Below are 56,077 nucleotides of genomic sequence, written 5' to 3'. Positions count from 1 at the left end.
TCGACGAGGCGCAGGACCTCACGCCGATGCAGTGGCGCATGGTCGGCCGCCGGGGCCGGCACGCCACCTGGACGATCGTCGGCGACCCGGCCCAGTCCTCCTGGTCCGACCCGGACGAGGCGGGCGCCGCCCGGGACGAGGCGCTCGGCTCCCGGCCGCGCCGCCGCTTCACCCTCACCGTCAACTACCGCAACCCGGCGGAGATCGCGGAGCTGGCCGCGAAGGTGCTGGCGCTGGCGATGCCCGGCATGGAGTCCCCGGCAGCGGTCCGCTCGACCGGGGTGGTGCCCCGCTTCGAGCCGGTACGCGAAGGAGACCTGGCCGCCACGGTCCGCGAGGAGGCCGCGCGGCTGCTCGCGGAGGTGGACGGCACGGTCGGCGTGGTCGTCGCGATGAACCGGCGCGCCCAGGCCCGCGAGTGGCTCGCGGAGCTGGGGGAGCGGGTGGTGGCGCTGGGCAGCCTGGAGGCCAAGGGTCTTGAGTACGACGCCACGGTGGTCGTCTCGCCCGCGGAGATCGCGGACGAGTCCCCGGCCGGTCTGCGGGTGCTGTACGTGGCGCTGACCCGGGCGACCCAGCAGCTCACGGTGGTCTCGGGGGAGCGGGACATGCCGGACGAGGACGGGGTACCGGACCTCCTGAGGGACTGACGCCGAAGGGGCTCGGCGAGTCAACCCGGCGCGCGGGAATCACTTCTCGGGGGTCTTTGTTACCTTGGTACTGGCACCGACTCGATCCAAGCCCCCGGGCCCAACCTTCGTCGCTTCGAGCGACCACTTGCCGCGAGGCGAGCATGGCGGGTCGGTGCCACCCAACCGAAGAAGACAGACCCGCGTCACCTGCTGGTGGCGCGGGTCTGTTCTTGTTTTCACGGGCTCCGCCCCCGTTCCGCGGGCCGCCCGGCCGGTTCGGGTCCCGTTGGGGGTTCCGCCGAACGGGTAGTTTCTCGTATGGTGGAAACTACTTTCCGAAAGACGGCAGTCATTACCGGCTACCAGCCAGTAGGTGCGACGATCGGGAAGCGTGTCCGGAACGAAGGTTCCGGATGTGCGGCAATGAAGCTAAGGAAAGCGAAGGACTCGGCCATGGCAACGGCGCCCAGCGTCTCGTACTCGATGACGGTCAGGCTGGAGGTGCCCGCGAGCGGCACCGCGGTCTCCCAGCTCACCACGGCCGTGGAGTCCTCCGGGGGCTCGGTCACCGGCCTCGACGTGACCGCCTCAGGTCACGAGATGCTGCGGATCGACGTCACCATCGCCGCCAGCTCGACCTCGCACGCGGACGAGATCGTCGAAGGTCTGCGCGACATCGTGGGTGTCACGCTGGGCAAGGTCTCCGACCGTACGTTCCTCATGCACCTCGGCGGCAAGATCGAGATGGCGTCCAAGCATCCCATCCGCAACCGTGACGACCTGTCGATGATCTACACCCCCGGTGTCGCCCGGGTCTGCATGGCCATCGCCGAGAACCCCGAGGACGCGCGCCGCCTCACCATCAAGCGCAACTCCGTCGCAGTTGTGACGGACGGCTCCGCGGTGCTCGGCCTCGGCAACATCGGCCCGATGGCCGCGCTGCCCGTCATGGAGGGCAAGGCGGCCCTCTTCAAGCGCTTCGCCGGCATCGACGCCTGGCCGATCTGCCTGGACACCCAGGACACCGACGAGATCGTCGCGATCGTCAAGGCCATCGCCCCCGGCTTCGCGGGCATCAACCTGGAGGACATCTCCGCGCCGCGCTGCTTCGAGATCGAGGCCCGGCTGCGCGAGGCCCTCGATATCCCCGTCTTCCACGACGACCAGCACGGCACCGCGATCGTCGTGCTGGCCGCCCTCACCAACGCCCTGCGCGTGGTGGGCAAGAACATCGGGGACGTACGGGTCGTCATGTCCGGCGCGGGAGCGGCCGGTACGGCCATCCTGAAGCTGCTCATCGCCGCCGGCGTCAAGCACGCCGTCGTCGCCGACATCCACGGTGTGGTGCACGCCGGACGCGAGGACCTGGTCGCCGCCGACCCCGACTCCCCGCTGCGCTGGATCGCCGACAACACCAACCCGGAGGGTGTCACCGGCACCCTCAAGGAGGCCGTCGTCGGCGCCGACGTCTTCATCGGCGTCTCCGCCCCGAACGTGCTGAACGGCGACGACGTCGCCGCGATGGCGGACGGCGCGATCGTGTTCGCGCTCGCGAACCCGGACCCCGAGGTCGACCCCGCGATCGCCCGTCAGACGGCGGCGGTCGTCGCCACCGGCCGCTCGGACTTCCCCAACCAGATCAACAACGTGCTGGTCTTCCCGGGTGTCTTCCGCGGCCTGCTGGACGCTCAGTCCCGCACCGTCAACACGGAGATGATGCTCGCCGCGGCCGGCGCGCTGGCCGACGTGGTCGCCGAGGACGAGGTCAACGCGAACTACATCATCCCCTCGGTCTTCAACGACAAGGTGGCGGGCGCGGTCGCCGGCGCCGTCCGGGCCGCCGCGAAGGCCGCCGCGGGCACCGGAACAGCCCCCTCCGCATCCGTCTGACCCCACTGTTTCGGGGGCCCCTCACGGGGTACCCGCGAGACACCCCGGGCCGCACCCGCCCGTGCCGTACGGCGCGTCGCGGGTCGCGGCGCCCCAAACGCCCCTTTAGGGTGGGCGGGCAGTGGGCCCTGCGGGGCCCGGCATCCGCTGCGGTCCGCTCGGCCAAGTCGACGGAGCGTCACCACGAGCAAACCGTGGCGCTTTTCATTGACCCCGAAGGGTTCCGGATTGGCTTTCCCGCCGCTGGTGGGGGCAGGATGCGTAATCGGGCGAGAGGGTCTGACATCAGACCCGGGTCCGGGGACTGTCAGAGGGCCCTGGCAGCATCGGCTTCGATCTCACGCCTCACAGGCAAGAAGAACACGGGAGTAACAACATGAACCGCAGTGAGCTGGTGGCCGCCCTGGCCGACCGCGCCGAGGTGACTCGCAAGGACGCCGACGCCGTGCTGGCCGCGCTCGCCGAGACCGTCGGTGAGATTGTCGCCAAGGGCGACGAGAAGGTCACCATCCCCGGCTTCCTGACCTTCGAGCGCACCCACCGTGCCGCTCGCACCGCTCGCAACCCGCAGACCGGCGACCCGATCAACATCCCCGCCGGCTACAGCGTGAAGGTCTCCGCGGGCTCGAAGCTCAAGGAAGCCGCCAAGGGCAAGTAACCCTCAACGGCGCAACAGAGGGCGGCCACTCCCGACCAGGAGTGGCCGCCCTCGCGCATGCCGGAGGCACATGCGCCCCGCAGAAGCCCCCGCACCGTGCCCGGGGCAGCTGCGGGCCCCCGGGGCCGGCGCCCGGAGGGACGGCCCGCGGAACCGCGAGTCCGCCCGACCGGCCACCGGCTCCCGCCGCACGGCCTGTACTGAGCCCGGGGCGCTCCGCTCCGGCCCCTGGGGCTCAGGGGTGCATCCGCGCTCCCTTGAGGACCTTGTCCACGGCGTTGCGCGGCCCGTACACGGCGAGGCCCACCAGATCCAGGGCGTCCCGCCCCACCGCCCGTACGGCCGCCCGGTTGTCCCGGTCGTTCCCCGTGCCGAAGAGGTCCGCGGTGAACACGGCCGTCGCCAGCGACCGGGACAGCGCCCTGGCGTGCGCGGCGGTCACCGTCTCCTTCGCCCCCTCGAACACCAGCACGGGCTGCCGGAGCATCGGCAGATACACGGTGGAGTCGGCGTCCTCGTAGGGTTCGCCGATCACCTCGGGCACCGCCGTCCCCAGGCCGCTGACCAGAAAGGCGGTCACGTTCAGGCGCTGCCAGGACTCCAGGTCGTCACGGAGCAGCACCGCGACCTTCGTGTCGAAGCGGACGGGAACGCTCCCGGCCGCCGTGGTCCGGCTCTCGGTCTCGTGCGTGTTTCTCATGGTTCGAGACTGGCCGGTGGACCCGGGCGCGGTCTTGTACGTTCTTGGCGTGGTGCCACGGCAGGAGATCCAGGAGATCCAGGAGGTCGCGGCCTGGCGTCCGGCCGTCGCCGGCGTCGTGGAGGTCTTCCACGCCCGCTTCACCGAGCACGCCTACCCCATGCACGTCCACGACGCCTGGACGCTCCTGATCGTCGACGACGGCGCCGTCCGCTACGACCTGGACCGGCGCGTGCGCGGCACCCCGGACGGCACGGTGAGCCTGCTGCCGCCCGGCGTCCCGCACAACGGCTCTCCCGCGACCACCGACGGCTTCCGCAAAAGGGTGCTCTACCTGGACATGACGCACCTCGACGCGGGCCTCGTCGGACCCGCCGTGGACACCCCCGACCTCGCCGACCCGCTGCTGCGCACCCGCGTCGGCCGGCTGCACACCGCCCTCGCGGACCCGGGTGACGCGTTCGAGGCGGAGAGCCGCCTGGCGTTCATCGGCGAGCGGCTGCGGGGACACCTGCGCCCCGGGGGCCTCCCGACGGGCCCGCCGCCCGGCCGGGGCGTGGCACGGGATCTGCGCGAGCTCCTCGACGAGCGGCTCCGCGAGGGCGTCACCCTGGATGGGGCCGCCCGGCTGCTCCACGCGCACCCCACCCATCTCGTACGGGCCTTCAGCGCGGCGTACGCCATCGCGCCGCACCAGTACGTGACGTCCCGCCGCGTCGACCGGGCCCGCCGTCTGCTGCTCGACGGGATGCCGCCCGGTGAGGCGGCCGCCGCCGTCGGCTTCCACGACCAGTCCCACCTCACCCGGCACTTCAAGCGGATCGCGGGCACCACCCCCGGCCGCTATGCCCGCCATACCCGCTCACGCGGCCTTCAGGGGCCCTTCTGACGCCCGACAGCCCGCCGCCCCGGCTCCGAGTCCGGAACCGGGGCGGCGGGCCGCTCACGCGGGAACTGCGCGGTGCGCAGTGCTGTGTGCGGCAGCACTGTGCGGCCTTCACGGCGCACGGGGACGGTCAGACGAGCGAACCGCCCGGGAGTTCGACCTTCGCGCCGAGCTTCTCCAGCTTCTCCATGAAGTTCTCGTAACCGCGGTTGATCAGGTCGATGCCGTGCACCCGGGAGGTGCCCTGCGCCGCCAGTGCCGCGATCAGGTACGAGAAGCCGCCCCGGAGGTCCGGGATGACCAGGTCGGCGCCCTGGAGCTTGGTCGGTCCGGAGACGACCGCCGAGTGCAGGAAGTTGCGCTGGCCGAAGCGGCAGTCCGAGCCGCCGAGGCACTCGCGGTACAGCTGGATGTGCGCGCCCATCTGGTTGAGCGCGGAGGTGAAGCCGAGCCGCGACTCGTACACCGTCTCGTGGACGATCGACAGGCCCGCGGCCTGCGTCAGCGCGACCACCAGGGGCTGCTGCCAGTCCGTCTGGAAGCCGGGGTGCACGTCCGTCTCCAGCGCGATGGCGTTCAGCGCGCCGCCCGGGTGCCAGAAGCGGATGCCCTCGTCGTCGATCTCGAAGGCCCCGCCGACCCGGCGGAAGGTGTTCAGGAAGGTCATCATCGAGCGCTGCTGCGCGCCGCGCACATAGATGTTGCCCTCGGTCGCCAGCGCCGCCGACGCCCAGGAAGCCGCCTCCAGGCGGTCCGGGATCGCCCGGTGGGTGTAACCGTCGAGCCGGTCGACACCGGTGATCCGGATGGTCCGGTCGGTGTCCACGGAGATGATCGCGCCCATCTTCTGCAGTACGCAGATGAGGTCCTCGATCTCCGGCTCGACGGCCGCGTTGGACAGCTCGGTGACGCCCTCGGCGAGGACGGCGGTGAGCAGCACCTGCTCGGTGGAGCCCACCGAGGGGTACGGCAGCCGGATCTTGGTGCCGCGCAGCCGCTGCGGGGCCTCCAGGTACTGGCCGTCCGCCCGCTTCTCGATGGTCGCGCCGAACTGGCGCAGCACCTCGAAGTGGAAGTCGATCGGCCGGCCGCCGATGTCGCAGCCGCCCAGGCCCGGGATGAAGGCGTGGCCGAGGCGGTGCAGCAACGGGCCGCAGAACAGGATCGGGATGCGCGACGACCCCGCGTGGGCATCGATGTCGGCGACGTTCGCCGACTCGACGTGCGAGGGGTCGAGGATCAGTTCGCCCGGCTCGTCGCCGGGGCGGACGGTGACGCCGTGGAGCTGGAGGAGCCCCCGGACCACCCGTACGTCACGGATGTCGGGAACGTTGCGGAGGCGGCTGGGCCCGCTGCCGAGCAGCGCGGCGACCATGGCCTTCGGCACCAGGTTCTTGGCGCCTCGGACGCGGATCTCGCCCTCCAGCGGGGTTCCGCCGTGGACAAGCAGGACATCGTCTGTGCCGGTCATGTATCTCGCGTTCCGGAGTGGTCGGGCAGGGGGCCAACGAAAAGGGTAATGGCCTCCTACCCCCCTTCCGTAAGACGAAGGGGGGTGTACGAACGTCATGAATCCGCCACAACACCCTCCGCGCATCCGATCTTGCGGAGGGTTACCGTCCGGATGGCCCACCGCGCCTCCGCCCGACGGTGCGCTCCCCGTGCCTCAGTGCGCCCTGAGCTGCGCTCGCTCTCCTGAGGGCGGCATCACGGTCACTCACCCCCCGGGAAGGGTGAAGATGCGGGATCATTCCTGCCATGACGGAGGTGTCCTCGCTCACAGGGCGACTGCTCGTGGCCGCGCCCGCCCTCACGGACCCGAATTTCGACCGGGCGGTGGTGCTGCTCCTCGACCACGACGAGGAGGGCTCCCTCGGCGTGGTCCTCAACCGCCCGACCCCGGTCGGCGTCGGCGACATCCTCGCGTCCTGGGCCGGCCTGACCGGCCAACCGGACGTCGTCTTCCAGGGCGGCCCGGTCTCGCTCGACTCCGCGCTCGGCGTGGCGGTGATCCCCGGCGACGAGGGCCCGCTCGGCTGGCGGCGGGTGCACGGGGCGATCGGACTGGTCGATCTGGAGACCCCGCCCGAGCTGCTCGGCCCCGCCCTCGGTTCCCTGCGGATCTTCGCCGGATACGCGGGCTGGGGCCCCGGTCAACTGGAGGGCGAGCTGAACGAGGGCGCGTGGTACGTGGTCGAGTCGGAGCCCGGCGACGTCTCCTCCCCGTGCCCCGAACGGCTCTGGCGCGCGGTGCTCCGCCGCCAGCGCAGCGAGCTCGCGATGATCGCCACGTATCCGGATGACCCTTCGCTCAACTGAGCGACGAACCGTCGCTCGGCCTGGGGGGCGCCCCGTCGTTCAACTGAGGGACGAACCTCCGCTCGACCGGGGTGACCCTTCCCTCAACCGGAGGCCGCCTCTTTCAGTACCCTTGGCGGTTATGAGCACTCTTGAGCCCGATCGCGGGGCAGGTACGGGGACCCTCGTCGAGCCGACGCCGCAGGTGTCGAGGGGCGACGGCGACCACGAGCGCTACGCCCATTACGTCCAGAAGGACAAGATCATGGCGAGCGCCCTGGAGGGCACTCCCGTGGTCGCACTGTGCGGGAAGGTCTGGGTGCCGGGGCGCGACCCCAAGAAGTACCCGGTCTGTCCCATGTGCAAGGAGATCTACGAGTCCATGGGCGCCGGTGGCGACAAGGACAAGGGCAAGGGCGGCGGCAAGGACAAGAAGTAGGTCCGGACCTCCCCTGCTGTCAGGCCCCCGGGGCGTGCGACACCGCACGCCCCGGGGGCCTTCCGCTTGCCCGGTCACCCTCGGTGACCGGGCGGTCGCGTTGCACGGGCTGCATCCGCTGGTCACAGAGTGGTCGAGACCACTTGTCGTCGCCGGAACGCGGATCTACTCTCCTGCCAGTTGTGCAGAACGAAACGCACGTTGCACATGGTGCAACGCATGACCGGTAGGGGTTCCGGATGAAGCTTTCTGCCCGAATTGCCGCCCCGGCTGCGGCGCTTGTGCTGGCCGGCCTCACCGCCACCGCCTGCGCGCCGCAGACCTCCGACACCAGTGCGAAGGGTGACGAGAAGAGCGGCACGCTCCGTGTCTGGCTCTTCCAGGAGGTCGGCAACAAGCCCAAGGAGAAGGTCGTCGACACGGCCGTCGCCGCGTTCGAGAAGGCCCACAAGGGCGCGGAGGTCGAGGTCGAGTACATACCGGTCGACACCCGCGCGCAGCGGATCAAGGCCGCGTTCAACGACCCCAAGAGCGCCCCGGACCTCATCGAGTACGGCAACTCCGACACCGCCGGATACGTCAAGGACGGCGGACTCGCGGACATCACCGAGGAGTTCGGCGCCTGGGACGAGGCCAAGGACACCGACCCGATCGCGAAGCAGTCCGTCACCGTCGGCGACAAGGTCTACGGCGCGCCCTTCTTCGTCGGCGTCCGGGCCCTCTACTACCGCACCGACGTCTTCGAGGACCTCGGCATCGAGGCCCCCAAGTCGCAGGCCGAGCTGATCTCCACCGCCAAGAAGATCCGCAAGGCCAAGCCCGACCTCTACGGCCTCGCGGTCGGCGGCGCGTACACCTACGGCGCGATGCCCTTCATCTGGGCCAACGGCGGCGAACTGGCGGGCGAGACCGGCGGGACGTACAAGTCGGGCATCAACAGCGAGAAGTCCCGCAAGGGCATCGAGGCCTACACCTCCCTCTTCGGCGACGACAACTGCCCGGCCGCCAAGTGCGCCTCCATGGGCGGCAACGCCACCGTGACCGCCTTCGCCTCCGGCAAGGCCGCCATGGCCATCGGCGGTGACTTCAGCCACGCGGCCGTCGAGGCGGGCGCGGTCAAGGGCAAGTACGCCGTCGTCCCGCTGCCCGGAGTCGCCAAGAACTCCATCGCCCCCGCCTTCGCCGGAGGCAACAACCTCGGCGTCCTCAAGAGCAGTTCGCACCGCACCCTCGCCGTCGACCTGATGAAGTCGCTCAGCGGCAAGAAGGCCCAGGCCGAGATGTTCGACGCGATGGGCTTCCTGCCCACCTACACCGACGTCCTGGACAACGCCGCGAAGAAGGAGCCCTTCGTCGCCCCGTTCGTCCAGACCCTGGGCGCGGGCGCCAAGTTCGTCCCCGCCTCGCCCGCCTGGGGCCAGATCGACGCCTCGCTGGTCCTGCCGACGATGTTCCAGGAGATCGTCTCCGGCCGTAAGGACGTGGCCCAGGCCTCGGACGACGCGGCGAAGAAGATGGACACGGCCTTCACCGACGCGGGCTGACGATGACCACGCACACCACCTCGCTCAAGGTGCCGCCCGCGGCCGGGAAGGGCGGCGGCACCCCGACCGCCCGCCCGCCCCGGCGCGGCCGGTCGCTCTCGCCCGCGAACCGCGCCGGCTGGACCCCGTGGCTCTACCTCCTGCCGGCGCTCGTCCTGCTCGCCGGGCTGCTGGTCTACCCGATCTACCAACTCGGCCTGATCTCGTTCCTGGAGTACACCCAGGCCCAGGTCAGCGGCGGCGAACCCACCACCTTCCAGGGCTTCGGCAACTACGCCACCCTCTTCAACGACAGCCAGTTCTGGCAGGTCCTCCTCGCCACCGTGGTCTTCGCCGCGGCCTGCGTGGTGTCCACCCTGATCGTGGGCTGCGCGCTGGCCGTCCTGCTCACCCGCGTCCGCGCCGTGCCCCGGCTCGCGCTGATGATGGCCGCGCTCGGCGCCTGGGCCACCCCCGCGATCACCGGTTCCACCGTCTGGGTCTTCCTCTTCGACCCCGACTTCGGACCGGTCAACAAGATGCTGGGGCTCGGCGACTTCTCCTGGATGTACGGGCGCTACAGCGCCTTCGCCGTGGTGCTCTTCGCGGTCCTGTGGTGCTCGTTCCCGTTCGTGATGGTCACCGTGTACGCGGGCATCCGGGCCATCCCGACCGAAGTGCTGGAGGCCGCCTCGCTGGACGGCGCGTCCCAGTGGCGGATCTGGCGCACCATCATGGCGCCGATGCTCAAGCCCATCCTGATCGTCGTCACCATCCAGTCGATCATCTGGGACTTCAAGGTCTTCACCCAGATCTACGTCATGACCAGCGGCGGCGGCATCGCCGGCCAGAACCTGGTGCTCAACGTGTACGCGTACCAGAAGGCGTTCGCGTCCTCGCAGTACAGCCTCGGATCCGCGATCGGCGTCGTGATGCTGGTGATCCTGCTGGCCGTCACGCTGGTCTATCTGCGCCTGGTGAGGCGCCAGGGGGAGGAACTGTGAGCGCGACGACCGGCAGTCCCGTACGCGGTCCCGCGAGCGGTGGCACGCGCGGCGGCGGCATCGCCAAGCTGCTGCGCGTCAAGCGGCCCGGCAGGCTGGCCGCGGAGGCCGCCGCCCTGCTGATCGCCGTGGCGGTCGCCTTCCCCCTCTACTGGATGGTGCTCTCCGCCTTCAAACCGGCCGGGGAGATCCAGTCCACCGAAGCCCGCCCCTGGACGCTGTCCCCGTCGCTCGACTCGTTCCGCCGGGTCTTCGAACAGCAGGACTTCGGCCGCTACTTCCTCAACAGTCTGCTGGTGGCGGGCACGGTCGTCATCCTCTCCGCGCTGATCGCCTTCCTCGCCGCCACCGCCGTGACCCGCTTCCGCTTCAAGTTCCGCACCACGCTGCTGATCATGTTCCTGGTCGCGCAGATGGTGCCGGTGGAGGCGCTGACCATCCCGCTGTTCTTCCTGATGCGGGACTTCGGCCAGCTGAACACGCTCGGCTCGCTGATCCTGCCGCACCTCGCCTTCTCGCTGCCGTTCGCCATCTGGATGCTGCGCGGCTTCGTCAGGGCCGTCCCCGAAGCCCTGGAGGAGGCCGCCTACATCGACGGGGCCAGCCGCACCCGCTTCCTGTGGCAGATCCTCTTCCCGCTGGTCTTCCCGGGCCTCGTGGCCACCAGCGTCTTCTCCTTCATCACCACCTGGAACGACTTCCTCTTCGCGAAGTCGTTCATCATCAGCGACACCTCCCAGTCGACGCTGCCCATGGCGCTGCTGGTCTTCTTCAAACCGGACGAGAACGACTGGGGAGGGATCATGGCGGCCTCGACGGTGATGACCATTCCCGTACTGGTCTTCTTCGTACTCGTACAGCGACGCCTCGTCTCCGGACTGGGCGGAGCGGTAAAGGACTGATGGCATGGCACCCCGGCACACCGAGCACACGGACCGCACGGACACCGTGGACCCCGCGGCTCTCGGTCTGATCCCGGCACCGCGCACCCTGACGGCGGCCCCCTCCGGGCGGCCGTACCCGCTGGGCCACGAGACCCCGCTGAGCGCCGCACCGGGCACGGAGGGCGTCGCCCGCTGGCTGCGCACCACGCTCGGCGCGGCCACCGGACTGCCCCTGGCCGAGGGCGCGGGCGACCGCGGCATCGTGCTCGCCCTCGACGCGGAACTGGCCCCCGAGGCCTACCGCCTAGCCGTCGGGACCGACGCCGTACGCCTCACGGGCGGCAGCGCCGCAGGCGTCTTCCGAGGCGCGGAGACCCTCCGTCAGCTCCTCGGCCCGGACGCCTTCCGGCGCGCGCCCCTCGCATCGAGCCGCGCCTGGGAGGTCCCGGCGGTCACCGTCGAGGACGAACCCCGCTTCGGCTGGCGCGGCATGATGCTCGACGTCTCGCGGCACTTCCTGCCCAAGGACGACATCCTGCGCTACCTGGACCTGCTGGCCGCCCACAAGCTGAACGTCTTCCACTTCCACCTCACCGACGACCAGGGCTGGCGCATCGAGATCAAGCGCTACCCGCGGCTGACCGCGGTCGGCTCCTGGCGCTCACGCACCAAATACGGCCACCGGGCCTCCGAACTGTGGGACGAGACCCCCTACGGCGGCTTCTACACCCAGGACGACATCCGCGAGATCGTCGCCTACGCCGCCGAGCGGCACATCCGGGTCGTCCCCGAGATCGACATCCCGGGCCACTCGCAGGCAGCCATCAGCGCCTACCCCGAGCTGGGCAACACCGATGTCGTCGACACCACCACCCTCTCCGTCTGGGACACCTGGGGCGTCAATCCGAACGTACTCGCCCCCACCGACAACACCCTGCGCTTCTTCGAAGGCGTCCTGGAGGAGGTGCTCGAACTCTTCCCGCCCGAGACCTCCCCGTTCGTCCACATGGGCGGCGACGAGTGCCCCAAGGACCAGTGGAAGGAGTCCCCGCTCGCCCAGGCCCGGATCGCCGAACTCGGCGTGAAGGACGAGGACGGGCTCCAGTCCTGGTTCATCCGGCACTTCGACGCCTGGCTCACGGAGCGGGGCCGCCGCCTCATCGGCTGGGACGAGATTCTCGAAGGGGGCCTCGCCGAAGGGGCCGCGGTCTCCTCCTGGCGCGGTTACGGCGGCGGCATCGCGGCCGCCGAGGCCGGGCACGACGTCGTCATGTGCCCTGAGCAGCAGGTGTATCTGGACCACCGTCAGGACGGCGGCCCCGACGAGCCGATGCCCATCGGGTACGTCCGCAGCCTGGAGGACGTCTACCGCTTCGAGCCCGTCCCGCCGGGCCTGAGCGAGGAGGCGGCCCGTCACATCCTGGGCACCCAGGCCAACGTCTGGACCGAGGTCATGCAGAACCGGGCCCGCGTCGACTACCAGGTCTTCCCGCGCCTCGCCGCTTTCGCCGAGGTCGCCTGGTCCGCCCTTCCCGCCCCGGCCGACCGGGACTTCGCCGCGTTCGACGCCCGGATGACGGCGCACTACGCCCGGCTCGACGCCCTCGGCGTGGACTACCGCCCGCCGGGCGGCCCGTCCCCTCGGCAGCAGCGCCCCGGCATCCTCGGCTTCCCCCGCGAGGGAGCGCCGCCCGTCGTGTGAGCCCCGCACCGCCCGGCCGCGGCCGTCCTCCGGGACCGCCGCGGCCGGCGCGCGTCCGGGCCCAACAGCCCTGACGGCACGCGCCGGAGACCGCGCCCCCACGCGCCGGAGCGAGGCCGCGAACCGCAATAAGTCGTACAAGCCTCGCTGAAGAGTGGCAATTCACCCTCCTCGCCGAAGAAGTACGAAACCCGGCCATCTCGCAGGTCAGGGACGGATCCACCCTTCGCGGACCCTCGCGACGGTCCGATCGGAAGATGTGCCAGAGTTGCCACGTCCGGGCTGTGAACACGTACCGTACGGCGGAACAGGCGGGACAGCCGGGAGACCGGGAAGGGGCAGCTGGGTTGACCACGCACGCACCGCAGGCGATGCAGTCGGTGACGCTGCCGGCCTCGTTGGACGAGGCCGTGGCGGCACTCGGCGCCATGCCCGCAGCCGTTCCGGTCGCGGGGGGCACGGACCTGATGGCGGCCGTCAACAAGGGGCTCCTGCGCCCCTCGGGGCTGGTCGGCCTCGGCCGGATCAGCGAGCTGCGCGGCTGGCACTACCAGGACGGCCACGCCCTCCTCGGCGCCGGCCTCACCCACGCCCGCATGGGGCGCCCCGACTTCGCCGCCCTGATCCCCGCCCTCGCCGCCTCCGCCCGCGCCGCGGGTCCGCCGCAGATCCGCAACGCCGGCACGCTCGGCGGCAACATCGTCACCTCCGCGCCCACCGGCGACGCCCTGCCGGTGCTGGCCGCGCTGGAGGCCGAGCTGGTCATCGCGGGCCCCGGCGGCGCCCGCCGCGAGATCCCCGTCTCCCACCTGCTGGCCGGCCGTGAACTGCTGGAGCCCGCGGAGCTGATCGGCTTCGTCCGCGTACCGCTGCTGCACGCCCCGCAGGTGTTCCTGAAGGCCACCGGCCGCACCGGCCCGGGCCGCGCCACCGCCTCGGTCGCCATCGTCCTGGACCCGGCACGCCGGGGCGTGCGCTGCGCGGTCGGCGCCATCGCCCCGATGCCGCTGCGCCCGCTGGAGGCGGAGCGCTGGATCGGCTCGCTGATCGACTGGGACGGCGAGCGGGGCCTGGCCCCCGACGCGCTGGCCGCCTTCGGCGAGTATGTTGCCGCGGCCTGCATCCCTGACCACGCACCACCGGCCGACGGAACAGAGGCCCCGCCGCTGTCCCCGGCCGTACTGCACCTGCGGCGCACCGTCGCCGCGCTCGCCCGACGCGCGCTGGGGAGGGCACTGTCGTGAGCAATGAGGAATTCCCCGACCAGCACGGGCGGCAGGGCCACTCCGAGGGCCCGGACCCCCGTTACGGCGGCTGGGAGCCGACGCCGCAGGGCGACGGGTTCGACGCCGACGCCACCGCGTTCGTCCACCTCCCGCCGGAGGACCTGGCGAACATTCCGCTGGCCGCTCCCGGCCAGGGGTACGTCCCCCCGATGATCCTGCCGCTGACCCCGGCCGCGGGTCTGGACCCGGCGGCGACGGGCAGCTGGGTGCTCCAGACGCAGACCCAGCAGGCACAGGCCGAGCAGCGCGCCCAGGAGGCCGCCGCCGCCCAGGAGCGCGGCGCGGTCCACTGGCCGGACCCGAACCAGCAGGTCGGGCAGGGCGGCTACCAGGGCCCGTACCAGGACACGTCGCACGCCACGGCCCAGTGGAACTTCACCGAGGCGTTCGGCGGGGCGGCGGCCCCGGAGACGGCGGCGGTCCCGGAGGGCGGGCACCACGGCCACGTCGACCAGGCAAACCACGCCGACCGGGCGAACCATGAAGACCACGCCGGCCAGGCAGACCACACCGGCCAGGCAGACCACACCGGTCACGCCGGTCACACCGGCCAGTGGACGATTCCGGTGGCGGACGGGGATCTCCCGGACGAATCGGGCGAGTTCCTGGCCTCGGCGCACACGCCGCAGTGGTACGCGGACAGCGCGCGCCCGGCAACGCTCCCCGGCGGCGCCCCCGCCCCCTGGGCCACACCGGAGCCTGAGCCGGTGGCCGACCCCGTACCCGTGGCGGAGCAGACCCCGGAAGCGGAACCGGCGCAGGACGAACCGGCGCAGGGCGAACCGGCGCAGGACGAACCGGCAGAACAGGCAGCCCGGGCGGCGGACACGGAGCCCGCCACCACCGCCGACATCGCGGGCCCCGCCGCCGAGGAGCCCGACACGGCACCCGAGGCGGAACCCGCTCCCGAGGCCGAGGCCGAAGCGGACACAGCACCGGACACGGCACCGGGCACACTCCCGGACGGAGCCCCGGAAGCGACGCAGGACGCGACTCCGGAAGCGGCCCCGGAAGCCGATGTCATCCCCGCCCCCGCCCCCGCCCTCCTCGACGCACCGAGCGAGCACCCGTCCGCGTCCTACCTGCTCCATGTGAACGGCGTGGACCGCCCGGTCAGCGACGCCTGGATCGGCGAGTCCCTGCTCTACGTGCTCCGCGAGCGCCTCGGTCTGGCCGGGGCCAAGGACGGCTGCTCGCAGGGCGAGTGCGGCGCCTGCAACGTCCAGGTCGACGGCCGGCTGGTCGCCTCCTGCCTGGTCCCCGCGGCCACGGCGGCGGGCAGCGAGGTGCGTACGGTCGAGGGCCTCGCCGTGGACGGCGAACCGTCCGACGTCCAGCGCGCCCTGTCCGCCTGCGGAGCCGTCCAGTGCGGCTTCTGCATCCCCGGCATGGCGATGACCGTCCACGACCTGCTGGAGGGCAACCACGCCCCCAGCGAGCTGGAGACCCGCCAGGCACTCTGCGGCAACCTCTGCCGCTGTTCCGGCTACCGGGGCGTGCTCGACGCCGTCGCGGACGTCGTCGCGGCCCGCGAGGCGAGCGCCGAGGCGGCCACGGCGGCGCAGGACGAGGCCCGCATCCCGCACCAGGCCGAGCCGGGCGCCGGCGGCGTGCAGCAGGGACCCCACCCGCACGAGGGAGAGGCGCTGTGAGGCACGCCCGCGGCCCCGCCGTCCGACAGCAGCGGCACACGCCAAACCAGCACCACGTGATCGACAAGGAGGCGGCGTGAGCAGCGACGCGGCCACCGCGGCCAACGCGACCAGCACCAGCCTGCCCAGGATCGACGCCATCGGCGGCGGACCCGGCGCGGGTTCCGGCCCGGACGAGGCGCAGCCGCTGATGGGTCTCGGCGCGTCGCTGCCGGCCGCCGACGCCCGTGCGAAGACCGAGGGCACCTTCCCGTACGCCGCGGACCTCTGGGCCGAGGGCCTGCTGTGGGCGGCCGTGCTGCGCTCCCCGCACCCGCACGCGCGGATCCTGTCCATCGACACCTCGGGGGCCGAGGAGATGCCCGGGGTGCGCGCGGTCGTCACGCACGAGGACGTGCCGGGGGACAGCAACTACGGCCGCCATGTCGTGGACCGCCCGGTGTTCGCCTCCGACCTGGTCCGCCACCACGGCGAGCCGATCGCCGCCGTCGCCGCCGACCACCCGGACACCGCACGGCTGGCCGCCGCCGCCATCGCCGTACGGTACGAGGTGCTGGAGCCCGTCACGGACCCGGAGAAGGCGTTCGCGGCGGAGCCCCTGCACCCCGACGGCAACCTGATCCGGCACATCCCGCTGCGCTACGGCGACGCGGAGGCGACGGGCGAGGTCGTCGTCGAGGGCCTGTACCGCATCGGCCGCCAGGACCCGGCGCCGATCGGCGCGGAGGCCGGGCTCGCCGTGCCCCGCCCGGACGGCGGCGTGGAGATCTACACCGCCTCCACCGACCCGCACACCGACCGCGACCTGATCGCCGCCTGCTTCGGCCTGGAACCGGACCGGGTCAAGGTCGTCGTGACCGGGGTGCCGGGTGCGACCGGCGACCGCGAGGACCCGGGCTTCCAGATCCCCCTGGGGCTCCTCGCGCTGCGCACCGGCTGCCCGGTGAAGCTCGCCGCGAGCCGCGAGGAGTCCTTCCTCGGCCACACCCACCGCCACCCCACGCTCCTGCGCTACCGCCACCACGCGGACGCGGAGGGCCGGCTGGTCAAGGTGGAGGCCCAGATCCTCCTGGACGCGGGCGCGTACGCCGACGCCTCCTCGGAGTCGCTGGCGGCGGCCGTGGCCTTCGCCTGCGGGCCGTACGTCGTCCCGCACGCCTTCATCGAGGGCTGGGCAGTCCGGACGAACAACCCGCCGTCGGGCCATGTGCGCGGCGAGGGCGCGATGCAGGTCTGCGCGGCGTACGAGGGCCAGATGGACAAGCTGGCCGCGAAGCTGGGCATCGACCCGGCCGAACTGCGCCTGCGCAACACCCTCTCCACGGGCGACATCCTGCCCACGGGCCAGACGGTGACCTGCCCGGCCCCGGTGGCCGAACTGCTCCAGGCCGTCCGTGACTTCCCCCTCCCCTCCCTCCCCAAGGACGCCCCGGAGGACGACTGGCTGCTGCCGGGCGGCCCCGAGGGCGCGGGGGAGCCCGGGGCGGTGCGCCGGGGCGTGGGCTACGGCCTGGGCATGGTCCACATGCTGGGGGCCGAGGGCACGGACGAGGTCTCGACGGCCACGGTCCGGGTGCACGACGGTGTGGCCACGGTGATCTGTGCGGCCGTGGAGACGGGCCAGGGCTTCACCACGCTGGCCCGCCAGATCGTCCAGGAGACCCTGGGCATCGAAGAGGTCCACGTGGCCGCCGTCGACACCGACCAGCCCCCGGCGGGCCCGGCGACGCACGGCCGCCACACCTGGGTGTCGGGCGGGGCGGTGGAGCGCGCGGCGAAGATGGTCCGCACCCAGCTCCTCCAGCCGCTGGCCCACAAGTTCGGCATGTCCACGGAGCTGCTCCAGATCGCCGACGGCAAGATCACCTCGTACGACGGGGTGCTGTCCACGACGGTCACCGAGGAGCTGGACGGCAAGGAACTCTGGGCCACCGCCCAGTGCCGCCCCCACCCCACGGAACCGCTGGACGAGTCCGGCCAGGGCGACGCGTTCGTCGGCCTCGCGTTCTGCGCGGTACGGGCGGTGGTCGACGTCGACATCGAGCTCGGCTCCGTCCGCGTGGTCGAGATGGCGGTCGCCCAGGACGTCGGCCGCGTCCTGAACCCGGCCCAGCTGGCGATCCGTATCGAGGCGGGCATCACCCAGGGCATCGGCGCGGCCCTCACGGAGAACCTCCGCACCGCGAGAGGCCTCATCCGCCACCCCGACCTGACCGGCTACGCGCTCCCGACCTCGCTGGACGCCCCGGACATCCGCATCGTGAAACTGGTCGAGGAACGCGACGTGGTGGCCCCCTTCGGCGCGAAGCCGGCCTCGGCCGTCCCGGTCGTCACGGCCCCCGCGGCGGTCGCCTCAGCGGTCCGCTCGGCGACGGGCCGCCCGGTGAACCGCCTGCCCATCCGACCGCAGGCGGCGGTGGCGACGCCCAGGGGCTGACCCGCAGTCCGCAGCGGCGGCGGTCCCGGCTCAGCAGGGGCCGTCGTCGGCGGCGGCGGTGAGGTCGTACGCGGCGATCGAGGTGCTTCCGCTGTCCGCTCCCGGCACGAAAACCCCGCCTCCCGCGGGCTTCGCCTCCGTCACGTGCAGGCAGACGGTGGTGTCGGCGCCGCCGGCCGAGACCTCGTAGTCGTGCCCGCCGTCGGCTCGTTCCACGACGACCTCGCACGACGGCCCTTGACCCTCGCCCGCCCTCATGAACTCCGCCTCGATGAGGGAAACGTACCCGTCCCACGGCTGCCCCGCCGCCCGCGGCCGGGCCCCCAGTCCAACCGGTACGGGCCGACCAGGGCGACGACGGGAACCCGGTGACGCGCAACTGTCTGCGGCCGCGTTCGGTGGTCGCCGCAGCTCTGTTCGCTCCTCGGCAACGGTCTGCGACAGGGGAGGAATAAGCCCCTCCCCGCTAATTACTGGCTAGTTCGGGCCTCACTCCCTCACCCCCTGTGGCCGCTACATTCACCTCTGTCCGGTCCGGACAGAAACGACCAGGGGGAAACAGACAGTTATGCGTCCCATAGGAACCAGGAGCCATACCGGCAGATCCTTCATGGCGGTGACCGTCCACGCGGTCGCCGTGGCGGTCGCCGCCTTGGGCCTCGCCGCCTCACCCGCTGCCGCGGTACCGACCGCCACGGCGGCGCCCCAGCTCGGCGGCGCCTGCACCGCGGCCGACCTCGGCACCCGCCACCCGTACATCAAGAACACCGAAGTGTCCCCGACGATCACCCACTTCAAGGGCTGGTACGTCACCGAGGGCACCACCGGCAACCACACCGTCGTCACCAGCACCCAGACGGTCATCACGGTCTCCGTCGGCCTCACCGGCGGCGTCGAGGGCAGTTTCGCCGTAGCGACGCTCGAAGCGGCCGGCGCGAGCCTCGGTCTGAACGTGAAGGTCGACTACGCCTCCACCAGCAGCGAGTCGAACACGGTTGCGTGGAGCTTCAACCAGCCCGGCTACTACGGCGTCTACAAGGGCACGAAGAAGGTCACCGGTACCTACGGAAGCCTCAACTGCAACCGCTCCCAGCAGAGCGACGGAAGCTGGGCGCTGAAGTGGGCCGAGGGGCCCGGCAGCGGCAGCTTCACCACCTACACCACCCTTGAGGAAGGTGCGGTGCGCTGCCAGGACACGGTGCCCGCGGGCAGCATCATGGCCAAGGCGCAGAGTCTCCTCGACTGCGGCTCGCCCGCCGCGAAGGCCGAGCGCCCGGCGGGTGCGGTGGCACCGACGGCGAAGCAGGAGCAGGACCGGAAGCAGGACCGCCTCGCGCAGCCCCCGGCCCGCACCGGCGACACGTCCGCCGAACAGCCCGCGGCCACCGGGCGCGGCGCGCGGGCCGCTCTCGACTGCCAGACCCAGGTCTACAAGATCGCCGTGCCCGGAAAGCCCCTGTCCTGGGGCGCGCCGGTCCTGGCGGACGACGGTGTCCGCCTGCGGCCCTCGACGATCTTCAGCGCCCACCTGGACCACTGGCGCCTGTGCAACGTGACGGAGAGCAACGGGGTCATCGAGGCGACCCTGTGGAACTGGGGCAACGGCGGGTGCGCGACCATCGCCGCGCCGGACGCGGCCACCGACCGGGCGGTCCTGAGGACGGTCGCCTGCGCGGAGGACGACCTCCAGCGGTTCTACGTCTACCGCGACGTACCCGGTAGCTCGAAGATCGGTGTGCAGAACAAGTACACCGGATCCATGATGGGCCACGACCGGTACGCGGACGGGGAGTTCATCCGCCAGTACTCCAACGGCAGGCAGGACGGTACGGGTACGTACTCCCTCGTCGGCGTCTGACGGCCCACGCCCTGTGAGCGGCCCCGCACGTGAACCCCTTGCTTCCGGTTCCGTGCGGGGCCCCTCGCGTCTCCTGCCGGAGCGACGGGGACACCTGGACACTTCCGGGCCGGCCCGGATAGCCGGAGAATGCCGCGAAGGGCCGAACCCGGCCGAAGGTTCGTACCGTTGTCCGAACAAGGGAGAGCCCGTACGTGATCACTGAGCCGGAACTGGTGGGCGAGCCCGGGCCGGATACCCCCGCGGACGTGGTGAGCGGGTTCGATCCGGGGCAGGGGCTCCGGGCCGGTGGCCGGCGCCGCCGGGTGCACGGGCTGCTGTGGGCCGCCGCCGGAGCATTGGTGGCGTCGGCGGTGTGGGCGGCGGCGGTCTTCGCGTACGGGATCGGCGGCGAGCGGAAGCCCGACCCGCGCGGCTACCGCGTGGAGTCCGACTCCTGCGCGGCGGTGGAGCTGAAGGCGCTCGCCAAGGCGGTGGGGGAGCAGGCGGCCGAGCCGTCGACCGAACTGGACGGCATCGAGCACCCCGCCCTCCGCCGCATTCGCTGCACCGTCGACTTCACGGTGGCGGTGGTTCGGGCGCCGGACGGCGAGGAGGCCTCGGGCTGGTCCACCGGCTATCAGGCGTCCCTCACGGCTGAGTTGCACACGGAGACCGACCCGCGCCCCGAGTTCGAGGCGAGCAGCACGCTGACGGAGATCGACGGCACGGGCGTGGACCGGGTGGAGCGCGTACCGGACCTCGGCGACCTGGCCTATCTGCTGATCATGGAGGACGAATCCATGCGTGTGCAGGTGGTGGAAGGCGGTGCCGTAGTGACCCTCACCCTGACCTCCTGGATGTCTCCTCCGGACATCGACAACGGAACGGAATCGCTCCCCGACGTGGTGGACCAGCCCGAGATGCTCGCCTACCGGGCCGATCTGATCAGCGATACGCGCGAGGTGATGAAGGCCCTGAAGACCGGCTGACCGGCTGACCGGCTGACCGGCCGCAAACGGAAGCGGCCGCCCCCTGTCGTGGGGACGGCCGCTTCGCGATGGAGACCGTGACCGGATTCGAACCGGTGTAACTCGAGTTGCAGTCGAGCCCCTGAGCCTCTCGGGCACACGGTCGGGTGCGGTGCTGCGGTGCTGCGGTGCTGTGGTGTGTGGTGCGGTGCTGCGGTGCTCTGTTCCTTTGCTGTCCACGACGCTACGGGGCTCCGCCCGCCGCCTCAAGGCATCCGGCCGGCCCGCAACGCGACTGCCATACGCCGTTCACACCCGGTCCGGTGCCGGGGCTCGGGACCTACGACCAAGGGCCGAGTGCGGCACCGCACAAGGACAGGGTTCAAACCGCTCCATGCCCCTTACGCTGGGCCCATGACCGCCCTCGAACCGCGTGACGGCACCGATGCCGCACACCTCGCGCCGCCCGCGACCGACGATCACTCCTCGGACCCGCTGTCCGACATCCCCCTCGCAGCCGTCGAAGGGGTCCTCGGGCGCACCTACCGGGCGCTCAGCATCGGCATCGTCTCCGTGGTGTTCCTCATCGCGTTCGAGGCCACGGCGGTCGGCACGGCCATGCCGGTCGCCGCGCGCGAGCTGAACGGGATCCCTCTCTACGCCTTCGCCTTCTCCGCGTACTTCACCACCAGCCTGTTCGCCATGGTCCTGTCCGGGCAGTGGGCCGACCGGCGCGGGCCGCTCCAGCCGCTCGCCACCGGGATCACCGCGTTCGGCGTCGGCCTGCTGCTCTCCGGGGCGGCCACCAGCATGTGGGTCTTCATCGCGGGCCGGGCGGTCCAGGGACTCGGCGGCGGGCTGGTGATCGTCGCCCTGTACGTGGTCATCGGGCGGGCCTACCCCGAGCACATCCGGCCCGCGATCCTGGCCGCCTTCGCCGCGAGCTGGGTGATCCCCTCCGTCGTCGGGCCGCTCGCCTCCGGGACGGTGACCGAGCACCTCGGCTGGCGCTGGGTCTTCGTCGGCATCCCGGTCCTCATCGTGATCCCGCTCGTCCTGGCCCTCCCGGCGATCCGGCGGACGGCCTCCGGGCCCGCGGACCCGGCCGCCGCCACCGAGCCGTACGACCGCCGCCGGATCCGGCTCGCCCTGGGGATCTCGGCCGGGGCGGGGCTGCTCCAGTACGCGGGGCAGGAGCTGAACTGGCTCGCCCTCCTGCCGGCCGCCCTCGGCGTCGCCCTGCTGGTGCCCGCCGTCCGCGGACTGCTGCCCACCGGGACCGTACGGGCGGGGCGCGGGCTGCCCTCGGTGGTCCTGCTGCGGGGGGTCGCCGCCGGGTCGTTCATCGCCGCCGAGTCCTTCGTACCGCTGATGCTGGTCACCCAGCGCGGGCTGTCCCCGACGATGGCCGGCCTCTCGCTGGCCGTGGGCGGGGCGACCTGGGCTCTCGGTTCGTTCGTGCAGTCCCGGCCGCGCATGGAGCCCCACCGCGAGCGGCTGATGGTCAGCGGCATGGTGCTGGTCGCCGCCTCGATCGCCGTCGCGCCCTCCGTGCTGATCGAGGGGGTCCCGGTCGGGACCGTCGCCGTCGCCTGGGCCTTCGGCTGCTTCGGGATGGGCATGGTGATCGCCTCCACCAGCGTGCTGCTGCTGAAGCTGTCGGCCCCGGAGGAGGCGGGCTCCAACTCCGCCGCCCTCCAGATCTCCGACGGGCTCTCCAACGTGCTGCTCCTGGCCGGCGGCGGCGCGGCCTTCGCCGCGCTCGGCGGCGGGGCGGTGGGCGCTGCCGCGCACGGGGCCGTGGAGGCCGGAGCCGCCGGCTCGCACCCGGGCGCGTTCGCCGCCGTGTTCCTGCCGATGGCGGGGGTGGCACTGGTGGGGGCGTGGGTGGCGACCCGGGTCGTCGTGCGGGAGAAGTAGCGGTACTACTCTGGCCCCATCCGCTGGTACCGTTCTGGTATGGCTATGAACCTGCGTCTCCGTGACGACCAGACCGAAGCCCTCAAGCAGCGTGCCGAGCAGGAGGGCACCAGCATGCACGCCATACTGCTCCAGGCCGTGGACGACTACCTCGCCAGGACCGCGCAGCAGGCCATCGTCCGCAAGACGGCCAAGGAGCAGGCGGCCAAGTGGAGCGAGCTGATGGAGCGGCTGAAGTGAGCTGTGTCTACCTGAGTTCCGAGGACATCCTCGTGATCGCCGAGCATGCCTGCGACGACATGCAGATCGTCCTTCGGGACGATGGACTGCTGGAGTCGGCGGCACACCGTCCCTCCGCCGCCATGTTCGGCGAGGAGGCCTATCCCGATCTGATCGACAAGGCGGCGGCACTCCTTCAGTCCCTGGCGGTCAACCACCCCCTTTTCGACGGCAACAAAAGGACCGCCTGGTTGTCCTGTGTCACGTTTCTGGCCATGAACGGCGTTGAACTGCGCCCGGACATCGACGCGGCGGAACGACTGGTCATCGATGTCGCCACGGGGGCGACGGACGAGATCAAGGCGATCTCCCAAGGGCTGCGGGACCTGGTCCTCGACGCGATGTGAGCACGGTCTCGTCGGCCCCCGGTACGGCTCGTCCGTACCGGGTTTCAACCGGGCCCCCGGTAGGGTGGCCCGGTTGTCGTATCGCGGGCCGGGCCGATCAGGGCCGGGTCCGGTGCGGACAGCACCCCACGTACCCGAGAGCCCCGAACCGGAGACCGTGACTACTACCACCGCCTCCCACCACCTCTCACCCGCCTTTCCCGGCCGCGCCCCCTGGGGCACCGCCGGCAAGCTGCGAGCCTGGCAGCAGGGCGCCATGGAGAGGTACATCCAGGAGCAGCCGCGCGACTTCCTCGCCGTCGCGACGCCCGGCGCCGGCAAGACCACGTTCGCGCTGACCCTCGCGTCGTGGCTGCTGCACCACCATGTCGTGCAGCAGATCACCGTCGTCGCCCCGACCGAGCACCTCAAGAAGCAGTGGGCGGAGGCGGCCGCCCGGATAGGGATCAAGCTCGACCCCGACTACAGCGCCGGCCCGCTGAGCAAGGAGTACCACGGGGTCGCCGTGACGTACGCCGGTGTCGGCGTCCGTCCGATGCTGCACCGCAACCGCTGCGAGCAGCGCAAGACGCTCGTGATCCTCGACGAGATCCACCACGCCGGTGACTCGAAGTCCTGGGGCGAGGCCTGCCAGGAGGCGTTCGACCCGGCGACCCGGCGACTCGCGCTGACCGGTACGCCGTTCCGTTCGGACACCAACCCGATCCCGTTCGTCGCGTACGAGGAGGGCAACGACGGCATCCGCCGCTCCTCCGCCGACTACACCTACGGCTACGGCAACGCGCTCGCCGACGGCGTCGTCCGCCCGGTCATCTTCCTCAGCTACAGCGGCAACATGCGCTGGCGCACCAAGGCCGGCGACGAGATCGCCGCGCGGCTCGGCGAGCCGATGACCAAGGACGCCATCGGGCAGGCCTGGCGCACCGCGCTGGCGCCCACCGGCGAGTGGATCCCCAACGTGCTCACCGCCGCCGACAAGCGGCTCACCGAGGTCCGCAAGGGCATCCCCGACGCGGGTGGCCTCGTCATCGCGACCGACCAGGAGTCGGCGCGCGCGTACGCCAAGATCCTCAAGAAGGTCACCGGCGAGACGCCGACCGTGGTCCTCTCCGACGAGAAGGCCGCCTCCAAGAAGATCGACCGGTTCAGCGGCGACGAGTCGCGCTGGATGGTCGCGGTCCGCATGGTGTCCGAGGGCGTCGACGTGCCGCGCCTCGCCGTCGGCGTCTACGCGACGACGATCTCCACGCCGCTCTTCTTCGCCCAGGCCGTCGGCCGCTTCGTGCGGTCCCGCAGGCGCGGCGAGACGGCCTCCGTCTTCGTCCCGACCATCCCGATGCTCCTCGACTTCGCCAACGAGATGGAGGTCGAGCGCGACCACGTGCTCGACAAGCCGAAGAAGGGCAGCGACGAGGAGAACCCGTTCTCGGAGGAGGACAAGCTCCTCGCCGACGCGGAGAGGCTGGAGGACGAGGAGACCGAGGAGCAGCTGCCCTTCGAGGCGCTGGAGTCCGACGCCGTCTTCGACCGGGTGCTGTACGACGGCGCCGAGTTCGGCATGCAGGCCCACCCCGGCTCCGAGGAGGAACAGGACTACCTCGGCATCCCCGGGCTCCTGGAACCCGACCAGGTCCAGCTTCTCCTCCAGAAGCGGCAGACCCGGCAGATCGCGCACAGCCGCCAGAAGCCGGCCGAGGAGGCCGACCTTCTGGAGAAGCCGGCCGACGCCCGGCCCGTGGTCACCCACAAGCAGCTGCTGAGCCTGCGCAAGCAGCTCAACACCACGGTCTCCGCCTACACGCACCAGAGCGGCAAGCCCCACGGTGTGATCCACAACGAACTGCGCCGCGTCTGCGGCGGCCCGCCGAGCGCGGAGGCCACGGCACACCAGATCCAGCAGCGGATCGCGAAGGTCCAGGAGTGGGCGACGCGGATGACGTGACCGCGGTGTCGTCCGTTCTGGTCGGCCCGTACGGAGGTTCCCCCTTCGTGCGGGCCGACGGCGTTCCCGGGCATCGCGGCGACGCTCCCGGCTTCCGCGGAGACGTTTCCGGTCGTTGGGGCCGGGAAATTTCTCGGTGACCGTTCACGCACTGTTAACGTTGGTTCACATCCGTGGACGCGGGCCCTGATGGTGTCGCGACACGTGAACGCGCGTAGATGTTCGCTTTCCGGACGCCGTCCCGCTGACCGGCCCTTATGTGCGGGCCGTTCCGGGGCTCCGTGTCCGGAGACCGGATTCTGGACGAGGACTTCCGCTGAGCGGACTGGATCGCTACTGTCCCCGCCATATGAACGCCCCGTGGCAACGCCGCCGCGGAGCGCAGCCGGTGCCTTGCCAGGCCGGCGGCCTCTCCGTGCGTCGCCGCTGGGACCGGCGTCGCAACCCCGCCGGAGCAGGACCGTCGTCGCTCACCCCGAAGAGGAGAGGGCGTCGTGACAGCGGAGACCTCCCAGACGCTCGACCGAGGACTGCGCGTCCTCAAACTGCTCGCCGACACCGATCACGGCCTGACCGTCACCGAGTTGTCCAACAAGCTCGGTGTCAACCGGACCGTCGTCTACCGATTGCTCGCCACCCTGGAGCAGCACGCCCTGGTCCGCCGTGACCTGGGCGGCCGCGCCCGGGTCGGCCTGGGTGTGCTGCGGCTCGGCCGCCAGGTGCATCCGCTCGTCCGGGAAGCCGCGCTGCCCGCGCTGCGCTCCCTGGCCGAGGACATAGGGGCCACCGCCCATCTCACGCTCGTCGACGGCAGCGACGCCCTCGCGGTCGCCGTCGTCGAGCCCACCTGGACCGACTACCACGTCGCCTACCGGGCCGGTTTCCGGCATCCGCTGGACCGGGGCGCGGCCGGCCGGGCCATCCTGTCGGCCCGGCAGACCACGGAGGCCGGACACCCCGGCTACACCCTCACCCACGGCGAACTCGAGGCCGGGGCCAGCGGGGCGGCCGCGCCGCTGGTCGGGGTCTCGGGCGTGGAGGGCAGCGTCGGTGTCGTCATGCTCGCCGACGCCGTACCGGAACGGGTCGGGCCCCGCGTGCTCGATGCCGCCCGGGAGGTGGCCGACGCGCTGCGGTAGCCCGTACCGGCCGGGGAGTGGCCGACGTCCTGCGGTAGCCCGTACCGGCCGGGGAGTGGCCGACGTCCTGCGGTAGGCGGGTACCGGCCGGGGAGTGCCCGGGCCGGTACCCGCGGAGGCGGCGGGGGCGGCGTACGCCTGGCGCGTTCCGGCCGGAGGGCGGCGGTTAGATTGGGTGCGTGCTCACTCGTCTCACGCGCCCCCGCGTCCTCGCCCTCTGCGCGCTGCCCGTCCTCGCCCTCTTCGGTACGGCGGCCTTCGCGCCGCTGCCGTTCACCCTGGCTCGGCCCGGGGTGACCGCGGACGTGCTCGGCAAGGACGACGGGCGGCCGGTGATCACCATCACCGGCGCGGAGCCCCGGCCCACCGACGGGCAGCTGAGGATGACGACGATCCTCGCCACCGGGCCGAAGGCGGACGTCCGTATCGGCGAGGTGATCGACGGCTGGTTCCGGACCGATCGGGCGGTCATGCCGCGCGACTCCGTCTACCCCACCGGTGGCTCCGAGAAGGAGATCGAGAAGCACAACCTCGACGACATGAAGCAGTCGCAGAACGTCGCCGTCGACGCCGCCCTGAACTACCTGGACCGCGAGCCCGGTTCGCTGCGCGTGGAGGTGGACCTCGGCGACATCGGCGGCCCGAGCGCCGGTCTCTTCCTCTCCCTCGGCATCATCGACAAGCTCGACGGCAACGGCTCCGGCGGCGATCTCACCGGCGGCCGCACCATCGCCGGTACGGGGACGATCAGCGCGGACGGCAAGGTCGGCGCTGTCGGCGGCGTGTCGATGAAGGCCCAGGGCGCCCACCGTGACGGGGCGAGCGTCTTCCTCGTGCCGAAGGCCGAGTGCTCTCAGGCGGAGGCCGAGGCGCCCGACGGGCTGCGGATCGTGCCCGTCTCCACGCTGAAGGACGCGGTCGGCTCGCTCAAGGCCCTGGAGTCGGGCGGGAAGGTACCGGGCTGCTGACCTGCGGCGGCACCGACTGCACGGGTGGCGCCGGCTGTACGGGCTCCGCCCCCGGCGCGTCGTCCAGCGTTCGCCAGGACGGGAACACCAGCGGGCTCAGCGTGGCCAGGAAGTAGACCCCGCCCATCAACAGCAGCGCTCCCGTCGCCCCGGCGCCCTCCACCAGCAGCCCGGCCGCCAGCCCGCCCAGCGGCATCGCGAACTCGCAGCCCGCCGTCAGAGCCCCCGAGACCCGGCTGCGCAGCCGGTCCGGCACCCGTTCGTAGATCACCGTCGTCAGGATCGGGTTCAGCACGCCGCCCGCGATCCCGCCGAGCAGCATCGTCACCGCGAGCGGAAGCGGCGTCCCGGTCACCGCGGCGACCAGGAACCTCGGCGCGCCGCACAGGATCACGCACACCGTGAACACCGTCCGCCGTGAGAACCGGTGCCCCACCGCCCCGTACAGCAGGGCCCCCGCCAGCCCGCCCGCCCCGAACATCGCGGTGAGCAGCCCGATGGCGGTCGCGCCGCCCAGCTCGGCCTCGGCGTGCACGGGGAGCAGTACGGCGTTCCAGCCCTGGTCGGTGCCGTTCATGAACATCACCATGACCACGATCGCCAGCAGCAGCCGGTTGCCCAGCAAGTGGGCGTATCCCTCGCGGAGTTCGGAGCCGTAGGCGCGCAGCGATACCGGGGCCTCGGCCTTCCGCGGCTCGGCCGCGCGCACCCCCCGTACCCCCGCGGCGATCAGCAGGGCGGACAGCCCGAACGTCGCCGCGTCCAGCAGCAGGACCGTCTCCGCGCCGACGAAGGCGATGAGGACGCCGGCGAGCGCCGCGCCGACCATCCGGGCCCCGCGCGAGACCGCGTCGAAGAGGCTTGCGGCCCGGGGGAGGGTGGTGCCGGCGTGCTCGGCCAGGTCCGGGATCAGGACGTAGCGCGCGGTGTTGCCCGGAGTGTGGGCGAACCCGTTGACCGCCATCAGCGCACACAGCATCCAGAAGTCGAGGACGCCGGCGAAGTGCAGCAGTGGGATCGTCGCGATGGCCGACGCGCACACCGCGTCGGAGGCGATGGCGACCCGGCGGCGGCCGATCCGGTCGATGACCGGTCCGCCGATCAGGGCGGCGACGACGATCGGCAGAGTGGCGCAGAAGGCGACGAATCCGGCCCGGCCCGCGCTGCCGGTGGTCTCCAGGACGAACCAGGGGACGCCGATCAGGGTCAGTGACGTGCCTGCGGTGGAAATGGAGTTGGCCGCGAGCGTGGCGGCGAGCGGGGTGCGGTGCCCCATGGTTCTGTCTCCCCCGAGTCGATGGTCAGGCCGGATGGAAGGCGGCGGCGCGAGGCGCGGTCGCCTCCCGGCTCTGGGTCGTCAGGCGCAGACCCACCTCGACCAGGGCCCAGCCGACCCGGGTGCGCAGGCTGGTGCGGGGGAGGTGGAAACGCGCCGCCTCGTGGTGGAGTTCGGACGCGCGGGCGGTGTGCAGGAGGTGGTGTACGTCGGCGTGCATAAGGCGGTTCCCTTCGGGTGGTGGGTGGTTGGCGGCGCGGCGTTCATTCGGAGGAGCGCGGGAAGGTGTGCAGGTGGGTCCGGACGACGGCCGAGCCCTCGGTGTCGTCGGGGACACGGCCCCGGTAGGTCTCCACGAGCTCCTGAACCTTCTGGCCCAGCTCCAGTGCCAGGTCGGGGGTGAGGCGGATCGTGAAGTCGCTCATGTCCCAGCTGCGCTGCCACTCCTCCGGCCAGTCGTCCATCGTGCCCAGCCAGGTGTTCAGCTCCTGGGCGTGGCTCGTGGCCGTCTCGTGGAGGAGGAAGTCGATGGCCCCGCGCACCTCCGGGTCGGCGTGCGTCCGGAATTCGGCGCTCTCGACGGTCGAGCCGTCGTGGGCCGCCCGCCACCAGCGTTCGCGGCCCTTGCCCAGCTCCGGGGCGTCCTCGACCATCCCGGACTCGGCCAACTGGCGCAGGTGGTAGCTGGTCGCACCGCTGGACTCGCCCAGCCGCTCGCCGAGCCTGGAGGCGGTGGCGGGGCCGAAATCGCGCAGCGCTTTCAGCAGTCGCATCCGGAGGGGGTGGGCGATGGCCCGCAAGGTGCGGGCGTCGACGTTGTGGATCTTCCGGTCGGTGCCGTCGTAGCGGTAGGGGCGGACGTCCTCGTTCTCTGCCATGGTTCGAAGGTAGAGATGCAAAGAGCGCTTTGCAAGTCTTTTTTGCAACGGACTGTTTGCAAGGACCTTTGGCAACTCACCCCTCCTCGATGAACCCCTCCGCCACCAGCCAGTCCTTCGCCACCTCGTGCGGGTCCTCGCCTTCGACGTCCACCCTGGCGTTCAGCGTCTGCGCGACCTCGGTCGTCAGCTTCTTCGCCAGCGGGTCCAACAGCTCCGCGATCACCGGGTACTTCTCGAAGGTCGCCTCGTGGATGACGGGGGAGGCGTTGTAGTTGGGGAAGAAGTTCTTGTCGTCCTCCAGGACGTCCAGGTTCATGGCCTTGATGCGCCCGTCGGTGGTGAACACCTCACCCAGCAGGCAGGAGTTGGACTCGGAGACCTGGGTGTAGATGATCCCGGCGTCCATCTTCCGGATGTTGCCCGCCGGGATCTTCATCCCGTACCGCTTCTCCATGCCGGGCAGCCCGTCGTCGCGGGAGGCGAACTCGTTCTCCACGCAGATCGTCACCGCGCCCGGGTCCTTCTTCGCCAGGGCCGCCACGTCCGAGAGGGTCTTCAGCCGGTACCTGGCGTTGTTCTTCTTGCTGATGGCGAGCGCGTACGTGTTGTCGAGCGGCGCCGGCGGCAGCCAGACCACCCCGTTGCCCCGGTCCTCGTCCCGCACGGCCTCGTACTGCTTCTTCGGGTCGACGATGGGGTTCGCGTGGCCGAGGAAGGTGATCCAGCCGGTGCCGGTGTAGTCCCACTGGGCGTCGGCGTCGCCGTTGATGATGGCCTCGCGGGCGCTGATCGAACCCGGCAGGTTCGTCCGGTCCAGGACCTCCGCCCCGGCCGCCTTGAACACCAGGCCGGTCATCTGGCCCAGGATGATGTTCTCGCTGAAGTTCTTCGAGGTCACGGTCAGCGTCGCGCCCTTGAGCGGCTCGCCCTGCCCGACCGACCCCGGCGACACGTCGTCCACCATCGGCGAACCGCTCTTGAGCCCGCAGCCGCCCAGCGCCAGTGCCAGCGTGAGGGACAGGGCCGCGCCGCCGACCGTGAAGGCCCCGCGCCGGGGAACGTACGCGGTCCTCCTCATCGCTCCTCCAGCCCGCGCGGCGTCAGCGCCAGTTCGGCCAGCGAGGCCAGCCAGTCCACCAGCAGGGCCAGCACCACCGTCAGCACCGAGCCGATGATCAGTACCGGCATCCGCTGCGTCTGGATTCCCGACGTGATCAGGTCGCCCAGTCCGCCGCCCCCGCCGAACGTCGCCAGCGTCGCCGTGCCGACGTTCAGGACGAGTGCCGTACGCACCCCGGCCAGGATCAGCGGGACCGCGAGCGGCAGCTCCACCTTCATCAGGACGCCCCGGCCGGACATCCCCATCCCGCGCGCCGCCTCGATCATGTTCGGCTCGATCGCCCGCAGGCCCGCCACCGTGTTGGAGAGCACCGGCAGCACCGCGTAGATCACGATGCCGATGATCGCGGTCCGCGGGCCGATGCCCAGCCAGATCACCAGCAGCGCCAGCAGACCGATCGCGGGCGTCGCCTGCCCGATGTTGGCCAGCGCGGTGAACGCCGGGGCCGACTTCCGCAGCCGCCGCCGGGTCAGGGCGATGCCCAGCGGGATCGCGATGATCAGCACCCAGAACGTGGAGATCGCCGTCAGCCGCACATGCTGCCACCAGCGCAGCTGCACATTGCCGCCGGTCAGCGAGTTCTCCGCGATCGAGTCCAGGTGGATGTTGGTGATCCAGACGTAGGTGACGGCCAGGACGACCACCAGCACCACCGGCAGGACCACCAGCTTCCGCCAGGTGAACCGGCGCTCCGGCGCGGCCGGCCCGGGGGAGGGGTCGCTCTCCTCGTCGTGGAACGCGTGGCCCTTGACGTCGTGTTCGCCCGGCGGACGGGTGGGGGTGGCCGGGCCCTTGCCGGAGCCGGACGGATGGCTGGGACTCATCGGCCGCCGCCACCCCCCTCCAGCTCCTGCTCCGTCTGGTGGCCCCGCAGCTCCTCCAGCTCGTGCTGGTGCTCCATCGCCGTCAGCCGGTCGGCCTCCAGCAGCTCCTGCACGTTGTCCATCAGCGTCTTCATGTCCACGACCCCGATGAACTCGCCGCGCCGCCCGGTCACCGCGACCCGGCCCCCGCTGTCGGTGAGGACCGCCTCCAGCGCGTCGTGCAGCGTGGCGTCCCGGGTCACCGTGTCGTGCACCAGCTGCCCGGCCCGCGCCAGCGAGCCGCGCGCCCGCATCAGGTCGCCGCGCCGCAGCCACTTGTACGGGCGGTTGCGGCGGTCCAGCATCAGCAGCTCGTTGTGCGGGCCGTTGCGCAGCTTGTTGAAGATCGACTGGAGCGGGTCCTCGACCGTCACCGTCGGGAAGTCCGCGATGCCCACATCCCGTACGCGGGTCAGGTTCAGCCGCTTCAGGGCCGCGCCCGCGCCGACGAAGCCGGAGACGAAGTCGTCCGTCGGGTTGGTCAGGATCGCCTCGGGGGTGTCGAACTGCGCGATGTGCGAGCGCTCCCGCAGCACCGCGATCCGGTCGCCTAGCTTGATCGCCTCGTCGAAGTCGTGGGTGACGAACACGATCGTCTTGTGCAGCTCGTGCTGGAGCCGGATCAGCTCGTCCTGGAGATGGTCGCGGGTGATCGGGTCGACCGCCCCGAAGGGCTCGTCCATCAGCAGTACGGGAGGGTCGGCGGCCAAAGCCCGCGCCACCCCCACCCGCTGCTGCTGCCCGCCGGAGAGCTGGCGCGGATAGCGGCCGTGGAACTCGCGCGGATCCAGACCCACCAGGTCGAGCATCTCCTCCACCCGGTCCTTGACCCGTGACTTGGACCAGCCGACCATCTTCGGGACCAGGGCGATGTTGTCCGCGACCGTCATGTGCGGGAAGAGGCCGGAGGACTGGATCGCGTACCCGATCTTGCGGCGCAGTTTCACCGGGTCGATGTCGGTGACGTCCTCGTCGTCGATCCGGATCCGGCCCGACGTCGGCTCGATCAGCCGGTTGATCATCTTCAGGGTGGTGGACTTGCCGCAGCCGGACGGCCCGACGAAGACCACCGTCTCGCCCGCCCTGATCTCCATCGAGACGTTCTCGACGGCCGGATTCGGGGTGCCGGGGTAGCTCTTGGTGAGGTTCTCCAGCTGGATGGTGGCCCCGGAGGTGGCGGCGGCCCCGCCCGCGGTGCCGGTGTCGGTCTCGGTCTCGGTCTCAGGCACGGATCCCCCTCGGGATGGTCAGCCGCCCCAGCAGGACGTACGCGGCGTCGAAGAGCAGGGCGAGGACGACGATGCCGAGCGTGCCCGCGAGGACCTGGTTGATCGCGTTCGCGCTGCCCAGCGAGGCGATGCCCCGGAAGATCTCGTTGCCGAGGCCGGGCCCGGAGGCGTACGCGGCGATGGCGGCGATGCCCATCAGCATCTGTGTGGAGACCCGGATGCCGGTCAGGATCGGCGGCCAGGCGAGCGGCAGCTCCACCCGGCACAGGCGGGCCGGCCGCGACATCCCGATGCCCGTCGCCGCGTCGACCAGCGACGGATCGACGCCCCGCAGCCCGACGATGGAGTTCCGGACGATCGGCAGCAGCCCGTACAGCGTCAGGGTGATCACGGTCGGTGCGACGCCGAGGCCGACCAGCGGGATCAGCAGACCGATCGCGGCGAGCGAGGGGATGGTGAGGATCGTGGCCGTGGAGGTGATGGCGAGCGAGCCGCCCCAGCCGCTGCGGTAGCTCACCACGCCGATGACCACGCCCAGCACGGTGGCGATGACCATGCACTGGAAGACCGCGCTGACGTGCTGGAACGCGTCCGTGAGGAGCTGCTGGTGGCGGGTGCTCAGATACTCCCAGAAGCTCACACGGCACTCCTTCGGATCAATGACGCCCCGGGGCCTCGGGTCGGTCGGTGTCCTCGGCCGCCTGTTCCACCAGCGGGATGATCCGCAGCGGAACCGGGTTCTCCATGACGATCGCCGTGGAGGCCCGGACAATGCCATCAAACCCGACAACCCGGTCGATCACCCGCTGGAGATCGGCGTTGGAACGGGCGACCAGACGGCAGAACATGTCGCCGTGCCCGGTGGTGGTGTGCAGCTCCAGCACTTCCGGTACGCCGCCCAAATAGGCCCGTACGTCAGCACCTTGGCCCTGTTTGATCTCCAGTGTGGCGAACGCGGTGACCGGGTAGCCGAGCGCCGCCGGATCCACGTCCGGGCCGAATCCCCGGATGACGCCGTTCGACTGAAGACGGTCCAGCCGCGCCTGCACGGTCCCGCGCGCCACCCCGAGCCGCCGGGATGCTTCGAGGACACCGATCCGCGGTTCGCGCGCCAGGAGCACGATGAGCCGCCCGTCCAGATGATCGATCGCCATGAGCCCGCCTTCTGTGGTCACCCTGTACAGATAGTCCGGCCATCATGGCGATTCGCTGGGCACATTGACCAGCCGATGAGCGAACTATTGCGCACCTTGCGAAGTGGGGAGAGCCTTCGAACATGACTGAGACTCTGCACACCAGCCCTGACACCGCCCGGCGGGCCGACCCCTTCCCGGTCAAGGGAATGGACGCGGTCGTCTTCGCCGTGGGCAACGCCAAGCAGGCCGCGCACTTCTACTCGACCGCCTTCGGCATGAAGCTCGTCGCCTACTCCGGACCGGAGAACGGCAGTCGTGAGACCGCGAGTTACGTCCTGACCAATGGCGCCGCCCGCTTCGTGTTCACCTCCGTGATCAAGCCGTCCACCGAGTGGGGCACCTTCCTCGCCGACCACGTCGCCGAGCACGGCGACGGGGTCGTCGACCTCGCGATCGAGGTCCCGGACGCCCGTGCCGCGTACGCGTACGCCGTCGAGCACGGCGCCCGCGGCCTCACCGAGCCGCACGAGGTCAAGGACGAGCACGGCACCGTCGTCCTCGCCGCCATCGCCACGTACGGCAAGACCCGCCACACCCTGGTGGAGCGCTCCGGCTACGAGGGCCCCTACCTCCCCGGCTTCGCGGCGGCCTCGCCGATGGTCGAGCCGCCCGCCAAGCGCACCTTCCAGGCGATCGACCACTGCGTCGGCAACGTCGAGCTCGGCCGGATGAACGAGTGGGTCGGCTTCTACAACCAGGTCATGGGCTTCACCAACATGAAGGAGTTCGTGGGCGACGACATCGCCACCGAGTACTCCGCCCTGATGTCGAAGGTCGTCGCCGACGGCACGCTCAAGGTCAAGTTCCCGATCAACGAGCCGGCCATCGCGAAGAAGAAGTCGCAGATCGACGAGTACCTGGAGTTCTACGGCGGCGCGGGTGTCCAGCACATCGCGCTCGCCACGAACGACATAGTCGCCTCGGTCCGCGCGATGCGCGCCGCCGGTGTTCAGTTCCTGGACACGCCGGACTCGTACTACGACACGCTCGGCGAGTGGGCCGGGGAGACCCGGGTGCCGGTCGAGACCCTGCGCGAGCTGAAGATCCTCGTCGACCGCGACGAGGACGGCTACCTGCTGCAGATCTTCACCAAGCCGGTCCAGGACCGGCCGACCGTCTTCTTCGAGATGATCGAGCGCCACGGCTCCATGGGCTTCGGCAAGGGCAACTTCAAGGCTCTGTTCGAGGCGATCGAGCGCGAGCAGGAGAAGCGCGGCAACCTCTGACCCGCACCTCTTCGGCCTGCGTCTCCCACGCAGAACGCCGCCGCGGCCCGGGGCAGTACCCCGGACCGCGGCGGCCCACGCCGTTCACGGCACCCTGTCAGGGGCTCTTCGACGCCTCGGCCGCCTCCGGCTTCCCGGCCGCCGGGCTGCTCGCCGCCGCCTTCGACGAGGCCGGGGACGGGGACGCGGAAGGGGCCGCTTTCGAGGGCGCCGGAGCCTCGGGCCTCGTCTCCCGCTCCGTCTCTCGTGCCGTCTCCCGCTTCGGCTCCGGTTTCGGCTCCGGGGCGGGCGGCGGGGGCGGCTGCATGTCACCCGGCCCGCCCGCCGGCGGCGCGCCCAGCGCCTCCAGTGCCTCCTGGGCCAGCGGCGCCGCGAGCGGCGAGAAGGCCGGGTTCGTGCGCACGGCCTGCTCCAGATTGCGGCGCGCCGGACCGTAGTCCTCCAGCTCCCGCTGGATCACGCCCAGGTGGTACGCGTACGAGGCGTTCCGCACGCCCGTGTCCGCGGCCCGCTGCGCGTACTCCAGGCCCTCCTCCGACTCGCCCGCCCGGTGCAGCGCCCAGCCCAGCGCGTCCGCCACCGCCGCACTGCGGTGCTGCTTCGCCCACTGGCCGCGCAACAGCTCCACCGCCGCGTCCGGGTCCCCGTGGTCGGCCTCGAAGCGGGCCAGCAGCAGGGACTCGTCGACCCCGGCCTTCCTCGCCGCGGCCACCATCTCCCGCAGCGCGGCGTACTGGGTGCGGGCGTCCCCGTCCAGCCCCAGCGACTCGTACAGCTCGCCCAGCTCCAGGGCGTACTCCGGGCGCGGGAACTTCTCCAGCGCGCTCTGGTACGCGGCCAGCGCCTCGTCGGTGCGCTCCAGCGCCACCAGGGCCCGGGCCCGGCCCGCCAGCGAGGCGTGGTGACCGGCGTCCGTGCGCAGCGCCGCGTCGAACTGCGCCACCGCCTCCTCCGGTTCGCCACGCTCCCAGGCCAGCTCGCCGAGCCGGTGCAGCGCCTCGGCCTTCTCGGCGGGCTGCGTCGCCCGGTCCGCCGCCTCCCGGGCGGTGGCCAGCGCGTCCTCGCGCCAGCCCTGGCCCCGGTACAGCTCGGCGGTGCGGGCCAGCGCCGGAACGCCCTTGCGCAGCTCGCCGAACTTCTCCGTCGCCGCGGTCGCCGCCTTCTGGTCGCCGAGACCGGTGTACGCGTCGATGAGGACCGGGTACACGCTCCAGGTCTTCGGCTGCTGCTTCTTCACGGTCTCGCCCCACCGCTTCGCCGCGAGGAAGTCGTGCCGGGCGTTGGCCAGGGCCGCCAGCCCCACCCACGCCTCCCCGTTCCCGCGCTCACCCGCCCGCGCCTCCAGCGAACGCTTCAGGGCCTCCTCGGCGCGGGCGTAGTACGCCGTGTCCGCCGAACGCCGCGCCCACTCCACGTACGCCGTGCCGAGCGTCGCCAGGGACGGGGCGTCCTTCGGGTGGGACTCCACCCACTTCTGCCGGTCCCCGATCAGCGCGGTGAGGTCCGAGAGCGAGGCGGGGGAGCCCGCGGTCGTCGCCGCCTCGGCCCGCTCGACCGGCCCCGGCTCCTTCGGCCCGTCGCCCTCCCCGTCCTCCACCGCCACCAGCGCCCCGGCCAGCAGCACCCCGGCGGCGACCGCGCCGAACGCGGCCCGGCGCAACGTCGTCCGCAGGGTGGGCGGCGGCGGGGGTACGGCGGTGGCGCCTTCGGCGGGCATCACGTAAGGGCCCTGCGTGTCCTGCGGGTCCTGCGGGCCCTGCGGGGACGGCCCGGGCGGCCGGCGGGACTCCGGATCCTGCTGCGGCATGACATCCATGGCCATCACTGTGCGTCAGTCATACGAGCACACCGCTCCTTGGGATCGCCGCCGCCCACGGGTTCACACCATTGGCCCCGGGTGACAGGCTTGGATCATGAGCGATCTCCTCGAACGGCTGCGCGCGGGACTGCCCCCCGAGGCGCTGATCACCGATCCGGACGTCACCGCGTCCTACGCCCACGACATGGCGAGCTTCTGCGAGGCCGGCACCCCGGCCGTCGTGGTGCTCCCGCGCACGGTCGAGCAGGTCCAGCACGTCATGCGCACCGCCACCGCGCTGCGCGTCCCGGTCGTCCCGCAGGGCGCCCGTACCGGCCTGTCCGGCGCGGCCAACGCCTCGGACGGCTGCATCGTGCTGTCCCTGGTGAAGATGGACCGGATCCTGGAGATCAGCCCGGTCGACCGGATCGCCGTCGTCGAACCGGGCGTCGTCAACGCGGTGCTGTCACGCGCGGTCAACGAACACGGTCTGTACTACCCGCCGGACCCCTCCAGCTGGGAGACGTGCACCATCGGCGGCAACATCGGCACCGCGTCCGGCGGCCTGTGCTGCGTGAAGTACGGGGTCACCGCCGAGTACGTCCTGGGCCTGGACGTCGTCCTCGCCGACGGACGGCTCCTGACCACCGGCCGCCGCACCGCCAAGGGCGTCGCCGGATACGACCTGACCCGGCTCTTCGTCGGCTCCGAGGGCAGCCTCGGAATCGTCGTCAAGGCCGTCCTCGCGCTGAAACCACAGCCGCCCCAGCAGCTCGTCCTCGCCGCCGAGTTCCCCTCGGCAGCCGCCGCCTGTGACGCTGTGTGCCGGATCATGGAGCGTGGTCACACGCCGTCACTCCTCGAACTGATGGACCGTACGACCGTGCGTGCCGTCAACGCGATGGCCTCCATGGGCCTGCCCGAGACCACCGAGGCCCTGCTGCTCTGCGCCTTCGACACCCCCGACCCGTCGTCCGACCTCGCCGCCGTCGGAGCGCTGTGCACCGCCGCCGGGGCCACCGAGGTGGTCCCCGCCGATAATCCCGCCGAGTCCGAACTCCTCCTCCAGGCCCGCCGGATGTCGCTCACCGCGCTGGAGACCGTCAAGCCCGCCACGATGATCGACGACGTCTGCGTACCGCGCTCGCAGCTCGGGGCGATGCTCGCGGGCACGGCGGCCATCGCCGAGGAGTACGACCTCACCATCGGCGTCTGCGCCCACGCGGGCGACGGCAACACCCACCCCGTCGTCTGCTTCGACCACCACGACCCCGACGAGTCCCGCCGGGCCCGCGAGTCCTTCGACGCGATCATGGCGCTCGGCCTCGAACTGGGCGGGACCATCACCGGCGAACACGGCGTCGGCGTCCTCAAGAAGGAGTGGCTCGCCCGCGAACTGGGCGAGACCGGCATCGAACTGCAGCGCTCCATCAAGGCGGCCTTCGACCCGCTCGGCCTCCTCAACCCCGGCAAGCTCTTCTGACAGCGGCGGCCCTCCTGTCCGGCCGCTCTCACGCCTCGCCGTCCTGGGACGGCGCGTCGTCCGACTGCCACGGGTCGCTCAGCCAGAGGTCGTCGGCCGGCAGCGGGGCCAGCAGCTCCGCCAGCGCCTCGTCGATGCCGAGCCGGTCGCTCTCCGAGCCCGGCGGCACCACCCGCAGGGTCCGCTCCACCCAGGCGGCCACGGCGGCCGAGTTCACTTCGAGCAGGGCGTTGCCGTCGGGGGAGGTGAGGGCCACACAGATGACGCTGCGGCCCGCGACCTTCGTCGGCCAGATCCGTACGTCCCCGTGCCCGCACGGCCGGAACACGCCCTCCACCAGCAGTTCCCGGGCGAACGTCCAGTGCACGGGCGACTCGGAGCCGATGTGGAAGGCGATGTGCACGGCGTACGGGTCGTCCGTGCGATACGTCAGCCGGGCGGGTACCGGAATGGACCGCTCGGGGGACAGGACCAGCTTCAGCTCCAGCTCACGTTCCACGATGCTCATCATGAGAATGCACAACCTTCCGGTGCTCGTGGGCCGGCCACGTGACCGTCCCGCACAAGGAGAGAGCGCCCTCCCCGCCACCTATTACGCGACTTCTCGAAAAAACTTCGTGCGGTCCCGAAAGTGGTCCCAAACAGGTGGACGGGCCCGGGGGTGGCCGACGGTCTGATAGATGTGGACCCTTGTATTGAGGCCGTCCGCCCGCCCGGCGGGGACGGCCTGAGGCCTCGAAGAGATACGGGACCCGCTGATGAGCGCGCCAACTCCGGCACCCGGTGACGAAAGCCCCCGCGAGGGCTACTACCCCGACCCCTCCATCCCCGGCTACGTCCGGTACTGGAACGGCGCGTCCTGGGTCCCCGGCACGAGCCGCCCCGCGCCCCGTCGGACGGGCCCGGCCGCCGCTCCCGCCGCCGGTGAGCGGGGTGCGCCGGTGGAGGAGACCGGGCCGATCTTCTTCGACGAGGAGGACGGTCCCCAGGGGGGCCTCCAGGACGGCCCGGTGGCCCCGGGAGGATCCGGTGAACCCGCCGCGGACCACACGGACTCCGCGTCCGTCTGGCAGGCGGACACCGCACGCCAGAACGGTTTCGGCGGCGAACGGGACCGCCGGGTCGACTGGGGCGGGCCGGCCCAGGAGCCCGCCGGCAACCCTTCGCCGTCGGCCGACCCGAGGGCGCCGCTGGCCCAGGACCCGACCGGCGGCGCGCTGCCGGGGATGCGGGACGGCGGCCGGTCCGCCGAGGAGGCCGGGGCGCGTCCGCCGACCGACGGGACGGTCACGATCCGCGCGGTGGGACCGCGCGCCGCGGGGCCCGGCGCCGCACAGTCCGACGCCGTTCGGCCGCCCGCCCCGGCGCCGTCGAACGCCGGTACGCAGCAGGGGCCGCAGAACGTGGGCGCGGCACAGAGCAGCCTCGCGCCGGCTCCGGCGCCCCGGGCACTGCCGGCGCAGGCCCAGCACGCACAGCAGCCGCAGCATGCACAGCAACCACAGCACTCACAGCAGCCGCAGCGCGCACAGCAACCACAGCACTCGCAGCAGCCGCAGCGCGCACAGCAGCCATCGGCACCGCACGCGCAGCCGCAGCAGGCACCGGTACAGCAGGCACCGCTGCCGACTCCCGCGCCGGTCACCCCGGCCCCGGCTCCCGCTCCCGTACCGCAGGAAGTGCGGCAGGGGCCGGTCCGGGCCCCCGCCCCCGTGCCCACGCCGTCCCCCGCTCCCGTCGCCCCGGCGGCCCTCCAGACGCCGCTGACGCCGGGCCCCGGCGGCGGCTCGGCCTCCTGGGCGCAGCAGGTCCACCAACTGGCCCAGCCCGAACCGCAACAGCAGCAACCGCACCAGCAGCAGCAACCGCACCAGCTCCAGCACCAGGGGCCGGGCGCGGACCAGCCCGTCGTGCCCTGGAAGCCGCCGGTCGACGACCCCTTCCAGCAACTCGCCCGCAACCAGGCCTCGGCCCGGCCCGCGGGGCTCGGCAAGCGGTTCGTCGCCCGGCTGGTCGACAGTCTCGTGCTCGGCGCGGCCGTCGGGGCGGCGGCCGTCCCGCTGGCGACCCGGGCGCTCGACCACATCGACCGGAAGATCACCGCGGCGAAGGAGACGGGGGAGACGGTCACCGTCTGGCTGCTGGACTCCACCACCGGGGCGCTGCTGGGGGCTCTGCTCGCCGCGTTCCTCGTCATCGGCTTCCTCCTGGAGGCGCTGCCGACGGCCAAGTGGGGCCGGACGCTGGGCAAGAAGCTCTGCGGTCTCGACGTACGGGACATCGAGTCCCACGACGCGCCCACCCTGGGCGCGGCCCTGCGCCGCTGGCTCGTCTACGGCGTGCTGGGGCTGCTCGTCATCGGCGTGGTCAACGTTCTCTGGTGTCTGATCGACCGGCCCTGGCGCCAGTGCTGGCACGACAAGGCGGCCCGCACCTTCGTCGCCGGCTGAGCGGACTCAGCGGGCTGACCGGGCCGGGGGAACGCGTGCCCGGGGGAACGCGTGCCCGGGGGAACGTGTACCCGGGCTCCGGGGCAACGCACGGCCGGCTTCGGGGAACGCGTGCCCGAGCGCGCGGCGACATGCCCGTTTAGACTCGTATGCCGCTCCGTGTCCCCCGAACGCACCTGAGCCGTTGCGGGGTCCGGTGACGCGGGATGCACTGCCCCCATGAGCAACGACCAGCCGACGCCCGGCCAGCCGCCCGAGGACGACGATCCGTTCCTCAAGAAGCCGCAGGAGCCCTCGCCGCCGTCCGAGGGTCGGCCGTACGGCAGTGCGCCGCCCCCGCCGCCGCCCCCGCCCCCGCCGAACGATCCGTACGGCGGCGGCGGCTTCGGAGCGCCCGATCCGCTGGCCGGCATGCCGCCGCTCGCCGAGCCGGGGAAGCGGATCCTGGCGCGGCTCATCGACTTCCTCGTCATCTCGATCCCGCTGTACCTGATCTCGCTGCCCTGGGGTGGCGCGGTCGATGTCAACGGGGACGGCGACGACGGGTTCGGCGACGCGGTCGCCAGTGGGTACGGCGGGAGCCAGTTGCTGTGGTCGATCATCGGCCTGGTGGTCTACGTCGCCTACGACACGTACTTCACCCACAAGGACGGCCGCACGCTGGGCAAGCGGCTGCTCAAGCTGCGCGTCGCGATGCTCAACGACGGGCGGGTGCCCGACACCGGGGCCGCGCTGATGCGGGCCGTCGTGCTGTGGGCCCCGGCGCTGCTGTGCTGCCCGTGCCTGTGGTGGCTGATCAACATCGTGCTGATGTTCACCGACAAGCCCTACCGGCAGGGTCTGCAGGACAAGGCGGCCAAGACGGTCGTGGTGGCCGCCCGCTAGCGGACGGTCACCCTCCGGTCCGTCGCCCGCTCAGCGGCGCAGCGAGTGGTCGTTCGCCGGTGCCGACGAGCGGCCCGCCGCGACCCGCTCCCGGGCCCCGATGCCCTCCAGGGCGTGGTGGGTTCGGGCGGCGTCGGCGGCCGCCGTCCGTCCCGACCCCTCCGCGGCGCGGTGGCGGGGGAGTGGCAGGCGCACGGCGACCAGGAGGCCGAGGGCCAGCGCGGTCGTCCCGACGGCGGCGACGCCGATGCCGGACTCCGTGCGGAACAGCAGCAGCAGGGCGAGCGTCGTGACGACGACGGTGGCCGAACCGTAGGCGAACTGTGCGGCAGTCGGACGCGGCATGGCGGTTTCCGTCCTCGGGACGTCGGATGGGCGGGCGGCGGTCGGCACGGTCGTGCGCGCCGAACGACCCTACGACGGTGAATGCCCGAGCCGGACCGGTAGTAAGCGTGACCTAACACACGGTACCGGTGCACAGGGGGCGCACGGAGTCACGCCTCTCACCAACCGGACAGCGAGACGCGCCCGTTGAGGCGGTGCGAACGGGCCTGTCGAGGCGTGGCGAACGGTCCCGGGCCGGGCCGCCGACGTTCTTTTACCGTTCCCATGCCCTCCACATGCCGTCCGCATACCGGAAGAGCACTCCGCATAGTGCACTTGGTCTGTTCAAGTCAAGGTCTGTCTTTTCTCTCATAACTCCGATCGAATGTCGTCACTTGTGACGCGTTTACGCGCGCGGCCCGTTTCATACCCCCCTGGCCGCTGCGCGGACGCCCGGGGAGGACTGCATCAAGTGACCAATCAGAGACAGGCGCTTCGCGCCGCCGCCGTTGTCGTGGCCATGGCTGCGACCGCCGCGACGGCGTCGACCTTCGCCACCGCTCAGGCGCATGACAGCTCATCAGGTTCCGGTGTCTCCACCGTCGACCGCCGTGACCCGGCGCCGGCCAAGGGGCACGTGGAGCACAACCTGGAGGGCCCCTTCAGCGAGCAGCAGGCCGCTCAGCGCGAAGCCGCGCTGGAGCAGGTGCTGTCCGGGGACAAGAAGGTGGCGAACCGGGGCGGCTCCAAGGTCGTCAAGCTCGGCGACAAGAAGTACGTGGAGCTCGGCCGGGAGAAGACCGACAAGATCTTCACCATCCTGCTGGAGTTCGGCGACCAGGTCGACGACGCCACGATGTTCGACCCGGACGGCGACGGCCCCAAGCCGCCCGTCAAGAAGTTCGGGGGCACCCCGGGCCCGGCGCACAACAAGATCGCCAAGCCGGACCCGAAGAAGGACAACAGCACCGCCTGGAAGGCCGACTACAACCAGGAGCACTTCCAGGAGCTCTACTTCGGCGAGGGCAAGGGCGTCCACTCGCTCAAGACCTACTACGAGAAGACCTCCTCGGGTCGTTACTCGGTCGAGGGAGAGGTCTCCGACTGGGTCAAGGTCCCCTACAACGAGGCCCGTTACGGCTCCAACTACTGCGGCCAGTCCAACTGCGCCAACGTGTGGGACGCGGTGCGCGACGGCGTGAACGCCTGGGTCGCCGACCAGCAGGCCAAGGGCCGCACCGACGCGGAGATCAAGGCGAACCTCGCCGAGTACGACGAGTGGGACCGCTACGACTTCGACGGTGACGGCAACTTCAACGAGCCCGACGGCTACATCGACCACTTCCAGCTGGTGCACGCCGGCGAGGACGAGTCGGCCGGCGGCGGCGCCGAGGGCACCAACGCCATCTGGGCGCACCGCTGGTACGCGTACGGCACCAACGCCGGTGCGACCGGTCCCGCGGACAACAAGGCCGGTGGCGCCCAGATCGGCGACACGGGCATCTGGGTCGGCGACTACACCGTCCAGCCCGAGAACGGCGGGCTGGGCGTCTTCGCCCACGAGTACGCCCACGACCTCGGTCTCCCGGACCTGTACGACACCTCCGGCGGCGGCGAGAACTCGGTCGGCTTCTGGTCCCTGATGTCGGCGGGCTCCTGGCTCGGCACCGGCACGGGCGAGATCGGCAACCTGCCGGGCGACATGACCTCGTGGGACAAGCTCCAGCTGGGCTGGCTCGACTACGACAAGGCCAAGGCCGGCAAGACCTCGCTGCACAAGCTGGGCGTCTCGGAGTACAACACCAAGAACCCGCAGGCGCTCGTCGTCGAGCTGCCCAAGAAGGCCGTCACCACCACCGTCGTCAAGCCCGCCGAGGGTGCGAAGCAGTGGTGGAGCGACATGGGCGACGACCTGTCGAACACCCTGACCCGCTCGGTCGACCTGACCGGCAAGTCCAAGGCCACGCTGGACCTTTCGGGCTGGTACGACATCGAGGCCGACTACGACTACCTCTACACCGAGGTGTCCGACAACGGTGGCGCCAACTGGACCGCGCTCGACGGCACCGCCGACGGCAAGGCCATCCCGCGCGACGCCAGTGACAAGCCGGCCCTGACCGACGTCTCGGGCGCGTACAAGAAGCTGTCCTTCTCCCTGGACGCCTACGCGGGCAAGAAGGTCGACCTCCGCTTCCGCTACCAGACGGACGGCGGCGCGGGCGGCAAGGGCTTCGCGGCCGACGCCATCACCGTCACGGCCGACGGTGCCGCGCTCTTCTCGGACAACGCCGAGGGCGACGACAACGGCTGGACCGCGAAGGGCTTCTCGCGCATCGGCGAGTCCTTCACCCAGGACTACCCGCAGTACTACATCGCGGAGAACCGCCAGTACGTGTCGTACGACGAGACCCTCAAGGTCGGCCCGTACAACTTCGGCTTCTCCGGCACCCGTCCGGACTGGGTCGAGCACTACGCGTACCAGAACGGCCTGCTGGTCTGGCTCTGGGACACCTCCCAGAAGGACAACAACACCTCCGTCCACCCGGGCCAGGGTCTGATCCTGCCGATCGACGCGCACGCCAAGCCGCTGAAGTGGAAGGACGGCTCGCTCCTGCGCAACAAGATCCAGCCGTTCGACGCGCCGTTCAGCTGGTACCCGAACCAGGGCTTCACGCTCCACAACGCGGACGTCCCGCTGCACATCAAGCCCGCTCTGGGCGCCCCGGTCTTCGACGACCGCAAGGGCACCTACTGGTACAAGGAGAACCCCACGGGCAGTGTCAAGGTTTCTGACACGAACACCCGCATCTCCATCGTCCACGAGCCCCGCAACGGCTCGACGATGAGCGTGCTGGTCAGCCCCTCGGGTCGCTGATCAAGTAAAACCGCAGGTCAAACCATGATCGGCCGTCGCCCCCTAGCGGGCGGCGGCCGATCGTGTTTAGGTGCGTCTTGTTCACATCCTTATTGACACAACGTCTCACGGGGGAGCGCTGAGCATGGCTGGCGGAGGTTTCTGCAGGTTGCCGAACGGCACGGTGGTGGTCGCACTGACCCTGACCAGACCGGCCGACGGAACAGGCCCCCACGGGGGTACGGGAGCGGGGCCCGGGGCCCCGGTGCGGGTGCTGGTGCACGCGGCGAACCGGGCGCGCGCCCTGACCAGGCTGCGCAACCTGGGGCTGCGGGCGGTCTACCTGCGCGGCAACGACCGGCCGCCCACGCCGGACGAGGTCACGGCGGTGCTGCACCATCCGGACGGTCTGCTGTGGCGGGCCGCCCCGCAGGCGGACCCGGCCGGCCTGTCGGGCCTCGCGCCCCAGTCGCCCCCGTCCTCCCCCTCGGCCCAGTTCTCCCCGTCGGCCCAGACGTGCCAGGAGCTGTGGCACCCGATCAGGGCCCTGCTGGGCCCCGCCGGGTACGCCGGACCGGCCCGCCCGGCCGCGTAGGCATGAGGGGTGTGATCCGGGCGCGGTGGGGTTACGACGTGACGACCGGTGTGCCGGAGAGCTTCACGCCCGCCGTGCGCATCTCCGCCAGGGCCCGTTCCGTGGTCGCTCCGGACACGCCCGCGGTCAGGTCGAGCAGCACCTGCGTGACGAAGCCCTCACGGGCCGCGTCCAGCGCGGTGGCCCGCACGCAGTGATCGGTGGCGATGCCGACGACGTCGACCTCGGTGACGTCACGGTCGCGCAGCCACTGGGCGAGTCCGATCCCGTTCTCGTCGGAGCCCTCGAACCCGCTGTACGCGGCCGCGTACGCCCCCTTGTCGAACACCGTGTCGATCGCGCCGGAGGCGACGGCGGGCGCGAAGTTCGGGTGGAAGCCGACCCCCTCCGTACCGGCGACGCAGTGCACCGGCCAGGAGTGCTCGAAGTCCGGGCTGCGCGAGAAGTGGTCGCCCGGGTCGATGTGGTGGTCGCGGGTGGCCACCACGTGGCGGTAGCCGGGCTGGGCGTCGCCGATCAGGTCGGTGATGGCGGCGGCGACATCGGCACCGCCCGCCACCGCGAGGCTGCCGCCCTCGCAGAAGTCGTTCTGAACGTCCACGACGATCAATGCGCGGTGCATGGCGGGTTTCCTTCGGTGGGGGCGGGAGCGGATGGGGCGGGGGCGGGGTGCGAGCTCGTGGGGCCGGAGCGGGATGGCGCCGAGCGGAGGGGGATGCCGGGGTTTTTGGGTGTGTCCGCGGGTTCGAGCCTAGGCACTGGACCGTCACAATCAAGCCCGTCCGCCAAACCACCGGTTCCGGATCCGGCCGGTCCGGACGCCGGGGCGGCCCCCGCGGGCCGCCCCGAACCGTTCTCAGGCGTACTCGGTCGGGATCACCGGCTCGCCCCGGGACAGCTGGATCGCCGACATCGGCAGCCCCCCGCGCGCGGCCACGTGCCGCTCCTGTACCGCGTCCAACGGCTCGCGGGCGACCACCTCGCCGCCCCGGACCAGCTCCACCAGCAGCTGCCGGTCGGCCAGCTCCTCGGGGACCGGGCCGGTGCCGATCACCTCGGCCTCGGCGACGCCGTGCGCGTCGGTCCGGCGGGCGGCCCACTTGCGGCCGCCCTTCGACGACTTCGCGCCGAGCGACTTCTTCGCCACCGGCACCAGTGGGGCGTCCGGCTCCGCCGAGCCGGCGCGGGCCACCAGCTTGTAGACCATCGAGCAGGTGGGGTGCCCGCTCCCGGTGACCAGCTGGGTGCCGACCCCGTACGCGTCCACCGGTGCGGCGGCCAGCGAGGCGATGGCGTACTCGTCCAGGTCCGAGGTCACCACGATCTTCGTGTCCGTCGCCCCCAGCTCGTCCAGCTGCTGCCGTACCCGGTGCGCCACCAGGAGCAGGTCCCCGGAGTCGATCCGTACGGCGCCCAGCTCGGGCCCCGCGATCTCGACGGCCGCCCGGACCGCCTCGGTCACGTCGTACGTGTCGACCAGCAGCGTCGTGCCCCGGCCCAGCGAGTCCACCTGCGCCCGGAACGCGTCGCGCTCGGTGTCGTGCAGCAGGGTGAAGGCGTGCGCGCTGGTGCCGACGGTCGGGATCGCCCAGCGGAAGCCCGCCGCCAGGTCGGAGGTGGCGTCGAAGCCGCCGACGAACGCGGCGCGGGCCGAGGCGACCGCGGAGAGCTCGTGGGTGCGGCGGGCGCCCATCTCGATCAGCCGGCGGCCCCCGGCGGCGGCCGACATCCGCGAGGCGGCGGCGGCGATGGCGGAGTCGTGGTTGAGGATGGAGAGGATCACCGTCTCCAGCAGCACGCACTCGGCGAAGGAACCCTCCACCCGCAGGATCGGGGAGCCGGGGAAGTAGACCTCGCCCTCCGGGTAGCCCCAGATGTCGCCGCTGAAGCGGTAGCCGGCCAGCCATTCGAGGGTGGGCTCGTCGACGACCTTCTGCTGCCGCAGGAAGCCGATCATCTCGTCGTCGAAGTGGAAGTTCTCCACCGCGTCCAGCACCCGGCCGGTGCCCGCGACGACTCCGTAGCGCCGCCCCTCGGGCAGCCGGCGGGTGAACGCCTCGAAGACCGAGTGCCGGTCGGCGGTGCCGGCCTTGAGGGCCGCCTGCACCATGGTCAGCTCGTACTGGTCGGTGAAGAGCGCGGTCGACGGAACGCCGACCCGTCGCCCGAGGTCCGCTGAGTTCATGGCTGGGATGCTACCCCCTATTCGTCAAAGTGACGAGATGTGGGGTCCGTTTGTGCGCGGGACCCGCCCGGGTGGCAGCATGGGACAGGTGAGCGTTGCTACCCCGCTAGAGATCGAACGTCCCGATTCGGCCGAGGAGACCTTCGCGGTCCCCGAGCCGGACGTCCCGTGGGTGACGCTCGTCCACAATGACCCGGTCAACCTCATGAGCTACGTGACCTACGTCTTCCAGGCCTACTTCGGCTACCCGAAGGACAAGGCCCACCGGCTCATGATGGACGTGCACCAGAAGGGCCGCGCCGTCGTCTCCAGCGGGAGCCGCGAGGAGATGGAACGCGACGTCCAGGCCATGCACGGATACGGACTGTGGGCCACCCTCACCCAGGACCGCAACTGACCCTTCAGGGCTTCACCCGCCCTCGCCCCCGCCCCCGCTCGTCCCGCCCTCACCCGCCCCGTTCGACCCACCATCGGAGAATCCATGGCCGGCCATTTCGAGGCCACCCCAGGCGGCGGCGCGGCCGTCGCGCTCGACGAGGTCGAGATCTCCATCCTGCGCTCCCTCGCCGTCCAGCTGCTCGAACTGATCGGCCCCGGCGAGACGCCCGCCGAGGGCGAGGACCCGCTCGCCGCCCTCTTCGCCGAGGGCCCCAGCAAGCCGCCGTCCGACCCGGCGCTCGCCCGGCTCTTCCCCGACGCCTACGGCGGCCCCGACCGGCCCGCCGAGGGCGGAAAGCCGGAGGAGGAGCTCCGCGAGCTGTCCTCCGAGTTCCGCCGCTTCACCGAGAACGACCTGCGCTCCGGCAAGCGCGAGGACGCCGTCACCGTCGTCCGCACCCTGGACGCGCTCTCGCCCGCCGGGGACGGCGGTGCCGTCCTCACCCTCACCGGCGACGAGTGCCGCAGCTGGCTGCGCTCCCTCAACGACCTGCGCCTGACCATCGGAACCCGGCTGGAGGTCTCCGACGAGGACGGGGGCGGCGAGGGCTCGCTCTACCGGCTCCCCGACACCGATCCGCGCAAGCCGATGGTGATGGCCTACCTCTGGCTCGGCGCACTCCAGGAAACCCTCGTCGAAACGCTTATGCCGTAATGCCGTGAACAGAGAGGGCGCCCCCCCGCCACGCCGGGGCGGGCGCCTCTGTTCGCTCAACGGACGCTCAGATCCGCATAACGATCGCACCAAGCGATCCGGCCTTTTCGTGCCGGACAGAACCCCTTGCCCGCTTTTTCCTGTGTCGTGCGCCACAGAATGTCCCACCGTGTCCCGTGACGGCCGTGATAGATCTTCACGACCGCCCGGGGACGCCACCCCTGTTCCCGGGGGCGCCACAAACCGGCCGAACGCCGGCGGCACTCCATCCATATCCGGGGGGATCAGGACCTGATCCGCAGCCTTGTGAGGCGCGGATCGGCGTGGAGAAAGGCGCACCACCATGACATCGGCGCAGGTCGACGAGGGACAGGTCGACAAGGGTCGGCCCGGCGGCGACGCCGGGGAATCCGGGACCAGTGGCGAGGGATACCAGCGCGGTCTGGGCGCTCGTCAGATTCAGATGATCGCCATCGGCGGAGCCATCGGCACCGGACTCTTCCTCGGCGCGGGCAAAGCCATCGACCGGGCCGGACCCAGCCTCATCCTGGCCTACGTCATCGCGGGCCTGGTCATCTTCTTCATCATGCGGGCCCTGGGCGAACTCCTCATGTACCGCCCGGTCTCCGGCTCCTTCTCGGAGTACGCCCGGGAATTCCTCGGCCCGTTCTTCGGATTCGTGACCGGCTGGACCTACTGGCTCTTCTGGGTCGTCACCGGAATCACCGAAGTCACCGCCGCCGCCACCTATATGACGTACTGGTGGAACATTCCGCAGTGGCTGTCCGCCCTGGTGTTCACCGTCATTCTGTACGGCGCCAACCTGATCTCCGTGAAGCTCTTCGGTGAGCTGGAGTTCTGGTTCTCCATGGTCAAGGTCACCGCGATCATCGGCATGATCCTGATCTGCGCGGGCGTCCTCACCGTCGGGTTCTCCGACGCCGGCGACACCGCCACCGTCGCCAACCTCTGGAACGACGGCGGCTTCTTCCCCAACGGCATCACCGGCACGCTCATGACACTCCAGATCGTCATGTTCGCCTTCCTCGCCGTGGAACTCGTCGGCGTCACCGCCGGCGAGTCCAAGGACCCCCAGACCGTGCTGCCCAAGGCCATCAACACCGTGCCGTGGCGCATCGCCGTCTTCTACGTCGGCGCGCTGATCATGATCCTCTCGGTCGTGCCGTGGTCCACCTTCAAGCCCGGCGTCTCCCCGTTCGTGAAGGCCTTCGAGGAGATGGGCTTCGGCGTCGGCGCCGCCATCGTCAACTTCGTCGTCCTCACCGCCGCGCTCTCCTCCTGCAACTCCGGCATGTACTCCACCGGCCGCATGCTCCGCGACCTCGCCCTCAACGGCCAGGGCCCCCGCGCCTTCACCAAGCTGACGAAGAACGGCCTGCCGCTCGTGGGCACCACGTTCTCCGCCGCCCTGATGCTCGTCGGCGTGGGGATCAACTACCAGTGGCCGGGCGAGGCGTTCAACTACGTCGTCTCCTTCGCGACGATCTCCGGCATGTGGGCCTGGATCATGATCCTGGTCAGCCAGATCCGCTACCGCCGCATGGCCGACGCGGGCCTGCTGCCGCACTCCTCGTTCAAGGCCCCCGGAGCCCCGTACACGAGCTGGTTCGCGCTCCTGTTCATCGGCATGGTCATCGTGATGATGGCGATCGACAAGGACGCCAGGATCTCGCTCTACTGCGCTCCGCTGTGGGCGCTCATCCTCTTCGTCTCCTACCGGGCGCTCCAGTCGCGCACCCCGGAGAAGAAGACCACCGCCGACACCCACTGACCCGAGGACGGGCCCCACACCGCCCTCCTCCCGGACGCCCCCCGGCTGCCCCAACGGCCGACGGCGTCCAGCATGCGGCCCCCTCCGTACCACTTGCTGGTACGCGGGGGCCGCCTGCATATCCTGGCGCCATGCTGACCATCACCCAGACGCTCTACGACCAGATCGTCGCCCACTCCCGCGCCGACCACCCCGACGAGGCGTGCGGAGTGGTCGCGGGCCCGGCCGGGACGGACCGCCCCGAGCGCTTCATCCCGATGCTCAACGCCGCCCGCTCGCCCACGTTCTACGAGTTCGACTCGGCCGACCTCCTCAAGCTGTACCGCGAGATGGACGACCGCGACGAGGAGCCCGTGATCGTCTACCACTCGCACACGGCGACCGAGGCCTACCCCTCCCGCACCGACGTCACCTACGCCAACGAACCCGGCGCCCACTACGTCCTGGTCTCCACCGCCGACACCGACGACGCCGGACCCTTCCAGTTCCGCTCGTACCGCATCGTGGACGGCGAGATCACCGAGGAAGACGTACGGGTCGTCGAGACGTACTGACCCACCAGGGTGCCCCGGCAGGGCCCCCGCACGGGTCTGGCACACTGCCCCCAGACCCATCAAGGCAGCAGGAACCAGGAAGCCGGCGCGAATCCGGCACGGTCCCGCCACTGTGACCGGGCCCCCTCCCACGCGGACGACTCCCCAGCGGACGACGTCGCACCGGAGGGCGGCCCGGAAGTCAGGAACTGGCCCGCCGCCTTCTCGCATCGACCAGGGGACGCGGAAATCCCCCGGAGAGGCCTCGCCATGTCCCGGCGCACCCCCGCGCTCATAGCCGCCGCCGTGCTGCTCCCGCTCGCCCTCACCGCCTGCTCCACCCCGGACGGCGCCGACGCCACCGGGGACAAGGCCGCGGCGAAGAGCGACGGATTCCCGTACACCGTGAAGAACTGCGGTGTCACCACCACGTTCACAGCCCCGCCGAAGCGCGTCGTCACCATGAACCAGCACGTCACCGAGATCATGCTGGAACTGGGCCTGAAGAAGTCCCTCGTCGGCACCGCCTACCTCGACGACCAGGTCCTGCCGAAGTACGGAGAGGACTACGCTTCCGTCCCGGTCATCGCCAAGGAGTACCCCTCCTACGAGCAGGTCCTCGCCGCCAACCCCGACTTCGTCTACGGCGGCTACAGCAGCGCCTTCACCGCCGGCGACGGCCGCAGCCGCGAGGCGCTGAAGAAGTCCGGCATCGAGAGCCGGCTCAACACCGAGAGCTGCACCAAGGGCGACCAGCCCATGGACACCCTCTACGAGGAGATCCGCCAGGTCGGCCGCACCTTCGGCGTCACCGACCGCGCCGAGGCCTGGATCAAGCAGGCCAAGGCCGACAACGCCGCCACCGCCGAGAAGCTCGCCGACCTGAAGCCCGTCTCCGTCTTCGTCTACGACAGCGGCGACAAGACCGCCTTCACCGCGGGCGGCGAGGGCATCGGCAACGAACTGATCGAGCGGGCCGGCGGCACCAACGTCTTCGCCGACCTCGACAAGCCCTTCGGCGACGCCTCCTGGGAGAACGTCGTCGCCCGCAAGCCCGAAACCATCGTGATCTACGACTACGGCGCCACCACCGTCGAACAGAAGAAGAAGCGCCTCCTCACCGACCCGGCCCTCGCCGACGTCCCCGCCATCAAGAACAAGCGCTTCGCGGTCATGCCGCTCTCCGACGCCGTCCTCGGCGTCCGCGTCCCCGCCGCCGTCGACAAGCTCGCCGCCCAGCTCCACCCGGGGGCCACCACCCCGTGAGCTGCCGCACCCCCGCACCGCGGCGGCTGCTCCGCTACACCCTGGTGCTCGGCGCCCTCGCCGCGCTCCTCGCCGCCGCCGTGCTCGCCGCACTCGCCCTCGGCTCCGTCCGCATCCCGCCCGGCCAGGTCCTCTCCATCCTGACCGGGCGGGCGGACGCGAGCCCCTTCCGCACGATCGTCCTGGACGTCCGGCTGCCCCGGGTGCTGCTCGGCATCGTCGTCGGCGCCGGACTCGCCGTCATCGGCACCGTCCTCCAGGCCCTCGTACGCAACCAGCTCGCCGACCCGTTCCTCCTCGGCGTCTCCTCCGGGGCCTCCACCGGCGCCGTCCTGGTGATCGTCCTCGGCATCGGCGCGACCCTCGCCACCACCGTCACCATCCCCGCCGCGGCCTTCGCCGGCGCGCTGCTCTCGCTGCTCCTCGTCTACACCCTGGCGCGCGGCGGAGGCGGCCTCACCACCAACCGGCTCGTCCTCGCCGGAGTCGCCGTCTCCTACGTCCTCTCCGCCCTGACCAGCCTGATCCTGGTCACCTCCGCCCGCGCCGACCACCTCCAGGAAGTCCTCTACTGGACCCTCGGCGGCCTCGGCGCGGCCCGCTGGGACATGCTCGCGCTCCCCACGGTCACCCTGGTCGCCGGCACCGCCGTACTCCTCACCCTGGCCCGCCCGCTCGACCTGCTCCTGGTGGGGGAGGAGGGCGCGACCGTCCTCGGCCTCGACACCGCCCGCTTCCGGGCCGCCGTCTTCGTCCTCGCGTCCCTGATGACCGGGGCGCTCGTCGCGTACAGCGGGGCGATCGGCTTCGTCGGGCTGATGGTCCCGCACATGGCCCGGATGGCCGTCGGCGCCGCGCACCGCGCCCTCCTCCCGGTCGTCGCCCTCGGCGGGGCGGTGTTCCTGGTCCTCGCCGACCTGGCCGCCCGGACGCTCGCCGCCCCCCAGGACATCCCGGTCGGCGTCCTCACCGCGCTGACCGGCGGCCCGTTCTTCCTCTGGATGCTCCGCCGCCGGCCCGAAGGAGCGCCCGCATGAAGGCGTCACCTTCCGAGGGCGCCCGCCCGACGACTCCGTACGCCCGAGGAGCCCGCCCGTGACCACCCTGCGCACCGAGGGCCTCTCGTACGGCGTCGGCGGAGGCCGCCACCTCGTCGACGCCGTCGACCTCACCGCCGCCGACGGCGAGACCGTCGGCCTCGTCGGCCCCAACGGCAGCGGCAAGACCACCCTCCTGCGCTGCGTCTACGGCACCCTGCGCCCCACCCACGGCCGCGTCCTCCTCGACGGCGACGACCTCGCCACCCTCCCCGTGAAGGCCCGCGCCCAGCGCATCGCCACCGTTCCGCAGGACGGCCACGCCGGCTTCGAGCTCACCGTCGGCCAGGTCGTCGCGATGGGCCGCGCCCCGCACAAGCGGTTCTGGGAGGCGGACACCGCCGCCGACACCGCCCTGGTCACCGAGGCCCTCGCCCGGGTCGGCATCGGCGCCCTCGAACCCCGTACGTTCGCCTCCCTCTCCGGCGGCGAACGCCAGCGCGCCCTGGTCGCCCGCGCGCTGGTCCAGCAGCCGTCGCTCGTCGTCCTGGACGAGCCGACCAACCACCTGGACATCCGCTACCAGCTGGAGATCCTCTCCCTGGTCCGCGACCTCGGCACCACCAACCTCCTCGCCCTGCACGACCTCAACCTCGCCGCGTACTACTGCGACCGTCTCTACGTCCTCAAGGACGGCCGCGTCGTCGCCTCCGGCACCCCGGAAGAGGTCCTCACGGCCGAACTGCTGGGCGAGGTGTACGGCGTCGCCGCCGAGGTCAGCACCCACCCGAAGACCGGCGCACCCACGGTCGTCTACCTGCCGGAAGGGCTCACCCACCCCACCCTGTCCGCATAGTGGTCGCTCACCATCCACCATCTGATATGACACTCGGGTTTCCGCACAGGGAATCGATACGATGCCCGCATGGTTCCCCATGACGTGAGCAACAAGACGCCGGGCACGCTGCTCGTCGCGCGGCTGCACGTCGACCTGTGCAGGCTCGCCAGCGCGATCTGTCCCGCCCGCAGCCTGCCCGTGAGCCGCCCGGCCTGAGCCGCGGTCCGCGCGCCCACCCACACGCACCACCCCCTGCGCGGGGGCAGAAACGCGCGCCCCACGCCACCTCCACGCTTTCGACAGGAGCCCACGCCATGGCCATCGAGGTCCGCATCCCGACCATCCTCCGCACCTACACCGACGGCGCGAAGGCCGTCGAAGGCAACGGGGACACCATCGCCGACCTCTTCGCCGACCTGGAGAGCCGGCACACCGGCATCCGTGAGCGCATTGTCGACGGCGAACAGCTCCGCCGCTTCGTGAACGTCTACCTCAACGACGAGGACGTCCGCTTCCTCGACGGCATCTCCACCAAGCTCAGCGACGGCGACAACGTCACGATCCTCCCGGCCGTCGCCGGCGGCATGCGCTGATGCGGTACGACTCCCCGCTGGCAGCCGTGGGCAACACACCTCTGGTGCGTCTGCCCCGGCTGTCCCCGTCCGAGGACGTCCGGATCTGGGCCAAGCTGGAGGACCGCAACCCCACCGGCTCGATCAAGGACCGCCCCGCGCTCCACATGGTCGCGCAGGCCGAGAAGGACGGCCGGCTGACACCCGGCTGCACCATCCTGGAACCCACCAGCGGCAACACCGGCATCTCGCTCGCCATGGCGGCCAAGCTCAAGGGCTACCGCATCGTCTGCGTCATGCCGGAGAACACCTCCCAGGAACGGCGCGACCTGCTCGCCATGTGGGGCGCCGAGATCATCTCCTCCCCGGCCGCGGGCGGCTCCAACACCGCCGTCCGCGTCGCGAAGGAACTCATCGCCGAGCACCCGGACTGGGTGATGCTCTACCAGTACGGCAACCCGGACAACGCGGGCGCCCACTACGCCACCACCGGACCCGAGATCCTCACCGACCTCCCGTCCATCACCCACTTCGTCGCGGGCCTAGGCACCACCGGCACCCTCATGGGCGTCGGCCGCTACCTCCGCGAGAACCGCCCCGGCATCCAGATCGTCGCCGCCGAACCGCGCTACGACGACCTGGTCTACGGCCTGCGCAACCTCGACGAGGGCTTCGTCCCCGAGCTCTACGACGCCTCGGTCCTCACCACCCGCTTCTCCGTGGGCTCCGCGGACGCGGTCACCCGCACCCGCGAACTCCTCCAGCAGGAGGGCATCTTCGCGGGAGTCTCCACCGGCGCCGCCCTCCACGCGGCGATCGGCGTGGGCAACAAGGCGGTCAAGGCGGGGGAGAGCGCCGACATCGTCTTCGTCGTCGCCGACGGAGGCTGGAAGTACCTGTCGACGGGCGTCTACACGGCGGAGACGACAGAAGCGGCGATCGAAACACTTCAGGGCCAGCTCTGGGCGTGACCCGGCACCCCGGGCCGGGGCGCACCCATCCAGCCCGTCCGGCGCTTGAGGACATCTTTCAAGCCCCTCCGGCGTTTGAGGAGCGGGGCCCGGGGCGGGGCCCCCAAAGGGGCCCCCCCCCCCCCCCCCCCCCCCCCCCCCCCCCCCCCCCCCCCCCCCCCCGCGCCCACCCCCCCCCCCCCCCCCCCCCCCCCCCGCCCCCGCCCCCCCCCCCGT

General features: G+C 71.4%; 53 protein-coding genes, 1 tRNA gene and 1 riboswitch (1 of these 55 running past the window's edge). Of the genes, 37 read left to right on the top strand and 17 right to left on the bottom strand.

Annotated features, from left to right (window positions below; translation table 11 throughout):
* The 3 genes from ACIQRW_RS18120 to ACIQRW_RS18110 form a co-directional block, all read left to right on the top strand.
* On the top strand, positions 1–650 hold the end of the coding sequence (locus ACIQRW_RS18120; protein WP_403760998.1) for a HelD family protein. The gene continues 1,732 nt to the left of window position 1, outside the view; only the last 650 of its 2,382 coding nucleotides appear in the window; its start codon lies off the left edge, out of view; it ends in the stop codon at positions 648–650.
* A 435-nt stretch (positions 651–1,085) separates the two neighbouring features.
* Positions 1,086–2,522 (top strand): NAD-dependent malic enzyme, encoded by a 1,437-nt coding sequence (locus tag ACIQRW_RS18115; RefSeq protein ID WP_403760996.1) that lies wholly within the window; start codon positions 1,086–1,088, stop codon positions 2,520–2,522.
* A 376-nt stretch (positions 2,523–2,898) separates the two neighbouring features.
* Positions 2,899–3,180: an HU family DNA-binding protein gene (locus tag ACIQRW_RS18110; protein ID WP_003968811.1), complete on the top strand. Its 282-nt coding sequence runs from the start codon at positions 2,899–2,901 to the stop codon at positions 3,178–3,180.
* 235 nt (positions 3,181–3,415) lie between these two features.
* Here the strand turns inward: ACIQRW_RS18110 and ACIQRW_RS18105 are convergent, their stop codons facing one another.
* The gene (locus ACIQRW_RS18105; protein ID WP_403760994.1) at positions 3,416–3,880 is read right to left on the bottom strand and encodes a DUF2000 family protein; all 465 of its coding nucleotides are present in this window, start codon (positions 3,878–3,880) and stop codon (positions 3,416–3,418) included.
* Between ACIQRW_RS18105 and ACIQRW_RS18100 the strand changes: the two genes are divergently transcribed.
* A complete protein-coding gene (locus ACIQRW_RS18100; RefSeq protein ID WP_403760991.1) occupies positions 3,879–4,769 on the top strand; it encodes an AraC family transcriptional regulator in 891 nt (296 codons plus the stop codon). The two genes, ACIQRW_RS18105 and ACIQRW_RS18100, sit on opposite strands and share 2 nt — an antisense overlap.
* A 127-nt stretch (positions 4,770–4,896) precedes the next feature.
* Here ACIQRW_RS18100 and murA read toward each other — a convergent pair whose 3' ends face one another.
* Entirely contained in the window at positions 4,897–6,237 is a 1,341-nt protein-coding gene (murA, locus tag ACIQRW_RS18095; RefSeq protein ID WP_365549551.1) for a UDP-N-acetylglucosamine 1-carboxyvinyltransferase, read from the bottom strand.
* 287 nt (positions 6,238–6,524) lie between these two features.
* On the opposite strand from murA, the gene ACIQRW_RS18090 reads away from it, so the two are divergent.
* The 9 genes from ACIQRW_RS18090 to ACIQRW_RS18050 all read left to right on the top strand — a co-directional run bounded on the left by ACIQRW_RS18090 (position 6,525) and on the right by ACIQRW_RS18050 (position 17,991).
* Positions 6,525–7,085 (top strand): YqgE/AlgH family protein, encoded by a 561-nt coding sequence (locus tag ACIQRW_RS18090; protein WP_403760988.1) that lies wholly within the window; start codon positions 6,525–6,527, stop codon positions 7,083–7,085.
* 121 nt (positions 7,086–7,206) lie between these two features.
* A complete protein-coding gene (locus ACIQRW_RS18085) occupies positions 7,207–7,503 on the top strand; it encodes a DUF3039 domain-containing protein (protein ID WP_006124925.1) in 297 nt (98 codons plus the stop codon).
* 239 nt (positions 7,504–7,742) lie between these two features.
* Entirely contained in the window at positions 7,743–9,047 is a 1,305-nt protein-coding gene (locus tag ACIQRW_RS18080) for an extracellular solute-binding protein (protein WP_403760985.1), read from the top strand.
* A gap of 2 nt (positions 9,048–9,049) precedes the next feature.
* Complete coding sequence (locus ACIQRW_RS18075; RefSeq protein WP_403760983.1) at positions 9,050–10,030, top strand: carbohydrate ABC transporter permease; 981 nt, start codon at positions 9,050–9,052, stop codon at positions 10,028–10,030.
* Positions 10,027–10,932: a carbohydrate ABC transporter permease gene (locus tag ACIQRW_RS18070; RefSeq protein ID WP_403760980.1), complete on the top strand. Its 906-nt coding sequence runs from the start codon at positions 10,027–10,029 to the stop codon at positions 10,930–10,932. The genes ACIQRW_RS18075 and ACIQRW_RS18070 overlap by 4 nt, the downstream gene beginning before the upstream one ends.
* 4 nt (positions 10,933–10,936) lie before the next feature.
* Complete coding sequence (locus ACIQRW_RS18065; protein ID WP_403760977.1) at positions 10,937–12,616, top strand: beta-N-acetylhexosaminidase; 1,680 nt, start codon at positions 10,937–10,939, stop codon at positions 12,614–12,616.
* A gap of 347 nt (positions 12,617–12,963) precedes the next feature.
* On the top strand, positions 12,964–13,860 hold the full coding sequence (locus tag ACIQRW_RS18060) for an FAD binding domain-containing protein (RefSeq protein ID WP_403760974.1): 897 nt from the start codon (positions 12,964–12,966) through the stop codon (positions 13,858–13,860).
* The gene (locus ACIQRW_RS18055) at positions 13,857–15,554 is read left to right on the top strand and encodes a 2Fe-2S iron-sulfur cluster-binding protein (RefSeq protein WP_403760972.1); all 1,698 of its coding nucleotides are present in this window, start codon (positions 13,857–13,859) and stop codon (positions 15,552–15,554) included. Before ACIQRW_RS18060 ends, ACIQRW_RS18055 begins: the two co-directional genes overlap by 4 nt.
* 76 nt (positions 15,555–15,630) lie before the next feature.
* On the top strand, positions 15,631–17,991 hold the full coding sequence (locus tag ACIQRW_RS18050; RefSeq protein WP_403760969.1) for a xanthine dehydrogenase family protein molybdopterin-binding subunit: 2,361 nt from the start codon (positions 15,631–15,633) through the stop codon (positions 17,989–17,991).
* A gap of 30 nt (positions 17,992–18,021) precedes the next feature.
* On the opposite strand, the gene ACIQRW_RS18045 is transcribed toward ACIQRW_RS18050, so the two are convergent.
* A complete protein-coding gene (locus ACIQRW_RS18045; RefSeq protein WP_403760966.1) occupies positions 18,022–18,207 on the bottom strand; it encodes a hypothetical protein in 186 nt (61 codons plus the stop codon).
* Between the two features lie 394 nt (positions 18,208–18,601).
* Here ACIQRW_RS18045 and ACIQRW_RS18040 point away from each other — a divergent pair, with 394 nt between their 5' ends.
* Together ACIQRW_RS18040 and ACIQRW_RS18035 are read left to right on the top strand one after the other, a co-directional pair.
* Positions 18,602–19,849 (top strand): hypothetical protein, encoded by a 1,248-nt coding sequence (locus ACIQRW_RS18040; protein ID WP_403760965.1) that lies wholly within the window; start codon positions 18,602–18,604, stop codon positions 19,847–19,849.
* 194 nt (positions 19,850–20,043) lie between these two features.
* Complete coding sequence (locus tag ACIQRW_RS18035; protein ID WP_403760962.1) at positions 20,044–20,820, top strand: hypothetical protein; 777 nt, start codon at positions 20,044–20,046, stop codon at positions 20,818–20,820.
* 69 nt (positions 20,821–20,889) lie between these two features.
* Here ACIQRW_RS18035 and ACIQRW_RS18030 read toward each other — a convergent pair.
* Positions 20,890–20,964 (bottom strand) — tRNA-Cys (locus tag ACIQRW_RS18030).
* 249 nt (positions 20,965–21,213) lie between these two features.
* On the opposite strand from ACIQRW_RS18030, the gene ACIQRW_RS18025 reads away from it, so the two are divergent.
* The 6 genes from ACIQRW_RS18025 (at position 21,214) to ACIQRW_RS18000 (ending at position 27,394) form a co-directional block, all read left to right on the top strand.
* A complete protein-coding gene (locus ACIQRW_RS18025) occupies positions 21,214–22,719 on the top strand; it encodes an MFS transporter (RefSeq protein ID WP_403760959.1) in 1,506 nt (501 codons plus the stop codon).
* A 39-nt stretch (positions 22,720–22,758) separates the two neighbouring features.
* Entirely contained in the window at positions 22,759–22,959 is a 201-nt protein-coding gene (locus ACIQRW_RS18020) for a ribbon-helix-helix protein, CopG family (RefSeq protein ID WP_026290595.1), read from the top strand.
* Entirely contained in the window at positions 22,956–23,345 is a 390-nt protein-coding gene (locus ACIQRW_RS18015; protein ID WP_403760956.1) for a type II toxin-antitoxin system death-on-curing family toxin, read from the top strand. Before ACIQRW_RS18020 ends, ACIQRW_RS18015 begins: the two co-directional genes overlap by 4 nt.
* A 157-nt stretch (positions 23,346–23,502) precedes the next feature.
* Positions 23,503–25,287 (top strand): DEAD/DEAH box helicase, encoded by a 1,785-nt coding sequence (locus ACIQRW_RS18010; protein ID WP_397917138.1) that lies wholly within the window; start codon positions 23,503–23,505, stop codon positions 25,285–25,287.
* Between the two features lie 494 nt (positions 25,288–25,781).
* Positions 25,782–26,426, top strand: coding sequence for an IclR family transcriptional regulator (locus ACIQRW_RS18005; protein WP_018958460.1), 645 nt, complete (start codon positions 25,782–25,784; stop codon positions 26,424–26,426).
* Positions 26,427–26,605: 179 nt separating this feature from the next.
* Positions 26,606–27,394 (top strand): S16 family serine protease, encoded by a 789-nt coding sequence (locus ACIQRW_RS18000; RefSeq protein ID WP_403760953.1) that lies wholly within the window; start codon positions 26,606–26,608, stop codon positions 27,392–27,394.
* Here the strand turns inward: ACIQRW_RS18000 and ACIQRW_RS17995 are convergent.
* The 8 genes from ACIQRW_RS17995 to ACIQRW_RS17960 form a co-directional block, all read right to left on the bottom strand.
* Positions 27,354–28,670, bottom strand: a complete 1,317-nt coding sequence (locus ACIQRW_RS17995) for an MFS transporter (RefSeq protein ID WP_403760950.1) — start codon at positions 28,668–28,670, stop codon at positions 27,354–27,356. The two genes, ACIQRW_RS18000 and ACIQRW_RS17995, sit on opposite strands and share 41 nt — an antisense overlap.
* Positions 28,671–28,695: 25 nt before the next feature.
* On the bottom strand, positions 28,696–28,890 hold the full coding sequence (locus tag ACIQRW_RS17990) for a hypothetical protein (protein ID WP_403760947.1): 195 nt from the start codon (positions 28,888–28,890) through the stop codon (positions 28,696–28,698).
* Positions 28,891–28,933: 43 nt separating this feature from the next.
* Positions 28,934–29,548, bottom strand: coding sequence for an ArsR/SmtB family transcription factor (locus ACIQRW_RS17985; protein WP_403760945.1), 615 nt, complete (start codon positions 29,546–29,548; stop codon positions 28,934–28,936).
* A gap of 76 nt (positions 29,549–29,624) precedes the next feature.
* On the bottom strand, positions 29,625–30,515 hold the full coding sequence (locus tag ACIQRW_RS17980) for a glycine betaine ABC transporter substrate-binding protein (protein WP_403761073.1): 891 nt from the start codon (positions 30,513–30,515) through the stop codon (positions 29,625–29,627).
* A 110-nt stretch (positions 30,516–30,625) separates the two neighbouring features.
* A complete protein-coding gene (locus ACIQRW_RS17975) occupies positions 30,626–31,495 on the bottom strand; it encodes an ABC transporter permease (RefSeq protein ID WP_403760942.1) in 870 nt (289 codons plus the stop codon).
* Complete coding sequence (locus ACIQRW_RS17970) at positions 31,492–32,763, bottom strand: betaine/proline/choline family ABC transporter ATP-binding protein (RefSeq protein ID WP_403760940.1); 1,272 nt, start codon at positions 32,761–32,763, stop codon at positions 31,492–31,494. Before ACIQRW_RS17970 ends, ACIQRW_RS17975 begins: the two co-directional genes overlap by 4 nt.
* Entirely contained in the window at positions 32,756–33,403 is a 648-nt protein-coding gene (locus ACIQRW_RS17965; RefSeq protein WP_329155929.1) for an ABC transporter permease, read from the bottom strand. Before ACIQRW_RS17965 ends, ACIQRW_RS17970 begins: the two co-directional genes overlap by 8 nt.
* Positions 33,404–33,419: 16 nt before the next feature.
* Positions 33,420–33,917 carry an Lrp/AsnC family transcriptional regulator gene (locus ACIQRW_RS17960; protein ID WP_403760935.1) on the bottom strand — a complete coding sequence of 166 codons (498 nt, stop codon included), beginning with the start codon at positions 33,915–33,917 and terminating at the stop codon, positions 33,420–33,422.
* A gap of 122 nt (positions 33,918–34,039) precedes the next feature.
* Between ACIQRW_RS17960 and hppD the strand changes: the two genes are divergently transcribed.
* Positions 34,040–35,185: a 4-hydroxyphenylpyruvate dioxygenase gene (gene hppD, locus ACIQRW_RS17955; protein WP_403760932.1), complete on the top strand. Its 1,146-nt coding sequence runs from the start codon at positions 34,040–34,042 to the stop codon at positions 35,183–35,185.
* A 97-nt stretch (positions 35,186–35,282) separates the two neighbouring features.
* On the opposite strand, the gene ACIQRW_RS17950 is transcribed toward hppD, so the two are convergent.
* A complete protein-coding gene (locus ACIQRW_RS17950) occupies positions 35,283–37,001 on the bottom strand; it encodes a tetratricopeptide repeat protein (RefSeq protein WP_403760929.1) in 1,719 nt (572 codons plus the stop codon).
* A gap of 97 nt (positions 37,002–37,098) precedes the next feature.
* On the opposite strand from ACIQRW_RS17950, the gene ACIQRW_RS17945 reads away from it, so the two are divergent.
* Positions 37,099–38,466 carry an FAD-binding oxidoreductase gene (locus ACIQRW_RS17945; protein ID WP_403760927.1) on the top strand — a complete coding sequence of 456 codons (1,368 nt, stop codon included), beginning with the start codon at positions 37,099–37,101 and terminating at the stop codon, positions 38,464–38,466.
* A gap of 28 nt (positions 38,467–38,494) precedes the next feature.
* Here ACIQRW_RS17945 and ACIQRW_RS17940 read toward each other — a convergent pair whose 3' ends face one another.
* Complete coding sequence (locus tag ACIQRW_RS17940) at positions 38,495–38,977, bottom strand: SsgA family sporulation/cell division regulator (RefSeq protein WP_403760924.1); 483 nt, start codon at positions 38,975–38,977, stop codon at positions 38,495–38,497.
* 247 nt (positions 38,978–39,224) lie between these two features.
* On the opposite strand from ACIQRW_RS17940, the gene ACIQRW_RS17935 reads away from it, so the two are divergent.
* On the top strand, positions 39,225–40,916 hold the full coding sequence (locus ACIQRW_RS17935) for an RDD family protein (protein ID WP_403760922.1): 1,692 nt from the start codon (positions 39,225–39,227) through the stop codon (positions 40,914–40,916).
* A gap of 219 nt (positions 40,917–41,135) precedes the next feature.
* Positions 41,136–41,801: an RDD family protein gene (locus ACIQRW_RS17930; RefSeq protein ID WP_403760919.1), complete on the top strand. Its 666-nt coding sequence runs from the start codon at positions 41,136–41,138 to the stop codon at positions 41,799–41,801.
* 30 nt (positions 41,802–41,831) lie between these two features.
* Here ACIQRW_RS17930 and ACIQRW_RS17925 read toward each other — a convergent pair whose 3' ends face one another.
* Positions 41,832–42,146, bottom strand: coding sequence for a hypothetical protein (locus ACIQRW_RS17925; RefSeq protein WP_403760917.1), 315 nt, complete (start codon positions 42,144–42,146; stop codon positions 41,832–41,834).
* A gap of 451 nt (positions 42,147–42,597) precedes the next feature.
* On the opposite strand from ACIQRW_RS17925, the gene ACIQRW_RS17920 reads away from it, so the two are divergent.
* Together ACIQRW_RS17920 and ACIQRW_RS17915 are read left to right on the top strand one after the other, a co-directional pair.
* Positions 42,598–45,000 (top strand): immune inhibitor A domain-containing protein, encoded by a 2,403-nt coding sequence (locus tag ACIQRW_RS17920; RefSeq protein WP_403760914.1) that lies wholly within the window; start codon positions 42,598–42,600, stop codon positions 44,998–45,000.
* A gap of 124 nt (positions 45,001–45,124) precedes the next feature.
* Positions 45,125–45,574 carry a hypothetical protein gene (locus ACIQRW_RS17915; RefSeq protein ID WP_403760911.1) on the top strand — a complete coding sequence of 150 codons (450 nt, stop codon included), beginning with the start codon at positions 45,125–45,127 and terminating at the stop codon, positions 45,572–45,574.
* A gap of 31 nt (positions 45,575–45,605) precedes the next feature.
* Here ACIQRW_RS17915 and ACIQRW_RS17910 read toward each other — a convergent pair whose 3' ends face one another.
* Both ACIQRW_RS17910 and ACIQRW_RS17905 read right to left on the bottom strand, forming a co-directional pair.
* Entirely contained in the window at positions 45,606–46,196 is a 591-nt protein-coding gene (locus ACIQRW_RS17910) for an isochorismatase family protein (RefSeq protein ID WP_403760908.1), read from the bottom strand.
* 234 nt (positions 46,197–46,430) lie between these two features.
* Positions 46,431–47,759 (bottom strand): nicotinate phosphoribosyltransferase, encoded by a 1,329-nt coding sequence (locus tag ACIQRW_RS17905; protein ID WP_403760905.1) that lies wholly within the window; start codon positions 47,757–47,759, stop codon positions 46,431–46,433.
* 79 nt (positions 47,760–47,838) lie between these two features.
* Between ACIQRW_RS17905 and clpS the strand changes: the two genes are divergently transcribed.
* The 10 genes from clpS to ACIQRW_RS17855 all read left to right on the top strand — a co-directional run bounded on the left by clpS (position 47,839) and on the right by ACIQRW_RS17855 (position 55,861).
* Positions 47,839–48,156, top strand: a complete 318-nt coding sequence (gene clpS / locus ACIQRW_RS17900) for an ATP-dependent Clp protease adapter ClpS (RefSeq protein ID WP_026290599.1) — start codon at positions 47,839–47,841, stop codon at positions 48,154–48,156.
* Between the two features lie 84 nt (positions 48,157–48,240).
* Positions 48,241–48,852: a DUF2017 domain-containing protein gene (locus ACIQRW_RS17895; protein ID WP_403760902.1), complete on the top strand. Its 612-nt coding sequence runs from the start codon at positions 48,241–48,243 to the stop codon at positions 48,850–48,852.
* Between the two features lie 343 nt (positions 48,853–49,195).
* Positions 49,196–50,644 carry an amino acid permease gene (locus ACIQRW_RS17890; protein WP_403760900.1) on the top strand — a complete coding sequence of 483 codons (1,449 nt, stop codon included), beginning with the start codon at positions 49,196–49,198 and terminating at the stop codon, positions 50,642–50,644.
* Positions 50,645–50,775: 131 nt separating this feature from the next.
* The gene (locus tag ACIQRW_RS17885; RefSeq protein ID WP_397868809.1) at positions 50,776–51,198 is read left to right on the top strand and encodes a Mov34/MPN/PAD-1 family protein; all 423 of its coding nucleotides are present in this window, start codon (positions 50,776–50,778) and stop codon (positions 51,196–51,198) included.
* 72 nt (positions 51,199–51,270) lie between these two features.
* Positions 51,271–51,389: riboswitch (cobalamin riboswitch) on the top strand.
* A gap of 58 nt (positions 51,390–51,447) precedes the next feature.
* Positions 51,448–52,443 carry an ABC transporter substrate-binding protein gene (locus ACIQRW_RS17880; RefSeq protein ID WP_403760895.1) on the top strand — a complete coding sequence of 332 codons (996 nt, stop codon included), beginning with the start codon at positions 51,448–51,450 and terminating at the stop codon, positions 52,441–52,443.
* The gene (locus ACIQRW_RS17875) at positions 52,440–53,480 is read left to right on the top strand and encodes a FecCD family ABC transporter permease (protein WP_403760892.1); all 1,041 of its coding nucleotides are present in this window, start codon (positions 52,440–52,442) and stop codon (positions 53,478–53,480) included. The genes ACIQRW_RS17880 and ACIQRW_RS17875 overlap by 4 nt, the downstream gene beginning before the upstream one ends.
* A gap of 58 nt (positions 53,481–53,538) precedes the next feature.
* Positions 53,539–54,336 (top strand): ABC transporter ATP-binding protein, encoded by a 798-nt coding sequence (locus ACIQRW_RS17870; protein ID WP_403760889.1) that lies wholly within the window; start codon positions 53,539–53,541, stop codon positions 54,334–54,336.
* Between the two features lie 69 nt (positions 54,337–54,405).
* Positions 54,406–54,534 carry a putative leader peptide gene (locus ACIQRW_RS17865; protein ID WP_018958487.1) on the top strand — a complete coding sequence of 43 codons (129 nt, stop codon included), beginning with the start codon at positions 54,406–54,408 and terminating at the stop codon, positions 54,532–54,534.
* A gap of 98 nt (positions 54,535–54,632) precedes the next feature.
* Positions 54,633–54,911 (top strand): MoaD family protein, encoded by a 279-nt coding sequence (locus tag ACIQRW_RS17860; protein ID WP_007450629.1) that lies wholly within the window; start codon positions 54,633–54,635, stop codon positions 54,909–54,911.
* Positions 54,911–55,861: a PLP-dependent cysteine synthase family protein gene (locus ACIQRW_RS17855; protein ID WP_403760886.1), complete on the top strand. Its 951-nt coding sequence runs from the start codon at positions 54,911–54,913 to the stop codon at positions 55,859–55,861. Before ACIQRW_RS17860 ends, ACIQRW_RS17855 begins: the two co-directional genes overlap by 1 nt.
* Positions 55,862–56,077 lie beyond the last annotated feature (216 nt).

The organism is Streptomyces sp. NPDC091287 (assembly GCF_044768525.1).
GTDB lineage: Bacteria > Actinomycetota > Actinomycetes > Streptomycetales > Streptomycetaceae > Streptomyces.
Note: the sequence above shows the minus strand (reverse complement) of the source record. Positions and strands in the feature narration are given on the sequence as shown.

Bases quoted from the DNA above. Each gene is read 5' to 3' on its own strand.
- ACIQRW_RS18025 (WP_403760959.1), top strand. From the start codon at position 21,214: ATGACCGCCCTCGAACCGCGTGACGGCACCGATGCCGCACACCTCGCG.
- ACIQRW_RS17960 (WP_403760935.1), bottom strand. From the start codon at position 33,917: ATGGCGATCGATCATCTGGACGGGCGGCTCATCGTGCTCCTGGCGCGC.
- ACIQRW_RS18115 (WP_403760996.1), top strand. From the start codon at position 1,086: ATGGCAACGGCGCCCAGCGTCTCGTACTCGATGACGGTCAGGCTGGAG.
- ACIQRW_RS17935 (WP_403760922.1), top strand. From the start codon at position 39,225: ATGAGCGCGCCAACTCCGGCACCCGGTGACGAAAGCCCCCGCGAGGGC.
- ACIQRW_RS18065 (WP_403760977.1), top strand. From the start codon at position 10,937: ATGGCACCCCGGCACACCGAGCACACGGACCGCACGGACACCGTGGAC.
- ACIQRW_RS18100 (WP_403760991.1), top strand. From the start codon at position 3,879: ATGGTTCGAGACTGGCCGGTGGACCCGGGCGCGGTCTTGTACGTTCTT.
- ACIQRW_RS18085 (WP_006124925.1), top strand. From the start codon at position 7,207: ATGAGCACTCTTGAGCCCGATCGCGGGGCAGGTACGGGGACCCTCGTC.
- ACIQRW_RS18040 (WP_403760965.1), top strand. From the start codon at position 18,602: ATGGCGGTGACCGTCCACGCGGTCGCCGTGGCGGTCGCCGCCTTGGGC.
- ACIQRW_RS17855 (WP_403760886.1), top strand. From the start codon at position 54,911: ATGCGGTACGACTCCCCGCTGGCAGCCGTGGGCAACACACCTCTGGTG.
- ACIQRW_RS17980 (WP_403761073.1), bottom strand. From the start codon at position 30,515: ATGGTGGACGACGTGTCGCCGGGGTCGGTCGGGCAGGGCGAGCCGCTC.
- ACIQRW_RS17950 (WP_403760929.1), bottom strand. From the start codon at position 37,001: ATGGATGTCATGCCGCAGCAGGATCCGGAGTCCCGCCGGCCGCCCGGG.
- ACIQRW_RS17940 (WP_403760924.1), bottom strand. From the start codon at position 38,977: ATGATGAGCATCGTGGAACGTGAGCTGGAGCTGAAGCTGGTCCTGTCC.
- ACIQRW_RS17915 (WP_403760911.1), top strand. From the start codon at position 45,125: ATGGCTGGCGGAGGTTTCTGCAGGTTGCCGAACGGCACGGTGGTGGTC.
- ACIQRW_RS17890 (WP_403760900.1), top strand. From the start codon at position 49,196: ATGACATCGGCGCAGGTCGACGAGGGACAGGTCGACAAGGGTCGGCCC.
- ACIQRW_RS17925 (WP_403760917.1), bottom strand. From the start codon at position 42,146: ATGCCGCGTCCGACTGCCGCACAGTTCGCCTACGGTTCGGCCACCGTC.
- ACIQRW_RS17985 (WP_403760945.1), bottom strand. From the start codon at position 29,548: ATGGCAGAGAACGAGGACGTCCGCCCCTACCGCTACGACGGCACCGAC.
- ACIQRW_RS18080 (WP_403760985.1), top strand. From the start codon at position 7,743: ATGAAGCTTTCTGCCCGAATTGCCGCCCCGGCTGCGGCGCTTGTGCTG.
- ACIQRW_RS18090 (WP_403760988.1), top strand. From the start codon at position 6,525: ATGACGGAGGTGTCCTCGCTCACAGGGCGACTGCTCGTGGCCGCGCCC.
- ACIQRW_RS17995 (WP_403760950.1), bottom strand. From the start codon at position 28,670: ATGGGGCACCGCACCCCGCTCGCCGCCACGCTCGCGGCCAACTCCATT.
- ACIQRW_RS17865 (WP_018958487.1), top strand. From the start codon at position 54,406: ATGGTTCCCCATGACGTGAGCAACAAGACGCCGGGCACGCTGCTCGTC.
- ACIQRW_RS17930 (WP_403760919.1), top strand. From the start codon at position 41,136: ATGAGCAACGACCAGCCGACGCCCGGCCAGCCGCCCGAGGACGACGAT.
- murA (WP_365549551.1), bottom strand. From the start codon at position 6,237: ATGACCGGCACAGACGATGTCCTGCTTGTCCACGGCGGAACCCCGCTG.
- clpS (WP_026290599.1), top strand. From the start codon at position 47,839: ATGGGACAGGTGAGCGTTGCTACCCCGCTAGAGATCGAACGTCCCGAT.
- ACIQRW_RS17860 (WP_007450629.1), top strand. From the start codon at position 54,633: ATGGCCATCGAGGTCCGCATCCCGACCATCCTCCGCACCTACACCGAC.
- ACIQRW_RS18110 (WP_003968811.1), top strand. From the start codon at position 2,899: ATGAACCGCAGTGAGCTGGTGGCCGCCCTGGCCGACCGCGCCGAGGTG.
- ACIQRW_RS17895 (WP_403760902.1), top strand. From the start codon at position 48,241: ATGGCCGGCCATTTCGAGGCCACCCCAGGCGGCGGCGCGGCCGTCGCG.
- ACIQRW_RS18105 (WP_403760994.1), bottom strand. From the start codon at position 3,880: ATGAGAAACACGCACGAGACCGAGAGCCGGACCACGGCGGCCGGGAGC.
- ACIQRW_RS17975 (WP_403760942.1), bottom strand. From the start codon at position 31,495: ATGAGTCCCAGCCATCCGTCCGGCTCCGGCAAGGGCCCGGCCACCCCC.
- hppD (WP_403760932.1), top strand. From the start codon at position 34,040: ATGACTGAGACTCTGCACACCAGCCCTGACACCGCCCGGCGGGCCGAC.
- ACIQRW_RS17990 (WP_403760947.1), bottom strand. From the start codon at position 28,890: ATGCACGCCGACGTACACCACCTCCTGCACACCGCCCGCGCGTCCGAA.
- ACIQRW_RS17905 (WP_403760905.1), bottom strand. From the start codon at position 47,759: ATGAACTCAGCGGACCTCGGGCGACGGGTCGGCGTTCCGTCGACCGCG.
- ACIQRW_RS17910 (WP_403760908.1), bottom strand. From the start codon at position 46,196: ATGCACCGCGCATTGATCGTCGTGGACGTTCAGAACGACTTCTGCGAG.
- ACIQRW_RS17885 (WP_397868809.1), top strand. From the start codon at position 50,776: ATGCTGACCATCACCCAGACGCTCTACGACCAGATCGTCGCCCACTCC.
- ACIQRW_RS18075 (WP_403760983.1), top strand. From the start codon at position 9,050: ATGACCACGCACACCACCTCGCTCAAGGTGCCGCCCGCGGCCGGGAAG.
- ACIQRW_RS18020 (WP_026290595.1), top strand. From the start codon at position 22,759: ATGGCTATGAACCTGCGTCTCCGTGACGACCAGACCGAAGCCCTCAAG.
- ACIQRW_RS17880 (WP_403760895.1), top strand. From the start codon at position 51,448: ATGTCCCGGCGCACCCCCGCGCTCATAGCCGCCGCCGTGCTGCTCCCG.
- ACIQRW_RS17945 (WP_403760927.1), top strand. From the start codon at position 37,099: ATGAGCGATCTCCTCGAACGGCTGCGCGCGGGACTGCCCCCCGAGGCG.